Consider the following 45,011-nt stretch of genomic DNA (forward strand, 5'->3'; position numbering starts at 1 on the left):
CCGTGAACGCGCGGGCGGCACGCTCCCCTCGGACGCCAGGTCCGTGGACCTGGAGAAGGTCGACTGGGACGCCCTGCCGGGGCTGATACGCCGGGCGGACAAGGAGCTCGGTGTCTCCGAGCCCACCACCCACTACGTGGACATCGACCCGGCATCCCCGTTCGACGACTTCCGGCCGACCCTCAGCGTCTATGTCTCGGACGAGTACGGCGGCGCCTATCTGCGGGCCGACATCAACGGCAAGGTGCTCAAGAAGTATCCGCGCAACGGCTGAACGCGGCGCGGGTCAGCCGAGCACCCGGACCAGCACCAGCAGCACGGCCGCGAGGCCCACGCCCGTCAGCAGCGTCCAGAGACCGGTCGGGATCCCGCTGGACGGCTCCTTGACCACGGCCGGCGGGGCGGCGGCGTTCGCCCGGGCCACCCATTCGCGCGGCGGGTGGTCGGCGACGACGACCCGCCAGGGCTGCTCGGGGTCGTACTCGACGACGGCCCTGGACTTGCGCAGCAGCCCCTGGAGATCGAGGGGGTGGCAGACCCGCATCCGGTACGCGGGGAGCCCTTCGGGCATCACGGTCAGGTCGAAGGCGAACACGGAGTTCACCGACCGCCCGTCGCGGACCGGCCGGCCGGTCCTCTTGTCGACGGTCCTCACTCCGTTGACCACGGCGGGTGCGAAGGCACGCGGGCCGCCGGAGCGCGGCCGCATCGCCGAGCCCGTCCCCGTCGGATCGCCCATGTCGCCGAGGATCGTCAGGATCAGGGCCGTCACCGGGACGCCGGTCAGCAGCAGCCAGCGGGGGCCGTCCAGGGCACCGTGGACCAGTGCGGCGACGGAGAGTCCGATCAGGAGGACGGCCACCAGCCTGAGCGAGGAGAAGAGCATACGCAGGGACGACATGGATCGGTTCATGTGAGGCGCAGCAGCTTTCGGTGGGGAACCGCGACCCGGGTGAGAGCGGGGTCGCCGGGGCGGTCGGCGTCGTACACGGCGAGGACGTCGCGTCCGAGGGCTATGCGATCCACGACGGCCGGGACCTCGTGGCGCACCCCGTCCTCGTCGTCGAACACCACCGTGACCTCACCGGACTTGCGGCCCACCGACTGCCAGCCCTCCAGTACCGCGTCGGCCGTGCGGTAGCGGCGGGACAGCCTGCGCAGCCCCGCGGTGCGGCGCAGGCTCACCGCCGCGCCCCACCAGGCGGCGAGGCAGCCCACGCCCGCGACGGACCACAGGAAGGTGAGCCATTGGGAGACGGCGAAGTCGCCCAGCGGAACGAGGACGTGGAAGGTGGTGACGGTGGTCCGCTCGACCTGGCCCTCCGCCAGCGCGTCGTACCAGCCGGCCGCGGCCGCGACGGCGCAGAGTGTGATCATCGCGCCCGGTGCCGCCCGGTGCAGGTAGCGGGCGGAGAGCAGACCGAGGACGACGGCGAAGGCGATCCCGAGCATCGCGGACACGGACGCGAACTGGTCACTGGCGCAGCCCCCGGCCAGGTCGCAGGACCATTTCACGCCGATCGCCTCGTGGCTGGCGATGTGCCACATCGTCCAGACCTGCCATGCCATCAGCGCGCAGGCGATGACGCGCATCGCCTGCGCATAGGCTTTCTGCCGCACTGTTCGCCCTTGTCCTCGCCCGTCACGGGGCATTGACGTGCCCCGCTGGACGATATATGTGCTGTCCACACCTTGTCCGTGATCCACAACACGTCGGCTGCGGCGCGGCAGGGCTCAGACCGCGCCGGTCAGCGCCTTCGGCACCCAGCGGAGCTGGGCGGCCTCCTGGAACATGGCACCGCCCTCGTGGCCGTTGAAGGGGTAGACCTCGATCTCCTTCTCGCCGCCGTAGGCGTTGTGTGCGGCGAAGACCGTGGACGGCGGGCAGACCTGGTCCATCAGTGCGACGGAGAAGAGCGCGGGGGCGGTGCCCCGGGCGGCGAAGGACACACCGTCGAAGTACGACAGGGTGCGCAGGGCGGTCTCCTCCTTGCCCCGGTGCATCTTGAGGTAGCGGGCTATCTCCGCGTACGGGTTGGAGTCGGTGAGTGTGACGGCCCGCCCGAAGTGGCAGAGGAACGGGACGTCGACGGAGATGGCGGCCAGGTCGGGAACGAGCCCGCCGACCGCGAGGGTGATGCCGCCGCCCTGGCTGCCGCCGAGCGCGACGGTGCGGGCGGGGTCGGCGAGCGGGTGGGACCGGGCCGCCTCGACGGCGCGTACGGCGTCGGCGTAGACCCGGCGGTAGTAGTAGGTGTCCGGGTCCTCGATGCCGCGGGTCATGAAGCCGGCGAGGGAGGGGCCGGAGCCGACCGGGTCGGGGGTGTCGCCGACGTTGCCGCCGCTGCCCTGGCCGCGCACGTCCATGATGAAGTGGGCGAATCCGGCCGTCGGCCACAGGCCCCAGCAGTGCGGAAGGCTGCGTCCGCCGTTGTAGCCGTGGAACTGGACGATGAGCGGGAGCGGGCCCTCGGCGTTCGCGGGGGCGGTGAACCAGCCCTTGATCGGGTGGCCGCCGAAGCCGGCGAACGTGACGTCCCAGGTGCGGGTGCCGGTCAGTCCGGTCTCGACGGGTTCGAAGGAGACCGCTGGGTCGTGGGCGCGGGTCTCGGCGAGGGTCTTCGACCAGAAGGCGTCGAAGTCCTCCGGTTCGTCGATCTGCGGCCGGTAGGCGCGGAGTTCGGGCAGCGGCATGTCGAACAGGGCCATGGAGCGGGTCTCCTCACGGTGGGATCCGGAACAGTCTGCCGTGCGGCGTCACGGCATGGAGCGGCGGGGCCGGGTGCTGTCAGGTGCACCCGGCCCCGCCCGTTGTGGGGTGGATCAGTCGGTCAGCTGGACGGCCCGCAGGCCGGTGGCGCTCTTGGAGTTGTTGGCGATGGCGGCGCCCCACTCCGACCAGCCGCGTGCCCGGCCGTCGTTGTCGCTGTCGTTGACGACGAAGCCGAGTCCGATGGACGCGGTGGGCTTGCCGGCGAGGCCGAGCGAGGCCCACGGCACGGTCACCGTGTAGCGGGTGGTGGTGCCGTCACGGGTGATCTGCGCGGTGGCGCCGGGGGTCGGTCCTGCGGACTGGCCGGAGGGCGCCCGCCAGGTGTAGACCTGCGGCTTGCCGCCCACGAGCGAGGCGCCGAACTCGACGTACTGCTTGCTGCGGCCGGGCACCTGGGGGGTGACGGCGAACTGGATGCTGTCGCCCTGCCACATGTTCTCGGCGGTGGTGGCGGGCTGTGCCAGTGCGTTGTCCGTGATCGCGCCCTTGAGCACGAGTCCGGCGTCGGTGTACTGGGGCCGGACGGCGCCGGACAGGTCGGCCGCGCCGTTGTAGCCGCCCGTGTACTTCACCGAACCGTCGCCGATGACATCGATGGGTGTGGTGGTGTCGGTGCCGGCCGGCTGGACGGCGCCCCAGCCGTTCCAGGCGCCCACCGCGGTCCTGGCGCCGTCGGGGGTGTTGATGTAGGCGGCGGTCCAGTAGCGCTTCCACTGCTTGATGTTGCGCGCGTCCACGGTGTACGAGGCGCTGGACTCGGCGCCGACCTTGATCGGTCCGTCGACGGTGCCCCGGTCCAGGTAGGTGTCGCCCGAGTTCACCTGCCAGTCCAGCTTGGTGAGTTCGAGCGGGCCGCGAACGCGGTTGTTGGTGACGGTGACCTTCAACGCGGCGGCGAACGGGGCCGCCTTCTTCACCACCGGGTCGAAGGTGACCTGGGTCGGCGGCACCACCTCGGTGTCGGAGGTGAGGCGGGCGAGGTTCAGCGGCCCGAGTCCGACGGTGCCGCTGACCGTGCGCGGGCCGGTGAGGGCCGAGGTGGGCAGCTGGATGTTCCGGCGGACGACCTTGCCGGGCTTCGCGGTGACCCGGTACTTCTCGCCGGCGACCCGGAAGTCGTAGCCCAGCGGCAGCGTCCGGCCCTTGGTGCCGTCCACCTGGAGCACCGCGTCGACGGTCTCCTCCGTGTTGGAGTGCTGCGGCAGCCGGAGGGAGAACACAGGGCCGCCGACGGCCTTGACCGCGGACACCGCGCCCTTGACGTACAGCACCTTGCCGTCGATGCCGAGCTGCACCTTGCCGCCGACCGGGAGGTAGGTCTTCTCGTGACCCAGCTGGTCGGTGACGGTGACCGGGCCGCTCGCCGAGAGTTCGGCCGTGCCCGGGGTCGCGGCCGTGGTGTACAGGGCCCGGACCGTGTCGTTTCCGGTGCCGAAGCGGTACGAGCGGACGTCGGCGGAGCCCGCGTCGTCGCGGCCGGCGTAGGCGCGGCCCGCGAGCTGCCGGATCAGCACGCCCTCGGTGACCACGGACGGCTTGGGCTGCCAGGCCTTGACCTCCGCGGTGGGCCGCTTGAAGGCGCCGAAGTTGTGTTCCTTGTTGGTGGCGTCGGTGCCGTCGTTGGTGAGGTCGTACCAGTAGTAGCGGTTGACGCCCGAGGCGAACGAGAAGATCTGGGCACGCGGCACGTACGCGGCCTGCTGGGCCGGGGTGACGCCGTCACTGTGGGTCGGGTAGCCGTTCTCGGTGATCCACAGCGGGAAGTTCTTGCCGCCCGCCGCGTCCAGATCGGCGCGTACCTGCGGCAGCTTCTCCAGCGCGGTCTCGGGCGGGGCGGGGTAGCCGTAGTGGTGAACGCTGAGCGCGTTCATGTACTTCAGGCCGCCGATCGCGTACAGCCGCTTCAGCCATTCGGTCTGGAGGCCGGCCAGGCCACCGCCGACGACGACGGCGTCCGGGACCTTGGCGTGCACCTTGCCGTAGCTGGCCTGGAGCAGCTTGAGGTAGCAGTCGGCGGTGATGCCGCAGGTGCCGTTGTTGAAGCCGGTCGAGTTGTACTCGTTGTAGATCTCGATTTCCTTCGAGGACTGCTGGTACTTCTCCACAGCGGCGGCCGTGAATTTCCCGTACGCCTCAAGGGCTTCGGCGGAGGCCGGGGTCCGGTTGCCGTCGTAATTGGTGTTCCGGTAGCCGGAGATGGGCAGGGCGGTCAGCCCCTGCGACTTGGCGTACGGGATGTGCTGGTCGGTGGAGTAGTTGCTCCAGGAGTATGTGCCGGGGGTCTTCTCGATGGCGCCCCAGTTGATGTCGGAGCGGATCCCGTGCATGCCCATCAGCTTGACCGAGCGCAGCAGCTTCTGGTCGTCGCCGTCGTTCCATCCGTAGTGGATGCCGGTGCCGAAGCGGGTGTCCTGCTGTTCCTTGCCGGTCAGCGCGGTCAGTACGCCGAAGTTGGCGGTACGGGTGGTGGTGCCGGCGGTCGCCGTGAGCGTGTAGTAGCCGCTGCCGAGCTTCGTCACGTCGACGGTGGCCGAGCCGCCGGCGACCGGGGCGGTGCCGGACGCGACGGTCAGGCCCTGGTCGTCGATGGCCTTCCAGGCCACCGAGGCCTGGTCGGAGCTCAGGGTGATCTTCGCCTGTCCCTTGACGAAGATCAGGTCGGGCGAGGTGACGGTGAGGGTGCCGGCCGCGTGGGCGGCCGGGGCCGTGCCGGGCAACGGAGCCGCCACCAGCAGACAGCCGAGCAGGGCAGCGGCACTGCCCCATGCGGCGGGCCGCCGGGAGCGACCCCTTATTCTGGCCGGAACCAGAGGACCTGGCCGGATCGTGCCGTTCTGTTCCATCGAGGCAACCTCTCGATCGGATCGGCGCGGTGCGTTTCGGTGGTTCCCGGGTGGAGGTGTGCTCCGTCGGCTGTACCCCGGCGGAGCACACCGGCCCGTGTGCCGTCGGCGCGCACCGCTGCCGCCGTCGGCCGGCGCGGACGGGGGTCCGCGCCGGTACCCGGGTGGTGCCTCATCCCTTGAGGCCGGTGAAGCCTCCCCCGCCGCGGACGATCTGCCGTTGGAAGATCAGGAACAGCACGACCGGGGGCAGGATGGCGAGCAGCATCCCGGCGATGAGCAGCGACTGTTCCGCCGTTTCCGCGAGGCGCGGCAGTGCGGCGGAGATGGGCTGCTTCTCGGTGTCCGGGATGACGATCAGCGGCCAGAGGAAGTCCTTCCAGGAGTTCATGACCGTCAGCAGGGTCACCACCGCGAGGATCGGCTTCGACATGGGCAGCACGATCCGGCGGAAGATGGTGAACGGCCCCGCCCCGTCGACCTTGGCGGCCTCGAAGAGTTCGCGCGGGATGCCGTCGAAGAACTTCATCACGATCAGCACGGTGAAGGCGCTGGCCGCGTGCGGCAGCCAGACGCCCCAGGGGCTGTTGGCCAGCGAGATGCCGAGGCCCGGCAGGTCGAGCACGGTGAGGTAGAGCGCCACCAGGGAGATGGAGCCGGGGATGAACAGGGTGGCGAGCACCAGCCACCGCACGGGCGCCGCCCACTTGGGGCGCAGCACGGAAAGTACGTAGCCGCCGGTGGTGGCGACGACGAGGTGTGCGACGACCGATCCGGTGACCAGGACCACGGTGTTCCAGAGGTACTGGCCGACCTGGAGTTCGCTCCAGGCGCGGGAGAGGTTGTCCCACTGCGCGTGGTCGGGCCAGAGCGCCAGCGGATCGCGCAGCAGTTCCTGGGTCGGTGAGACGGCGCCCTTGAACGTCCAGTACAGGGGCGCCGCTCCGAAGGCGAGCAGCAGCAGGAGCGAGAGGGTCTGCACGGAGCGGAGCGAGAGGCGTACCGAGGTCCGCCGCCGGTCGGCGCCGGAGATGAGTCCGCGTGCGCTCTCCTCGGAGCGGCCGGCGCGGCGGGTGCGAAGGGGGGTCTGTACGGCCATCAGTTGCTCCAGCTCCTCGTCGCCCGCAGATAGATCGCCGAGAGCACGCCGAGCACGAGGGCCAGCATCACGCTGAGCGCGGTCGCGGCTCCGAAGTCGCCGTTCTGGAAGGCGTAGTTGTAGATCAGCATCAGGATGGTGAGGGTGGAGTCCTCGGGACCGCCGTCCGTCATCACGAAGGGTTCGGTGAAGATCTGCAGGGTGCCGATGATCTGGAGCAGCAGCATGATCAGGATGACCCCGCGCAGCGACGGCAGGGTGATGTGCCAGACCCGGCGCCAGATGCCCGCGGCATCGATCTCGGCGGCCTCGTACAGTTCGGTCGGTACGGAGCCGAGTGCCGCCAGATAGATGATGACCGTGGAGCCGAAGCCGGCCCAGGTCGCCTCCAGCACGATCGACAGCATGGCGGTGTCGGTGGACTGGAGCCAGGGGTACGGGCCGAGGCCCACATGGGCCAGCAGCTGGTTGAACAGCCCGGCGTCCGGGTCGTAGAACACCTTCCACAACAGGACCGACACGACCGGCGGGATCGCCACCGGAAGGTAGGCGAGGATGCGGAACAGGGTGCCGCCGCGCCGCAGTTCGGAGATGAGAACGGCGAGGAAGAGCGGCACCGGGAAGCCGATCACCAGGGCGAGCACGGCGAACAGCGCGGTGTTCTTGACGGCCGTCCACAGCAGCGGGTCGTCCAGCACGTGCTTGAAGTTGTCCAGGCCCACCCAGGTGGCGGGGTCGACCAGATTGGTCTGCTGGAAACTGAGCTGCACGCTCTGGACGATCGGCCACCACGAGAAATAGGCGAAACACAGCACCATCGGCAGGCCGAACAGGATGGTGGTGACACCTCCTTGCCTGACCCAGCGGACGAAGCGTTCCGCCGGGCCGCCGCGGTGCGGGGAGGCGGTGCGCGGCGGCCCGTCGGAGGTCCGCGGCAGGTCCGCGGAGGGGTCGACGGAATGTTGTTTCCTCGTCCGGTCCTTCTGGGTGCGGTTCCCGGCGGGCGCCGCAGGCGCTTGTGACCTGCTCATTGACGTCTCCTCGCCTCTCCTCGTGCTGTGCTCACTGCCTGATGTCCGGACGCTCCGCTGCCGGAAGGGGTGCTGGTCCCGCAAGGGGCACTAGTTCTGCGCCCGCTCCACCTGGGACTTGACCTGTGCCGCGGCCTTCTTCAGCTGCTCCGCCGGGTCGGCGTCCTGGCGGGTCAGTACGGCCTGCACGGCGCTGTCGAGGGCCTTGTAGACGTTCTGCGCCTCGACGGGCGGCTCGATGGCCAGTTCGTAGTCGCCGAGCGTGCTGCTGTACGGGGCGAAGTTCCCGACCGGCACATTGGCCTGCTTGTTGACCGCGGCGTCGACCGGGCCGGCGATGGCCGGCTTGTAGAACGGCACGGCCGGCACGCCGATGGCGGCGCCGTCCTTCTTCTTGGCCGCCGCGTCCTTCTCGGCGAGCCCGGCGTCGTACTTGGTGGAGAGGTAGTAGAAGTCGATGAACTTCGCCGCGGCCTCGCGCTGTTGTGCAGTGGCCCTCGGGCTGATCACCGCGATGGTGCCGCCGGCCAGGGTCCGCTTGCTGGTGCCGTCGACGGGCATGGCGCCGAGGCCGATGGTCTTGGGGTCGCCCTTGTACTGCTGGATGTAGTGGCCGACCATGCTCGGTCCGGCGATCGTCATGCCGATCTTCCCGGCGGAGAAGTCCTTCTCCATGTCGGTGATGTTGCGCAGCTGGTTCTTGCCCATCGAGTCGTCCGTCCAGCGCATGTCCTTCAGCGCCTTCAGCGACTTCTCCGCACCGCTGCCTGAACGGTCGAAGGTGTTGGCCCACTTGCCGCCGGACTGTTCCTGCATGCTGTCACCGAAGGAGTACGCCATCGCGGTGAGCATCCAGCCGCCCGCGTTCTCCTTGGTCATCTGCGCGTATCCGGTGGCGTCGGTCTTCTCGGAGATCGCCTTGGCCGCCGTACGGACCTCGGCCCAGCTGGTCGGCGGCTTGTCCGGGTCGAGTCCGGCCTTCTCGAACAGTTCGCGGTTGTAGACCAGGCCGAGGGCGTACTCCTCGGTGGGGATGCCGTAGAGCTTGCCGTCCACGCTCTTCGCGGGCCCGAGCGCGACGTCGTTGAAGTCCTCGTTGTGCTTCAGCGTCTTGAAGTCCGAGGTGAGATCGGCGATCTGCCTGCGCTTGATCAGACCCGACATCTCGGTCAGCGGTACCCGTACGATCGTCTCCAGACTGCCGCCACCCACCTTGGTCTGGAAGCTCTGCTGGTCGTACTGGTACTCGTTCGTCTTGATCTTGATCTTGGGGTTCGCCTTCTGGAACTCCGCGACCCGCGCTTCGAATGTCTTGAGCGCGGCCGCGTTGGTGGCGGGCGGGCGCCCGGAGACGGTGATCGTCACCGTACCGTCGGCGGCCGCGTCGCTGCCGGAACCGGAACACGAGGCAAGCACGCAGACGAGCGCACCCGCGGTGACGCCCGTCAGGGCGATGCGCAGGGAGGGTCTCATCGGGACTCCATTCAGGGGCAGACCGGAAACCGGCTGGAAAGCGTTTTCCAGCCGGGGTCACCTTGCACCGCCCGATATCGCCGCGTCAATGGGTTTGGTGCGGGCTTCTGACCCGGAGCCCAACGTATGCCTCTTGCCGCAGCGTAGACGTCGGCTTAGCCTCTGGAAAACGTTTCCCAAGCGTTTTCCGAAGATCGTCGGCCCGACGATCGCGAGCTGGAGGACATCCCGTGCACCCTGCCTGGTCGGCCGCCGAGTACGATCGCGCCCTGCTGCGAGCGGCCCTCGCCGAGGGCGATCGCTGCTGGGACGCCGAGGCGAACCTGCTGCAGGTCGAAGCCCCGTACAACCCCATCCACACCAACATCAAGGGCGGCCCCGCCCACCCCACCCGCAACTCCCTGCACTACGCCCTGCTGCTGCTGGAGCGGGGCGGCGAGGGCGACGCCGAGCGCGCCCACTCGGTGATCCTGCGGATCGCCGGGCTCCAGGACCGGTCGCCGGAGAACGCCACCTACGGGATCTGGGGCTACTACGCCGAGGAGCCGGCGGCGGAGATGGTCCCGGCCGACTGGAACTGGGCGGACTTCCTCGGCATCGCGCTGCTGCTGGTGCACGCCCGCCACGGCGACACCCTGCCGGCCGAGGTGGGCCACGAGCTGCGGGAGTCGCTGCGGCACGCGGCCGCCTCGATCGTCCGCAGGAACGTGCATCTGACGTACACCAACGTCGCCGTCATGGGCACCTTCGTGACGCTCGCCGCCGGTAAACTCCTGGACGACGAGGAGCTGTTCGCGTACGGCAAGGACCGGATGGTGCGGCTCACGCGGGCCATCGACAGCACCGGCAGCTTCACCGAGTTCAACAGCCCGTCCTACTGGGGCGTCGTGCTCCAGACCCTGACCCTGATCAGGGAGCACGTCGACGACGAGGAGGTCCTTGAGCTCAACGACCGGCTGCACGACCGGCTCTGGCTGCACTTCCTGGCCCGCTGGCACCCGCCGACCCGTCAGCTCTCCGGCCCGATGGCCCGCTGCTACAGCAACGACCTGGGGGTGCCGCCGTTCCTGGCGAAGGCGGTGCGCGGGGAGCTCGGCGCGCCGGTGCCCAGCCCGGTCCGGGGCGAGATGGCGACCGGGGTGGAGTCCTGCGTGGACTACCGGATGCCCGACTGGGTGCTGCCCCGGCTGCGGGAGCTGGCGGGCGAGCGCGAGCACCGGGAGCTGTTCACCGAGACCCCGTCCCCGGAGACGGGCACCACCTGGCTGGACGCGGTCACCACCCTGGGCAGTGTGAACCACCAGGACACCTGGCTGCAGCGGCGTCCGCTGTTCGGCCACTGGGTGCGCCCGGACGGGACCTCCGGGCATCTGCACGTCCATCTGATGAAGGACGACGGGGCGGAGGACTTCGACTTCGCCTCGGGCGTGCTCTCGACCGTGCAGAGCGGTCCGCATGTGGCCTGGCTGGCGGGATTCGCCTGCCCGGCGGGCGACCGGCACCACCACCTCGACATGATCGAGCCGGGCGACCGGTTCCGGGCGCGGTCGCTGCGCCTGGTGGTGGACGCGATCGGCGCGCCGCCCGTGGCGGAACCGTGCACCCTCGACGGCGGCGTCGAACTCGACCTGGGTACGGCCCGGCTGGACTTCAGGCTGGCCGGCGGTGCGTTCGGCGGCCGTACGCCGACGCTCCGGCTGGTGCCGCGCGCCGACGGGGTACGGATCGAGGTGGTGCTGTTCGAGAGCACGACCCCGGCCGAGCTGGACTGGGCGGAGCTCGGCGACACGTTCGCGGCCGGGACCCTGTCCCTCGTGGCGGCCGGCGCGCGGCAGGGCGCGGAGCCCATGCCGGATCCCGAGGCGGCCGCGGACGGGGACCACGCCGAGGTGCGCTGGACGACCCCGCAGGGGCACCGGCTCACCGTGCGCGGCGGCCGGTCGGTCGTCTCCCGCGAGGAGCACACCGCACTGCACTCCGCGACACTGGACGGCGCGGCGCCGCCGTCGCCCCGTCTCTCGGATTCACTGCTCGTTCCGTAACGCACCGGTCGCAGCCGGTCGCGGGGGCAACCCGCGGCCGACTGCGTCCGTGTGAGCGCGCATCGCAACCGCCCCGTGCGGGTTCAGCCGGGCCGGCCGGTGGTCACCGGCGCACGAATTTCACCGCGTCGGCGTGCACGCACCCTGTGCCGCTGGCGGTGAGGGAGACGGCGGCGCCGGTGCCCTCGGCGTAGGACCGGGTACCGAGGGAGGTCCAGCCGGAGCTTCCGGTGCGTTCGTCGAGGGTACTCGTGGTCACCGTGCCGTTGTTGTCGAGTGCGACCCGGGCGGCGGGGTCACCGCCGGGCGTGGCCGTCTTGCGGAGGAAGACCTCGTACGTTCCGGCGGAGCGGAGGCGGGGCCGCCAGGTCGCCGTGGCACCGGCGTCGCAGGCGTATGTCATCGGCGAGTCCTTCGTCCAGCCGGAGAGCGAACTGGCCGACCAGGTACCGGAGGTGGAGTAGCCGTAGGCGGCGGGGCCGTCGTTGTCGACGTAGTAGTCGCGCTGCCAGTAGCGGACGTAGTCGAACTGCATGGCGGACGGCAGCCTGGTCGCGTCCGGCACGGCCCCGTAGGCGATGGAGGTGAGCCAGACGGCGGTGTAGTCGTGCGTCCACTGACCGGGGGTGTAGGCGGCGGTGTACTTCAGGGTGCCGTCGAGGTAGAACTTCACACCGCTCTCGGACCAGTCGATCCCGTAGGTGTGCCACTGCCGCAGGTCGAGGCCGCTGTCGTAGGTGCCGGATCCGTAGTGCACCGGGCCGGTGGAGCCCGACCCCTTCCAACTGTGCACGTTGTGGGCGAGCTCGGTGGGGTTGACCGAGTCGATCTCGAAGCCGTCGACCTCGGTGCGCTGGTCGGCGGGGAACGTGGTGCCGCCGTCGCCGCCCATCAGCCAGAACGAGGAGTGCCAGCCGCTGCCGTCGTTGATCCTGGCGCGGGTCTCGTAGTAGCCGTAGCGCAGCCGCTGCTTGCTGACCACTCCGCCGCCGGTGAAGTCCTTGCCGGCGTGGCTCTCCTTCTTCAGGTTGATGCTGAGGCTGCCGCCCGACTCGGTGACGTTCTCCTTGCGCTGCGCGCTGTAGGCCTTCACATCGGTGCGAAAGTTCCACTTGCCGGTGTCGACGGCGGTGCCGTTGAACTCGTCGCCGAAGGCGAGCGTCCAGCCGTCGCCGGGTGGGGACGCCTCGGCCGCCGTGGCCTGCGGGGTGATCCCGCCGGCCAGGGCCAGCAGCCCGGCGGCCACGACTGCGAGCGTGCGCGGGGTGCGGGCCGCTCTCTTCATGCCGTACTCCTTCGTCGTCCGACGGTCCGATTGCCTTGCCACGCACTCAAGTTGTGCAACTCGGATGCGCAATGCAGGAAGCGTGTCCATATACCGAGGCTTCGTCAAGCATTCGCGCAGACCGTTCCCCAGATTCGTCCCATCCGAGGGTCGGCACAGTCGAAATTCATGAATGTCGATCCTGCATGTCGCACGTCGGATTCACTGGAATGGGAGTCTTCACCGCCCGGGCGTCGCGCCCATCACGCTCGGCGGTCTCAGGCGGTACCGGCCGGCTCGGCCAAGCCCGAGGACGCCATGCGGGAGCAGGGACAAGGCCCTCTCGACACTCTGCGTGCCGGCTCCCGCGACCCGAGATGTACCGTCCACATGGTGGACGCCACGTCGATGACACCCTGTCGTGAGAGGTCCCGGACGTCCCGGCGGTCAGCCGTACGAGGAGCGAGGACGCGCCGGGTGAGGTATTCCGGAAGCATGGCTTCCCCGCGGTTCCTGGAGTCGATCCGTGAGTCCCGACGGCGCAGGAACGCGCTCGTGGCGACGCCGTTCGCGCTGATCGCCGCCGTCACCGTGGTGGACATCATCGCGCCGCCGGACGTCCATCTCGGCCCGTTCCTGGTGGCGGCGCCCGCGCTGGCCGCCTCGTTCACCGGGCCGCGCATGACCGCCTTCGTCGGGGTGGTCGCGGTGCTCGCGCAGTCGGTGGTGGCGGTCGAACGTACCGGTCTCAACGATCTCAATCACACCTACCAGATCGTCGCGCTGGTCCTCATCTCCGCCTTCGTCACGTTCTTCGCCCACCTGAGAGTCCGCAACGAGCGGGCCGTGACCCAGCTGCGTTCGGTGGCCGAGGCCGCGCAGCGCGTGGTGCTGCGTCCGCTGCCCGCACGGAGCGGCCCGCTGCGCATCTCCTCGGTCTATCTGGCGGCGGAGGCGGAGGCGCAGATCGGCGGCGACCTCTACGCAGCCGCCCGCACCATGGGAGGCACCCGGCTGATCATCGGCGATGTGCGCGGCAAGGGGCTCGCGGCGATCGGTGAGGCGGCGAGCGTGCTGGGTGCCTTCCACGCGCTTTCCCGCCAGCGGTGGCTGCTGCCCGATCTGGTGGGCCATCTGGAGACGAGCATCGCACCGGACCCCGACGACACCGACACCGCCTACGCGGGCACGGACGGGGACGAGGAGGACGACCCGAACCTCGCGGAGTCGTTCGTCACCGCGGCCGTGCTCGACATCCCCGACGACGCCGCCGAGATCCACCTGGTCAGCTGCGGTCATCCGCCGCCGCTCCTGCTGCGGGCCGGTGAGGTGATCCCGCTCGATGTGCGCACACCGGCCCCGCCGCTCGGTCTGGCGCGCCTGGTGGTCACCGAGCACACGGCGGAGACGTTCGGCTTCGAGGCCGGTGACACGCTGCTCCTGTACACCGACGGCGTGATCGAGTCCCGGGACCGGTCGGGGCGCTTCTATCCGCTGCGGGAACGGGCCGCCTCGCGGTTCGGCACGGGCCCCGAAGCGCTGCTGGAGTCGCTGTGCGCCGACCTGTTGCACCACGCGGGCGGTCGCCTGGGGGACGATGCGGCGCTGGTCGCCATCGAGCGCCTGCCACGCTCCGGATGAATGCTCCCGGCCGCCGCGTGCGCCGCGCCGTCGGCTCAGCTCTGCCCGGTGCCCAGGCGGCGTGACACGGAGCGCAGCCAGGGGTGACGTTCGTGGAGCTGCGCGGAGCGCCGGTCGAGCTCCTTGCCCAGGCGTTCCGAGCGCTTGTCGATGTCGAGCTCGTCCAGGATCCGGTCGATCTCGGCGAGCAGCGCCCCGTGCAGCTGCCACTGCCGGGGATGTTCCTGGACGTTTTCGAGGAGCAGATCGGCCACCCGGTCCCTGGTCGCGCGGCTGACGGCGAGCGCGTCGGCCAGCCCGGCCTCCGCCTCCTCGGCGTTCTCCGCGAGCGGGGTGGTGATCAGCTCGGAGAAGCTCTCGACGGCGTCGGCCAGCTGTCCGAACAGCTCGGTCAGGGACTCGGCCACGTCGGCGGGGAACAGCGTTTCGTCGGTACGGGCCTTGGCCAGGTCGGTCAGCGTGCGCGACAGGACCCGCAGCACCACGGCGCAGATCTCCAGGGTGTCCAGACCGGTGCGGAGCACGACCCGGTAGAGCAGTCCCTGCCGGACCCGCGGATTCAGCGTGAGGCTGTCCTCCGCCTGCCGCAGCGAGGCGTCGACCTCCACGATGTCGTGGTCGAGGCGGCGGGCCGCGTGGAGCCGGTCGGCCGCCCGCTCGACGGAGATGTGCCCGCGCACGTCCGCTCCCGTCGCACGGAGCATCCCGCCCATCTCACGGGCCAGACCGTCGATGGAGGCGCCCGCGGGCTGCACCCACACGGGAGGCGCCAGCAGCAGGTTGAAGAGCAGCCCCACTCCCGCGCCGATCAGGGTCTCCAGCACCCGGTCCCAGGCGGTCGAGGCGACCTGTGAGACACCGAGCACGAGCATCGCGCTGATCGCGACCTCGGGGACGAACTCGCCGACGCGCACCAGCCGCCCGATGATCAGCGAGGCGAAGATCGTCAGCCCGAGGCTCCACCAGTTGAGGCCGACCAGCGCGGTGAACGCGCTGGCGATGAGCACCCCGACCACGACGGAGTTCACCCGGCGGATCCCCGTGGTGAGGGTCGCGTAGAGGGTGACCTGTACGACGAGGAGCGCGGTGAGCGGGGCCGTGAGCGGTGCGGGATGGGGCAGGGCCCACACCGCCACGACATAGGCGATGACGGCGGCCGCCGTGGAGCGCAGGGTCTGCGCTCCGACGGGCTCGGTCGTCCGCCGGACGAGCTCGATCACGGGTGCGGATACTCGTGCCATTTCTTTCCCATGCCCGCCCGTGCGCGGCACGGGCGCCCCGGTCCGGCGACACCCTCCGTACGGAGGACGCCGTCCGCCGGGGTCAGGGTGCGAGGGTGCCGAGCAGTTCCTCGACCGTGGGGGTGGACCGCATCTCGTCGGCCAGGCGGCCGGCCCGGGCCCGGTACGACGGCTCCTGGAGGATCAGCTCGGCGGCCGCGCGGATGCTTCGCACGTCGTCGGGGCCCAGCACCGCCGGTTCGTCCACCGGGGCGCCGGTCGGGGTGATCGCCATCCCCGCCCCCGCGTCGGTCACCAGCCGGGCGTTCACCGGCTGGTCGGCGAAGAGCGGGACGCAGACCAGCGGGACGCCGGCCGCCAGGGCGCCGAAGACCGTCCCGGATCCGCCGTGGCAGACCACGAGGGACGCACGGCACAGGACATCCGCCTGCGGCACCCACTGCTCCACCCGGACATGGGACGGCAGCGGTCCGAGGTCCGCCGCCTCGACGAGGTGCCCCGTGGTGAGCAGTACCCGCACCGGCAGTTCGCTCACCGCCTCGACGAGCGCCCGGTACAGGCCGACCGCGGTCGGCATGGCACCCGCCTCGGTGCCCAGGGTGAGGTTGACCAGCGGCTGCTCCGCTCCGCCCCACCGGTCCGGCAGCGCACCCGGCCGGAGGGTCTCGTGATAGCGGTGGGTCACGGCGTACTGCGAGGGGTCCAGGGAGGCCGGGAGGCGGGTCAGGTACGGGGTGGCGAGCAGCCGTTCCGTGATGCCGGTTCCGTACGGTTCGAACACGGGGGTCATCAGGGAGTCGGTGGACCGGATGAACCGCGCGGCCGAGACCGCGACCCGGAGCCGCGGGATCCCGTGCCGCTCGGCGGCCACCACCGACGAGAACTCGTACGCCTCGTGCACGACGAGGTCGGGCCGCCAGTCGCGGCACGCCTCCTCCAGCGCGGGAAGCATCGCGGCGATGCCGAGCCGGCCGAACACCTCCGTGACCATCATCGCGACGCCGTCGTCCGGGGCCAGCGCCAGCACGCGCGCCTTGGTCCTGCCGAGCTCCTCCTCGGGCGGCTCCCCACCGATGCGATACGGCTGCTTCCGGGACGCCAATAACGATTCCAGTGCCGGTGGGGCGACGACGAGGACGTCGTCGCCCCGTGCCGTGCACGCGTCGATGAGTGGGACAAGCGGGTGGAAGTGGCCCGAGCCGCGGGTCGAGGCGAAAAGTACACGCATGGGACAGAGCCTAGGGATGTTCATCTGCCGCCCACAGGACAGCTTTCCGCCTGATTTCGGCGCGATTCCGGCGTCTGCCCGATGTTTGCCGCCGCGGCCTCCGGGGGCGCCCCGCAGGCTGTGCCGCCCGTTGTCACACCCCTGTGCCAGGCTCTTCCACAGACGTCGTCAGGGCGTCCTCCGCCTCTCAGGACCGGCCGCAGCCACAAGCTGCCGAAGGAGCGCACATCATGTCCGGCACCGACGCCGTCCGTACGTCACTGGCAGCCGTCGCATCGCTTCTCGCTCCGGCCCGTCCGGCCGTCGGTGAGCGGGTGTTGCTCGCCCACGACGATCCCGAACGCTATGTGAACACGTATGCGGCCCAGTTGGCGAACCGGGGCATCGCCGGGCCCGTGCCGAACCTCGCCCGGACGGCGCTCGTCGATGCCCTGGGCGAGCACCGATTGCTCGCGGAGTGCGACTGGAAGGAGCAACCCGCGGAGATACGGGCCCGGTTGGAGAAGCTGGACTCCCGGCCGTCCGTGGACCCCTGGGTGTTGTTCGGGGCCCGCGACATGCGTCTGCGGACGGCCGCGTTCCTGGAGGCCTGCGGTCGCCACTACCGGGACGTCGGCGCGACGCTCGCCGTGCTCGACACCGATTCGGACTGCTGCCCGGTGGTGTGTCTGCGTGCCGCGAGGGCCGGGGAGCTGACGGCACTCGCCGGTCCCGCGGGCATCGCCGTACGGATCCTCGGAGCCTGAGCCGCCCCGCATCCGCATCCGCATCCGCATCCCACTGTGCGATTCCCGCCCCGTTCGCCCGCCGGGCGCCGTCCCGGTCGGCTCACGCGCCGCGGGCCCGGGCGGCGAGCACGGCGGCCAGGACGCCGGGCAGGAGCAACAGCCCGAAGGCTGCGGCGTAGCCGATGTGGTCGTTCGAGCCGCCGCTCAGGAAGGCGTTGAAGACGGCTGAGGCGACGCCCAGGACCAGGATCTGGCCCAGGTTCTGGTTGGTCTGCATCGCGCTGCTGGCGTAGCCCTGCCGGCCGGCCGGGGCGTGCGCCAGGGACAGCACGGTGAGGGACGGGGCGAGCAGCCCCATGCCGACCGCCGCGACGACCATCGACGACGCGGCGGTGACCGCCGGCACCCCGGGCAGCGACCCGACGGCGGCGATCACGACCGCCACCACCTGCACCAACGCCCCTACCACGACCAGACGGTGACGTGGCGTCCGTTCCGGCAGACGGCCCTGCACCCAGGAGGAGGCGGCCCACGCAACGGCGGCGCCGGTGAAGGCCAGACCCGTCACGACGGGGGCCACGTCCCGGTCGGTGACCAGCATCAGCGGCACGAATGCCTCCAGCGTGAAGAACACACCCGAACTCAGCCCGCGCAGCAGCACGGTGGCGGGCAGTCCGTGTGCGGCACGCCAGGTGCCCGCCGGCAGCAGCCGGGAGGCGAACAGCACCATCAGCGCGAGTCCCGACACCGCGAACAGCAGATGACGCGTGTCCCAGCCCGACACTCCGTACTGGCCCAGGGCCGCACCCACGCTCACCGCCACCGCGACCGTCAGGGCGGGGCGCGGGGTCCTCTCCTCGGACAGCGCGGGCGCGGCCTTCCAGGAACGGCCGTTCAGCAGGGCCACGACCGCCAGCGCCGGAAGCGCCGTCAGGACCGCCAGGCCGTAGAACACCGCACGCCAGGACCACCACTCCGCGACCAGCCCCGCCATCGGGGGGCCGACGAGCGACGGAATGATCCAGCAGGCGCTCATCAGCGCCAGGGCGCGCGGCTGAAGCCGCTCGGGATACGCCTGGCCGATCGCGGTGTTGATCGCCACCGCGACCATCCCGCCCGCCACTCCGTCCACGAAGCGCCCGGCGGCCAGTTGCCAGATCGAGGTGCTGCTGGCCGAAACCAGCAGAGTGACGACGGCCAGCACCATGCCCGCCGCCAGCGGTCGATTGGCCCCCGCACGGTCCGCCCAGTGACCGCCCAGCACCCCGCCCAGCAGACTCGCGGCCACGAAGCAGCCCGCCACCAGCGGGAAGAGCGACACCCCGTCCAGATCCCGGGCGGCCGTCGGGAGTGTGGGCACCACGGCCAGTGCGGCGAGGCCGGTCAGGAACATCACCGCGGCGAAGCTGGAGGTGGGCGCCGCGTACGTCCGGGAGAAGATGCCGTCGGTGTCCTCGGGCCGTAAGGGCGGAAGATCCGCTGCCTTCGTACGTCTGCCGCCGTCCGGCGCGGCCGGGTCCGTGAACGTCGGGTGCGGGTCGCGCGATGGGCTCTTCGGGGCATCGGTCACAGGCGCACAAGCTACGTCGGCCGCACGACCGCGTGCCACCCGTTTTCCGCGCACACCGCCACCCGGGGAAACGGGCCGGGGCCGCCGACGGTTTGCCGGAACGGCAACAACGCTCGCGTGGCCCCGGCATCCGTCGCATGATCGGGACCACGCATCGGGTCCGCGTGATGGATCGCGGCCCGCGCAACAGATCGAAGGATCAGGAGGATCCATGTCGCAGCCCGCCCGGGTCACGGACTTCAGACACCGTACGGTCCCCTCTCCCGCCGGCCGGATCCACCTGGTGGAGCAGGGTGTCGGGCCGCTGGTGCTGCTGGTGCACGGGTTTCCGGAATCCTGGTACTCCTGGCGCCGCCAATTGCCGGCGCTGGCCGCCGCGGGGTACCGGGCGGTCGCCATGGACGTGCGGGGCTACGGGCGTTCCTCCAGTCCCGAGTCCGTCGACGCGTACCGGATGCTCGACCTGATCGAGGACAACGTCGCCGTGGTGCACGCGCTCGGCGAGGAGACCGCGGTGATCGTCGGACACGACTGGGGGTCGACGATCGCCGCCGACTCGGCCCTGGTCAGGCCGGACGTCTTCCGCGCGGTGGGTCTGCTGAGCGTTCCCTACGCGCCACCGGGCGGGCCACGCCCCAGCGAGGTCTTCGCGGGGATGGGCGGGGACGAGGAGTTCTACGTCTCCTACTTCCAGGAGCCCGGCCGGGCCGAGGCCGAGATCGAGCCGGACGTCCGGGGCTGGCTCGCGGGCATCTATGCCGCGCTGTCCGCCGACACCATGCCCGCACCGGACGCACCCGATCCGCACTTCGTGCGGCGCGGCGGAACAATGCGTGAGCGGTTCCCCGCCGGCCGGCTGCCCGCCTGGCTCGGCGAGGACGAACTGGACGTCTACGCCGCGGAGTTCGAGCGCACCGGAATGAACGGGGCGCTCAACCGCTACCGGAACATGGACCGGGACTGGACGGATCTCACTGATTTCCACGGCGCGCCCATCACCCGGCCCGCCCTGTTCATCGGCGGCGGCCTCGACGCCTCGACCACCTGGATGTCCGGGGCGATCGAGGCGTACCCGACGACCCTGCCCGCGCTGGATTCCTCACACATCCTCGAAGGCACCGGCCACTGGATCCAGCAGGAACGCAGCGAGGAGGTCAACAGCCTCCTGACCGGCTGGCTCGGCTCCCTGCCCCGCTGAGGCCGGATGGGTCGCGGGGCGGGCGCGCGGTACGGCGGCCGGGAAGCGGACCGGAGCGCCGGGGAAGGGGGCCGACCCTCGGGGAGTCGGGGCGCAGCCGGGCCACTGCCCGTACTTCGATCCTCGCCCCGGACCGCGTGGTTCGCATCCCGGCGCCGGTACATGAGGGTCACCCGCTCCGGCCGGTGGGCCGCGCCCCGGCCGTGCGAGGCGCGGCCCACCGTGAAGCGTCCGCCGTCCTGGAGCCGTCGGTGCGGATTCACCGACGGCCGGGGATCACAGAGTCCGTTCGAGGCGGTCGGCCATCAGCCTGACGAAGCGTGACGGGTCGCCCAGTTCGCCGCCCTCGGCGAGCAGCGCCAGATCGTGGAGCAGCTCGGCCGTCTCCTGGAGTCCGGTGCCGTCTGTCTCGCCGCGTTCGGCGTGCGCCCGGTTGAGGCCGCTGACCAGCGGGTGCTCCGGGTTGAGTTCGAGGATGCGCTTGACCTGGGGAATCTCCTGGCCCATGGCCCTGTACATGTTCTCCAGGGCCGGTGTCACGTCGTGCGTGTCCGAGACGATGCAGGCGGGCGAGACGGTGAGGCGGGAGGAGAGACGCACCTCCTTGACGGTGTCGCTCAGCCGGTCCGTCATCCAGCCGAGCAGATCCGCGTATTCCTGCTGGCGGCCCTCTCGTTCGGTCGCCGCCTCCTTCTTCTCCTCCTCGGTCCCGAGGTCGACCTCGCCCTTGGCGACGGACCGCAGCTTCTTGCCGTCGAACTCCGGCTCGGCCTCGACCCACACCTCGTCGACGGGGTCGGTCAGCAGCAGCACCTCGACGCCCTTGGCCCGGAACGCCTCCATGTGCGGGGAGTTCTCGATGGCCTGACGGGACTCGCCCGTCAGATAGAAGATGTGCTCCTGGCCGTCCTTCATCCGCTCCACGTACTGCCGCAGCGTGGTCGGCTCGTCCTTGTCGTGGGTCGTGGCGAAGGACGAGACACCGAGAATGGCCTCGCGGTTCTCGAAGTCGCTCAGCAGCCCTTCCTTGAGGACGCGGCCGAACTCCCGCCAGAACGTGGCGTACCGGTCCGGCTCGGCGGACATCATGTCCTTGACAGTCGACAGGACCTTCTTCGCCAGCCGCCGGTGCATCAGCTGGATCTGGCGGTCCTGCTGGAGGATCTCGCGCGACACGTTGAGCGACAGGTCCTGCGCGTCCACGACACCCTTGACGAAGCGCAGGTACGGCGGCATCAGCGCTTCGCAGTCGTCCATGATGAAGACGCGCTTCACATAGAGCTGGATGCCGCGCTGGTACCCCTGCATGAACAGGTCCTGGGGCGCGTGCGACGGGATGAAGAGCAGTGCCTGGTACTCGAAGGTTCCCTCCGCCTGGAGGCGGATGGTCTCCAGAGGGGCACTCCAGTCGTGGCTGATGTGCTTGTACAGCTCGTGGTACTCGTCGTCGGTGACCTCGTCGCGCGAGCGCGCCCACAGGGCCTTCATCGAGTTGAGCGTCTCGGGCTCGCGCGGGGCGTCGTCGGCCCCTTCCTCGCCGTCCGCGCCCGCCGCGGCCTCGGGGACCATCCGGACGGGCCAGGTGATGAAGTCCGAGTAGCGCTTGACGATCTCCCTGATCTTCCACGGGGAGACGTAGTCGTGCAGCTGGTCGTCGGTGTCCTCCGGCTTGAGGTGGAGCGTGACGGAGGTTCCCTGGGGTGCGCTGTCGACGGTCTCGATCGTGTACGTGCCCTCGCCGGACGACGTCCAACGGGTGCCCCGGCTCTCGCCCGCGCGCCGGGTCAGCAGCGTGACCTCGTCGGCGACCATGAAGCTGGAGTAGAACCCGACGCCGAACTGACCGATCAGCCCGTCGGCCGCGGCGTTCTCCTCGGCCTCCTTGAGCTCCCGCAGGAACTTCGCGGTGCCCGAGTTCGCGATGGTCCCGATGAGCTGGACCACTTCGTCGTGAGACATCCCGATGCCGTTGTCCCGCACGGTCAGGGTGCGGGCCTGCCGGTCGGTCTCGATGGCGATGTGGAGGTCGGACACGTCCGCGCCGAGCGAGTCGTCGCGCAGTGCTTCGAGCCGCAGCTTGTCGAGCGCGTCGGAGGCGTTGGAGACGAGTTCACGCAAGAACACGTCCTTGTTCGAGTAGATCGAGTGGATCATCATCTGCAGAAGCTGGCGCGCTTCCACCTGAAACTCGAACGTCTCAGTGGGCATATCCGTGATTCCTTCTCAGGTCCGTGGTCGTGGATCTGGCCTGAGCACTTTAGATCAGCCGCTGATCACTCCGGGCCACTACCCCGAAGCCCACTGTTTCCACGGCTCCGCCCGGCGCCCGCTCAGGCCGGCGTCACCGCGTAGCCGTCGGCCGTCCAGCCGCCGTCGCTGACCAGCACCTGGCCGGTGATGTTCGCGGACACCCCGGAGGACAGGAACAGGGCGAGATTGGCGATGTCCTGCGGGGTGCCGAGGCGGCCGCGCGGGGTGCGGCGGCGCAGCGCCCCGGTGTCCAGGCGCCCGGCGTCGGAGAGCCGGGTCAGCAGGTCGGTCTCGACGTATCCGGGTGCGAGCGCGTTGACCCGGATGCCGGACGGGGCCCACTCGACGGCCAGGACCTTGGTGAGAGCGGCGACGGCCGCCTTGGTCGCGCAGTACGCCGCGCGCTCGGGGCCGGCGGTCACCCCGTACATCGACGAGGTGGTGAGGATGACACCTCCGTCACCCTCGCGCATGATGCGGGCGGCGGCGCGCGCGCAGACGAAGACCCCGGTGAGGTTGACGTCCAACGCGGCGTTCCAGCGGTCCAGTTCGAGGTCCAAGGACGGCGCGTTGGCGGAGACACCGGCGTTGGCGACCATGACGGACAGCTTCCCTGTCCGGGCGGTGAACGCGGTGAGTGCGGCCGTCACCGCGTCCTGGTCGCTCACCGGGGCCGCGGCCGCCGCGATCACCTGGCCGGGGTGGCGTGCCGCCAGTGCCGGCCGCACCCGGTCCAGTTCGTCGCCGTCGAGGTCGAGCAGCAGCACATGGCATCCGGCGCGGGCGAAGGCGTCGGCCATCGCCAGGCCCAGGCCGCGGGCGGCGCCCGTGACGCATACGGAGCTGCCGCTCAGGTCGGGGTAGACCGCCGCTTCGGTCGTCATGTTCGGTTCCGTCACCACTTGCTCCGCCGTGTTCTCCGTCGTGCTCCGCTCCGGTGTTCCAGGTCGTGCTCAGATCATGTGCATGCCGCCGTTCACATGGATGACCTCGCCCTGTACGAAGCTCGCGGCGGGCGAGCAGAGGAAGACGACGACGGAGGCGACTTCCTCCGGCCGGCCCAGGCGGCCCAGCGGGGTGGTGGCGAGGGCGGTGTCGCCGCGGTCGGCCACGTAGTCGCGGGTCATGGGGGTCTCGATGATGCCGGGCGAGACCATGTTGATCCGTGCCCTGGAGCCGAGTTCCCAGGCCAGGCTGCGGGAGAAGGCGAGCAGCGCGCCCTTGGTCGCCGCGTAGTGCGCGTGCCGGACGCTGCCTCGGTGACCGGCCATGGAGGTCAGATTGACGATGCTGCCGCCCTCGTTGAGGTGGGGCAGGACAGCACGGGTGAGGTAGAAGACACCGTTGAGGTTGACCGAGATGACGGTGTTCCACTGCTCGTCGGTCATGTCGGCGACGGCCTGCTCGGGGTAGATCCCGGCGGCGGGTACGAGGAAGTCGACCGAGCCGAACGTCTCGACGGCGGCGGCGACGAACGCGTTGTTGCTCTCCGGCGACGCCGCGTCCAGGGTGCGGGTGATCACGGTGGTGCCCGTGGGGTCGAGCGTCGCGGCGAACTCCGCCAGTGCCTCGGCGTTCAGGTCGCCGAGCACCAGGTTGGCACCGGCCGCGTGGAACTGGCGGGCCACCTCGCGGGCGATGCCGCCGCCCGCGCCGGACAGGAGGAGGGTCCGGCCCTCGAAGGGGCGGGCGTCAGTCCGCGGGGCCTGCTGCGTCTGCTGTGTGGTCGCTGTCATGGTCTTCCTCTGTGAACAGTTCGGGATGTTGGGCCAGTTCGAGCCGGGTGCGGCGGATGTGGCCGGTGAGAAAGCGTTCGGCGTCGACGATGTCGGCCCGCTTGATCGCGTCGATGATCAGGCGGTGCTCGGCGTGGATCAGTTCCCAGCCGCTGTCGCCCGCGAGCCGGGCGAAGGCGCGGCGGTAGTGCTGGGTGGTGTTCCAGAACCGGTCGACCATGGCGGTGATCTGGGTGACGCGGCATCCGGAGTAGGTGAGCAGGTGGAGCCGGCCGTCGAGGGCCAGGAAGCGGTCCACGTCGGTGGTGAGCTCGATCTGCCGCGCGATCGTCTCCAGTTCGGCGACCTGCTCGGCGGTCAGATGCGGGATGCTCTCGGCGAGGGCGAGCGGTTCCAGGCGTTCGCGGATCTTGTAGACGCCCTCGCACTCCGCCATGTCCATCCTGGAGACCCAGGCGCCGCTGTTGGACTTCACGACGGTCAGCCCCTCGGCCGCCAGTATCCGCAGGGCCTCGCGCACGGGCAGCCGGCTGGCGCCGAGCTGCGCGGCGACCTGCTCCTGCATGATCCGGGCGCCGGGGCGCAGTTCACCGCTGAGGATGGCGGCGCGCAGATGGTCCGCGACGCGCTGGCTGGCGACGGCGGCGGCTCCGGACGGACCGGATCCGGTGGTCGGACTGGGTGACATGGTTCTCCCTGGTGCGGTGGTACGGCGGCGTGTTCAGACGGAAGGCTGCCACAGCAGCACCGGTGAGCCGGCCTCGTACCGCTTGCCGTCCGGGTAGGAGACCAGTTCCAGCTGCATCCCCCAGGGAGTGAGGAAGTAGACCCAGCGCTGCCCCTCGCTCGGTCCGGAGCTGGCCGTGGGTTCGCCCAGGATCCGTACGCCGTGCCGTCGCAGGTGTGCCACGGCGGCGTCGAGGTCGGTGACGTAGAAGGCGAGATGGTGGCCGCCGATGTCGCTGTTGCGCGGCGGTCGCGTCTCCTGTCCGGGAGCCTCGTACTCGAAGATCTCGAAGTTCGGACCGCCTGCGCACCGGAAGAAGCGCAGCTCCCGCATCACGGCACGCGGGTGGACGCCGAGATGGTCGCTCATCCAGGTGCCGTCGGAACGGAACGGGCCGAGCGAGTAGACGTGCTCGCAGCCGATCACCTCGACGAAGAACCGGGTCGCCTCTTCGAGGTCGGGAACGGTGAAGCCGATGTGCTCGACGCCGGCCAGCCCGGGAAGGCCCCGCTCTCGATCATCCGTGGAATGGATCCATCTATCCGCCATGACTCTCACATTGCGCCGCCCCAGGTGCCGTAGTCAATGGATATTCCCGAAATCTGAACGTAACGTTCCGGTAACGAGGTATTGGCTATGGATCCATTCACTGCGACAGTGCTCACCGAATCACACAGGAGAGTGCTCATGCCCACACACCGGAAACTGGCCCCCGCATCACCCTGGACCGAGGTGACGGCGACCAAGAAGGACTGGCACGGCGCGGACCCCAGGCTGCTGACCTCGATGTTCACCCAGACCCTGCTGATCAGGACGTTCGAGGAGTACGTGCTCGACCTCGCGGGCCAGGGACTGGTCCACGGGCCGGCGCACTCCAGCATCGGCCAGGAGGGCGGCGCCGTCGGCTCCGTGCTGCCGCTGACCGGCGCCGACTTCGTCGGCGGCTCGCACCGGGGGCACCACCAGTTCCTCGCCAAGGCACTGGGTTACGTCGCGCCCGGCGGCATCGACCTGCGCCGGCCCGTCGACGCGGAGGTGCACACCGTCCTGCAGCGCAGCCTGGCCGAGATCTGCGGCCTGGCCAGGGGCTTCTGCCAGGGGCGCGGCGGATCCATGCATCTGCAGTGGCGCGAGGCCGGGGCCATGGGCACCAACGCGATCGTCGGCGGTGGCGTGCCGCAGGCCGCCGGGTTCGCCTGGTCGGCGCGGCAGGCCGGCACCGATGCCGTCTCGGTCACCTACTTCGGGGACGGCGCGGTCAACATCGGCTCCGTGCTGGAGACGATGAACCTCGCCGCCGCCTGGAAGCTGCCGGTCTGTTTCTTCATCGAGAACAACAAGTACGCCGTCTCCACCCACGTGGACGAGGCGACGGCCGAGCCCCGGCTGTCGGCGCGCGGACTGGGCTTCAACATCCCCAGCTGGCGCGTGGACGGCATGGACCCGCTCGCCACGTACCTCGCCATGAGCGAGGCCGTGGACCACATGCGCGCCGGTGGCGGCCCGACCGTCGTCGAGGCCGAGGTCTACCGCTTCTTCCACCAGAACGGCCCGTTCCCCGGCAGCGCGTTCGGCTACCGCACCAAGGACGAGGAGAAGGAGTGGCGGGCCCGCGACCCGCTCGCCCTCGTCTCGCGGCAGCTCGTCGAGAACGGCGTCCTGAGCACCGGAGAGATCGAGGAGTGCACCGCGCGGGCCAAGGCGGTCATGGCGGGCATCGGTGACGAGCTGCTGGAGCCCGACCCCGGCGGAAAGCCGGGCACCCGCCGCATCAGGCCCGCCGAATGGCCCGACCCGTCCTTCCGCGACGTCGGTGTACGGGGCGACCTCAGCGAGTTCGACGACGTACGCCTCGCCGACACCGGCAGCGGCCCGGACGCGTTCCAGGGGCGCCTGGAACAGCGGAAGTTCATCGATGTCGTGGCCGAGGTGATGAGCCGGCGCATGGCCGAGGACTCGTCGGTCGTCGTCATGGGCGAGGACGTGCACCGGCTCAAGGGCGGCACCAACGGCGCCACCAAGGGCCTGGCCGAGGCCCACCCGGACCGGGTCCTGGGCACCCCGATCAGCGAGAACGCCTTCGCCGGGCTGGCCGGCGGCATCGCGCTCGACGGCCGGTACAAGCCGGTGGTGGAGTTCATGTACGCCGACTTCATGTGGGTCGCCGCCGACCAGATCTTCAACCAGATCGGCAAGGCCCGGCACATGTTCGGCGGCGACGGACAGGGGTCCGGCGTCCCGCTCGTCCTGCGCAGCAAGGTCGCCATGGGCACCGGCTACGGCTCCCAGCACTCCATGGACCCGGCGGGGATCCTCGCCACGGCCCCCGGCTGGCGGATCGTCGCCCCGTCCACGCCCTTCGACTACGTGGGCCTGATGAACTCGGCGCTGACCTGCAAGGACCCGGTCGTCGTACTGGAGCACACCGACCTGTACAACTCGGTCGGCCCGGGCCCGGTGGACGACTTCGACTACTGCCTGCCGGTGGGCAGGGCGGCGGTGCGCCGCACCGGATCGCGGATCACCGTCGTGTCGTACCTCGCGATGACCAACTACGTCCTGGAGGCCGTCGAGCAGCTGGGCCTGGACGCCGAGGTCATCGACCTTCGCTGGCTGGACCGCGCCAGTCTCGACTGGGACACCCTCGGCGAGAGCATCCGCAAGACCAACAACGTGCTCATCGCCGAGCAGGGCCCCATCGGCACCTCCTACGGCGGCTGGCTGTCCGACGAGATCCAGCGCCGCTACTTCGACTGGCTCGACCAGCCGGTCGAGCGCGTCCGGGCCGGCGAGTCCTCGCCCAGCATCAGCAAGGTGCTGGAGCGGGCGGCGATCGCACGGACCGAAGAGGTCGTGGCCGCGCTCCAGCGGGTCACCGGGAACTGACCCTCCCCGTACGAGAGAACACCCAGGAGGGTTGATCATGGCAGAACTGTTCCGAATGCCCGCCGTGGCCGCCGACGCGGCAACGGCCGTACTGTCCGCCTGGCAGGTGGCGGAGGGGGCGTCGTTCACCAAGGACGACGCGCTGGTCTCCATCGAGACCGACAAGGCCGAGGTGGACGTGTCCGCCGAGCGGGACGGCGTACTGCTCAAGGCGCTGTACGAAGCCGGCGTCGAGATCGAGGTCGGTGACCCGATCGCCGTGCTAGGCACCGCCGGCGAGCAGACCGGTGACCTCGACGCGCTGCTGGTGGAACTCGGTGTGGCCGCGCCCGCCGAGGCCCGGCAGGCGGTGCGCCGGGACGTACCGGAGGAGCCGGCCGTTCCGGCGCCCTCCGCCGCACCCGCGCTCTCCCTCGCGCCGGCTTCCGGTGAGCCGGATCGTGGCGGGCGGATCTTCAGCAGTCCGCTGGCCCGCAGGCTGGCCCGCGAGGCGGGCCTCGGCATCGAGGCCCTCACCGGCACCGGGCCCGGCGGCCGCATCGTCCGGCGCGACGTCGAGGCCGCGGTCGCGGCCGGGCGGGCGCAGGCGACGGAGCCGCCCGCACCCCCGGCGCCCGCCCCCGTACCGCAGGCCACCACCCCCGCCGCGCCCGCATCCGCGGCCGGCACCGGTGACCACGAGGACATCCCGCACACCCGGATGCGCCGGGCCATCGCCAGGCGGCTCACCGAGAGCAAGCAGCACACCCCGCACTTCTACCTGCGGGCGACCTGCGCGGTCGACGAGCTGCTCGCCCTGCGGCAGCGGATCAACGCCGTCAGCCCGGTCAAGATCTCGGTCAACGACCTGCTGATCAAGGCCGTCGCCACGGCACACACCCAGGTGCCGGAGATGAACGCGGTGTGGCAGCCGGACGCCGTCCGCCGGTTCCGGACCGTCGACGTCTCGGTCGCCATCGCCACCGACACGGGTCTGGTGACCCCGGTACTGCGCGGGATCGAGAACCTGTCGGTGTCGGCGATCGCCACGCGGACCCGTGCGTTCGCGGAGCGGGCGCGCTCCGGGGGCCTGGTCCCCGCCGACCTCGAAGGCGGCTCGATCACCGTCTCGAACCTCGGCATGTACGGGGTCGAGGAGTTCGCCGCCATCATCAACCCGCCGCAGGCCGCGATCCTGGCCATCGGCGCCGCACGCGACGAGGCGGTGGTCCGCGACGGTGCGGTCACCGCGGCGAAGGTGCTCGGCGTGGTCCTGTCCGTGGACCACCGTCCGGTGGACGGCGCCGTGGCGGCGCGCTGGCTCGCGGCCTTCACCGAGGCCGTGGAGAACCCGGTCCGGCTCGTCGTCTGACCCCATCCCGGCGGCCGGGCGGCCCGCGGCACCACCGCCGCAGTCCGCCCGGCCGAGCCCCAAGTCCTGTCGTCCCCACCTGACGGCTGCCAGAGCACCCCAAGAGGACACCGATGTCTTTGATCCGCGGTTCCCGCACACCAAGTGCGGCCACACCACACGAAACCCCGCGCGATGCGCTCGGCGAGCTGGACCGGCGCAATCTGCGGCGGCTGATGCCGCTGCTGCTGGCCGCCTACATCATGTCGTTCCTGGACCGGACCAACATCGGCCTGGCCAAGGAACGCCTGGAGGTCGACCTCGGCATCTCCGCCGCGGCCTACGGGCTGGGCGCGGGGCTGTTCTTCCTCACCTACGCGATCTCCGAGGTGCCCAGCAACCTGATCATGTACCGGGTGGGCGCCCGCTGGTGGATCACCCGGATCATGCTGACCTGGGGAGTCATCTCCGCCTGCATGGCCTTCGTGCAGGGCGAGAAGTCCTTCTACGCCATGCGGCTGCTGCTCGGCGCCGCCGAGGCGGGGCTGCTGCCGGGCATCCTGCTCTACTTCACCTACTGGTTCCGCTCCGAGATCCGCGGCCGGGCCATCGGGCTGCTCCTGCTCGGCGCCTCCATCGCCAGCGTCGTCGGAAACCCGCTCGGCGGGCTGCTCATGGAGATGGACGGCCTCGGCGGCTGGCACGGCTGGCAGTGGATGTTCGTCATCGAGGGGATCCCCTGCCTCTTCCTGGCCGTCGCGATCTTCCGGTACCTGCCCGACGGCCCGGCCAAGGCGCCCTGGCTGACGGCGGACGAGGCCCAACTGGTCCAGGACGCGGTCACCCGCGAGCAGACCGAGGGTTCCGAGGCGGCCGGCAACGGCTCCGGATCCGGCTCGCTGCTGACGGTGCTGCGCGACAAGCAGATGCTGCTGGCCATCTTCGCCAACTGGACGCACCAGGTCGCCCTGTACTCCGTCGTCTACTTCCTGCCCGGAATCATCGGAAGCTGGGGCGATCTCTCCCCGTTCACCATCGGCCTGCTGACCGGCCTGCCCTGGCTCACCGCGGCCGTCGGCGCCGTACTGGTCCCGCCCCGCGCGACCACGCCCCGGCGCTCCCGCAACTTCGTGGTGGTCGGCCTGCTGATGATGTTCACCGGCCTCATCGTCGCCGCCGTCGCCGGTCCCGTGATCGCCCTGCTCGGCTTCTGCTTCACCGGCCTGGCGTTCTTCGTCGTCCAGCCCCTGCTGTTCAACTTCCCCGCCACCCGGCTCTCGGGCAAGACCCTCGCCGGTGGTCTGGCACTGCTCAACACCATCGGCATCACCGGCGGCTTCGTCGGCCCGTACATCATGGGCTACGCCGAGGACGCCACCGGCAACCACCTGTCCGGCCTGTGGGTCTCCATCGTCCTGCTGGCCGTCGGCGCACTCGCGGCCACGCGGCTGCGCTTCTCCCCGAAGTCCTGACAAAAGCCGGCGTCGGCGCCCCTTGCCGGGGAACCGACGCCGGCCGGACGTGTGACCGCCCCGCCCGAACTCCCGGGTCCATCAGGGGCTTTCACCCCGGGGCAGGTCCAGCTCGAACCAGACCACCTTGCCTCCGGAGACATCGGCCGCGCCCCACCGCTGCGCCAGCGCGCTGACGACGTGCAGCCCACGGCCGGTTTCGTCGGTGGGCCGTGCCCAGCGTCCCCGGGGCAGCTGCGTCGAGTCGTCGCCGACCTCGCAGCGCAGCGAATCGGTCCGCAACAGCCTCATGCTCACCGGCCGTTCCGCGTACCGCACGGCGTTCGTCACGATCTCGCTCACCAGGAGCTCGGCCGAGTCCGTGAGCTCCGCCAGGCCCCAGTCGGCAAGCGTCCGCCGCACGAGCCGCCTGGCCCGCCCCGGGGACTCGTGCACCGGCTCCAGGGACCAGTGCGCCACGTCGCTCGGCGCGATCCCGTCGAACCGCGTCGCGAGAATCACCATGTCGTCGTCCCGGTCCCCCGGGCCGACCATGTGCAGCACGTCGTCGCAGAGCGCCTCCAGCGACGGCGTGTGGTCCGCCCCGGTCCGCCGTGCCGTGGCCTCCACCCGTTCCCTGAGCTGCTCGATGCCCATCCAGATGTCCCGCAGCCGGGACTCCACCAGACCGTCGGTGTACTGAATCAATGTGGCGCCCGCGGGCACGTCCAGCTCGACGGCCTCGAAGTCCACCCCGCCGACCCCGACCGGGGCGCCGGGCGGCACCCGCAGCACCTCCGCACGGCCGCCCGGATGCAGCAGCACGGGCGGCGGATGGCCGGCGTTGGAGATGGTGATCGTGTGCGCGACCGGGTCGTAGACGGCGCACTGGCAGGTCGCCATCCGGTCGTCGCCCAGGCGCCGCGCCTGTTTGTCGAGCCGTCGCAGCACCTCCTGGGGCGGCAGGTCGAGGCCGACGAGGGTCTGCACGGTGGTGTGCAGCTGCCCCATGATCGCCGCCGAGGTCATGGAGTGGCCCATGACGTCGCCGACGACCAGGGCGACCCGGCTGCCGGGCAGCGGGATCGCGTCGTACCAGTCGCCACCGATCCGGGCCGTCTCGGCGGCCGGCAGATAGCGGGAGGCGAGCCCGACGCCGGGCGGCTGCGGAAGGGAGCTCGGCAGCATCGCCCGTTGCAGCTCCCCCGCGATGTACGCCTCGCGCCCGTACAGTACGGCCTTGTCCAGGGAGAGCGCCGTGTGCGTGACCAACTGGGCCGCGACCAGAAGGTCGTTCGGATCGAAACTCGACCGCTCGTTCCCGCGCAGGAAGACCGCGACCCCGATGACCCGGCGCCGGCCGCGCAGCGGGGCGAGGATCGCCCGGTGCCCGTCGGGCAGTGGGTGGTCGGCACCCAGCAGCCAGGGCAGTGCGTCCCGGCCGGCGTCCGAGCCGCCGAGGAGCGGGCGCACCCCGCGTAACACCTCGGCGAGTGCGCTGCCCGGAGGCACCGGGCGCAGCACCGCGGGATCGGCGTCGGCTGCGAGGTGCCCGCCGCGCCCTTCCTGGCGCAGCCGGTCGACGCGGCGCAGCCGCAGCATGAACGGGGAGGCCGGTCGTTCATCGCCCACCGGGAGCGGATCGCGCAGATATACGAAGATCTCGTCGGAGAACGACGGGACGGTCGCACGGCACAGCCCGAGCACGATCTCGTCCAGGTCCATGCCACGGGCGATCCGCCGGGTCGCGGCTCCGACGAATCGCATCGAGTCGTCCGCCCGCCGCAGCTCGACCTCGCTGCCGGGTCCGTCTCCGCTGGTCATGGGGTTGTTCGGGGTTGTGCGGAACAACTCGTCGTCGACGGGCGCGGACCGGGGGCCGTGGTGGTTACCGCCGCGGACGGCCTGCCCGGGAATGACGGATCCGGTGTGCTCCGTCCCGGCGTTCCGGGATTTGCCCCAGCCCATGTCCTCGGCCGCCTCCTGTACGGCATCGTGCTCCCGGTCGAGGACGTCACGGGCCTTGCGCAGTGTGGCGTCGACCTGATCGAGCGCGGCGTCGTCGGCGGTGCCGGGCAGCGGGCCGGGAATCTGCAGGGCGGTTCCCGAGCGGGGCTGACCGCCGGGTGCGGAGACGCTCCTGAGTTCACGGAGTTCGTCCTCCAGCGCCTTGATGCGGCGGGCGGCGTGATCGGCCACGCGTTGCGCCGTGTCCCGTTCGGCCTCGGCCCGGCCGAGCTGCGAGCGGAGGTCCTCCGACTGCCGTACGGCGCGTTCGAGACGGTGTTCCGCCAGCTCCACATCGACGAGGAACGAGTCGTCCGCGCCGCGCAGCGCATCCAACCGCCTTGTGAGGGTGGCAACTTGAGCCTGCGTCTGGCCGAGCAGCGCGAAGAGCACCGTGGCCACCTGGAGGGCTTGCTGCCTGGCCTGCTCACTGACCTCGTAGGCCTGCCGGACACGGTTGAGATCCTCCAACGCGGCGATCGTGCGCTGCTGGGCCTCGACGAGCTCGTGGGCCGGGACGGACGGATTCCCGTCGGCGGTGACGGGCGTGGGCGCGGTTTGAGCGGCACTCCACAGCGGTTGAAGTTGCTCCAGCCGCTCGGCGGCCCGCGGCCCGGACTCGTCGGGGAAACATACGTCGGCGACGGCTTCGACGAGATCCCAGGTCAGAGCGACCCCGGAAAGCTGCTCACGCAGCTTGCGCAGATCGGGAACCGCGCCGGTGCGGAAGTGCTCGGCGGTCAATCGGTCACGCAGTTGAGCCACCGACATGTTGGAGGTGTCGAGCCAGGTCCGCAGGGCGTGAACGAGATCGTTGATCTCCTTGCACGATCCCCGTGCGGGCGCCCAGGGCCGGCCGGGCCGCTTCAAAGTCCCCACGTCATCTCTCTCAGACCAAGTTGTTCCCCGGACAACCCCGTGTTGTCACGTGGACAACATCCAACCCGCTCGGCCGGCCCGCGTGCAGGTGGATGGTTGTTTCGTGCCGCGTGAATGCCCGCCCGCACGAAGCAGACGAGCTCGAAGGCATCGAAGGAGGAGTTGTTGTGAGCCCCACTCATACGGCGATGCTGCTCATGGCAGTCGCGCTGGCGGTGATGTCCGCCTGCCTCGTGGCGGGGATCGCGTTCGCCGTCGCCCGCTGGGGCGGCGCCCCGGTACCCGAGGCCGTCGCGAGGTCGGGCAGGGCGTTCGCGTCGGCCCTGACCGTCATCAGCGCGGTGATGGCAGTGGTGGTGACCGTGCTGAAGTAGGTGGAGAGTTGGCTACGGTGTATGCGAACACCGACGTCGCACTGACCCTCCGGAGGGGTTGTTCTCCAGCTTGAAGCACGATAGAGGAACCATGGACCGCGAGCCGCGAGCCGCGAGCCGCGAGCCGCGAGCCGCGAGCCGCGAGCCGCGAGCCGCGAGCCGCTCGACCGGGGGTAGCGTCCTGGGGTGGCCATGCACGCTAGGCAGCCCCTCCGCGTTCCCGTCGGGCCGGATGCTCTGAGATGGAGCACGTTCCGTCGCGAGAAGACCCTGGTCGTAGCCGCTCGCACCGTCACCTCGACCGCGCGGGTCCTTGAATGCCTGCCCGCGCTGCTGCGCGGTGACAGCCGGGTGGCCGTCGTCTTCGCCTACGACTCCACGTCCGCCTTCAACGACGGGGTGCTCGACCTGCTCCACGACTCGGGATGCCGGGTGATGTCCTGGGAGCAGGTGGCCGACGCCGCTCCCGATCTCATCGTCTCCGCGAGTGAGAACATCGATGTGCCGGAGGGGGACTGTCCCGTTCTGGTGCTGCCCCACGGGATCGGCTTCCAGAAGCACGTGCCGGACTCACGGGCACCGCGCAGCCGCTTGTCCGGGGTGGTGCCGGACCGGCTCCTGGAGTCCGGACGGGCCTGGCTCGCCATTTCGCATCCGGGCCAGGAGGAGCAGTTGCTCGCCACCCATCCGCGGGCGGCCGGACACACGTTGCTGGTCGGCGACCCCTGTTTCGACGAACTGCTCGTCAGCCTGGATCAGGCCGGGGTCTACCGGGCCGCGCTGGGCGTGCCGGACGGGCGACAACTCGTGGTGCTCAGTTCCACCTGGGGCCCCACCTCCCTGATCGGGCAGAACCCTGATCTCCCGGCCCGTCTGCTCGCCGCGCTGCCGTACGACGAATTCCGGGTCGCCGCGATCATCCATCCCAACGTCTGGTCGGGGCACGGCGCCTGGCAGATCCGTACCACTCTGGCAGCCGCGCTGGACGCGGGGCTGATCCTGATTCCCCCCGTTCACGCCTGGAGGCCGGCACTCGTGGCCGCGGACACCGTCATCGGCGACCACGGTTCGGTGACCCTGTACGGTGCGGCTCTGGGCAAGCCGGTGCTGCTCGCCGCGTTCGGGAGCGATGCCGTGCCGGGTACGGCCGTGGACGGTCTCGGACGGGACGCGCCCCGACTCGATCCGCTGGGCGACATGGCTGAGCAGATCAGGACCGCCGTCGGCGAACACACCCCCGACCGCTACCGCACGATCGCCGAGCAGGCCTTCGCCCGGCCGGGGCAGGCGCTCCACCAGCTGCGAACCGCGCTCTACCGGCTGATGGGACTGGCCGAGCCGTCACCCGGTGTCCCGCCCCGGCCGGCACTGCCCACGCCGGAGGAGGCGGTGTCCTCGGTCTCCTCCTGGACCGTGGCGACCACGGCCTCGTCCCACGACGACGAAAGGCTGACCGTCACCGTGCGGCGCCACCCCGCGGCGGTGTCCGACGCGGAACACGAGGACCCGCGGGTATTCACCCACCTGGCCTGTGATGAGCGGGAACGGGACCGGCGCCTGGTCGAGAGTGCGTCGGTGCTGATCCGGCGCAGTGCCCTGCCGACGACCGCCGCGGCCCTGCGCTGGATCGGGGAAACGCTGCACCGGTGTCCCGGCTGCCGCCTCGCGGCCGTCGCCCTGGACGGGGGCGGCTGTCTGGTGGGGCTGCGCGACGGACGGGTGGTCGAGGCGGCGGTCACCGGACCCGCAGTCGATCCCGGTCTGCCGGCCGCGACCGTCTACACCCTGCTGCGCGCGGGGGCCCCGTTGGACGACGCCATGGTGACGTTGCGCATCGGTGAGCTGCGCGACGAAGACGTCTCCCTCCGGTTGCGCCCGCATGTCCCGGTCGGCCCGTTCGGCTGAGGACATCCGGCCCTCAGCCTGTTTCACCCGTTCCTTCGAGCCGTCGGCGAAGCACTTCGGCCTGCGGGCTGCCGCCCGCCTCGTAGATCTCCAGGGCCCGCGTCAGGTCGGCCCGTACCGCTTCGGGATCGGCTGCCGAGCGCTCCTTGATCCCGGCCAGGGCCACCAGGGCCTGGGCCTCGTAGTGCGTCGCCTGCAGCTCGCGCAGGGCTCGGGCGGCCTCGCTCAGCGTGCGGATCGCCTCGTCGTGCTCCCCGAGATGATCGTGGGCGAGACCCATGGCTGCCAGCACCCGCGCCGCCATTCGCAGATCGTCCCGCGCGGTCAGCTCCGCGTGCGCCCCTCGCAAAGTGACCAGGGCCTCGCCGTGGTCACCGGCCGCGTCCTGGGCGCTGCCGAGGAAATAGGCCGCAATTGCGGCGCCACGCCCTTCATTCGCCGCGGTGCTGAGCTCAAGCGCACTGCGGTAGGCGTCCATGGCGCGGGAGAGGTCGAAGCGTTCCCAGTACCGGCCCGAGAACTCCTGCACGGAGGCCCGCACCACGAGGTCTCCCGACACCTCGGCACATGCCACGGCGGATTCCAGCTCCCGCCGCGCTGCGTCGTATTCGCCCTGATCCATCAGCGGGCGTGACAGAAGACTCCGCAGCCGGGCCTCGGCGGCCGGTTCCAGCGCGGCGGCCGCGGCCGCCGCCCCCAGTTCGAGCGACTCCCGCCAGTCACCGAGATGCCGGTGGTGGAAGAACAACGCTGTGAACGCCTCGGACAGCTGCCACACCTCGGTCCGGAGAGTCTCCTCGCGAACAGCGGCCCGCAGCACGTCCAGGATGTTGCGGTGCTCCGCTTCCAGCCAGTCGAGAGGCGCTGTGCCCCCCGTGGTTCCGAAGGGGTCGGGGGCCGCGCTCAACAACGTCGTGAGATCCGCGATCCGCAGCCGGTCCTGCCTGATCGACCGGTCCGCGAGTGCGGTGAGAGCCAGGTAGTGCGTCGTCACCCGCCCCAGCAGAGCGAGCTGTTCGCCTTCCGGCTCCTCGGCGGCGGCGCGCTCCCGGGCATGGAGTCGTACCAGGTCGTGGAAGCGGTGGCGGCCGTCCCCGGTCGATTCGAGAAGGCTCGCCGAAACGAGCGCCCTCAGCATCGTCCCGGTGCTCGATGTGTCGATGCCCGCCGCGACCGCGGCGACACCCACGTCGAACGTGGTACCCGGCAGCCAGCCCAGGAGCCGGTACAGCCGGGCCGTGTCCGGGGGAAGTTCCCGGTAGCCGAGATCGAGCACAGCGGACACCGACCGCTCCTCTCCGAGGGACATTCCCGCCAGGCGACCGGACTCGTCGGCAAGCTCACCGGCCAGATCTGCCGGGGTCAGCCCGGGGTTGGTCAGCAGTCGGGCCGCCACGATGTGCAGGGCCACCGGCAGGCCCCCGCAAAGGTCCACCAGCCGTTCGGCCGACTCCCGGTCCGCCGCGACGACCGCCTCACCGCAGCGTTCGGTCAGCAACTCCAGCCCGCTGGCCCGGCCCAGAGGCCGCACCGGCATCATCCGCGCACCGTCCAGTGCCAGTTCCCCGAGCAGACCGCCGCTCGTGACCAGCAGGGCGCTGCCCTCGCCCTTGGGGATCAGGGAGGCTGCCTGGGCCGGCTGGCTCACATTGTCGAGGACCACGAGCAGCCGCCGGCCCGATGAACGCGACCGGAACAGCCTTGTGCGGTCGGCGAGCGACGCGGGGATGGTCGACTCGTCGACTCCCAGGGACCTGAGGCACCGGCGAACGGCCTCGGACACGTCCCCGCCCTCCGGCTCTTCCCGCAGCGCCGCGAAATCGACGTAGATCTGGCCGTCGGGGAACAGCTCCCGCTTCTCGTCCGCCCAGTGCGACACCAGCGCGGTCTTGCCCACGCCGGACATGCCGTACAGGGCTCCGAACCCGACCTTCACCGACCGCGGGCGTCCCGTTCCCAGCCAGGCGTCGAGCTCCGCCAGGCGCTTCGAGCGATTGACGAACGGGAACGGGAGCGGTGGGACCTCGTCCGGCCTGATGTCCGGCCCGACGCCGGGCGGTGCCTGGACGTTGAAGGTGATTCCGCCATGGATCCGTTGGGCCTGGATGCTCGGGCCGTGGACCTGCCCGGACAGGTCGTTGCTGACGTACGTGGATTCCCGGCGGGCAGCGGGTTCCTCACTCTTCACGCTCTCCCCTGACCGTGAAAGGTCAGGCCGCCGGAAAAACTCTGCCCCTGGACGACCTGGGAGTTCTGGGTGTCCCCGCTGACGCTGTTGTTGATCGTCACCGTCGACACGCCTTCCGATCGAGGGGCGAGCTCGTCCAGCAGCACTCGCAGCTCCTGTGCGGCCGCCGGGTCCGCGCGCAGTGCCCGGCGCATCCTGAGCCGCCACTCGTCCTCGATGTCCGCCGCGGCATCCGGATCCTCGCCGTCGCGGGCCGCGATGAGTTCCTCCCGGGACGCGTCGAGTTCCTCGTCCACACCATCGGTCTCCCCGCCCCGCGCGAGGAATCGTGCCATTCGCTCCCGGGTCTGCGCCCAGGCGTCCGAGACCATGTGACCGACCAAGGTCGTCGCACCCGACACCGCCAGTGCCGCCAACTCCGCTTCCACGATGCCCCCGTTGTCTCGCCGTCGCGCCGTGCGCGCGTGAAGTCACTTCTACCGTAGAGAGCGGACGAGCACTTCGGAAGCGCGTCCAGGGGCGCGGCGCATCGGAAACCGGCCGGAGCCCCTCATGGTGGGCACAAGCACTCCGGGCGGCAGAACTATGGTGTCCCGCCACGTACGCCCCTGACCTGCCCCTTCCTACGGTATGGCGACGCACACACGTCCCTAGCGCGGCGGCGCGGCGGTTGCGCTGGACGAAGACCGGGGTGACGGCGAGCGGGCCCTTGAGGCGCTCGACCGCGCCCTGGCCCTTGTACTGGATCAGGATCTGGGCAGGGGTGGCCTGCTCGGCGTTGAGCGGCGTGATCAGCGCGTACCAGCCGTCGGCCTTGGCCTCGGCGTCGAGCACGTCCTGGTCGAAGCTCCACTCAAGTGTGGGTAGGCCTGCCTCGTCCTGCGCGACATGCCAGCGCAGGCAGGCGGTCGCGCGGCGCTTGGCGGCGATCACCCCGGCGCGGGCGGCGACCTTCTCGGCCGTCTTGTAGATCCGAGCGCTTTCTGGGTGCGGAGGTGACCGACAACCCGGGCTCCGCACCCGGAAGCGAGTACTGCCACGCCAGGCGAGGCCGGCCAATCACTCCGATGCACGCGCCTTTCACCCGGTTGGGGGGTACTGCCGGGCCCGGCGGCGCCACTGCGTGAACGCTGAGGTGCTGTTGGCATCGAGGAGAGCGAGAACAGCATGACCTCATTGGTGATCTCCGGCATATCGCGAGCGCACGTCACCGTGGCCGGATGTGCCCTGGTCCTGTGCACGACGACGGCAGTCCCGGCTTTCGCGGACGGCGACATTTCCGGCGCGAAACCCACGGTAGTTCTGGTACACGGTGCGTTCGCCGACAATTCCAGCTGGGACGGGGTGATTTCGCGCCTTGAGCGCAGCGGCTACCCGGTGATCGCACCCTCCAACCCGCTGCGCGGACTGTACAACGACTCCACCTACATCGCCTCGGTACTGGACAGCGTCCAGGGCCCCGTCGTGCTGGTGGGCCACTCCTACGGCGGCGCGGTAATCAGCTCGGCCGCGGCCGGAAAACCCAAGGTGAAGTCGCTCGTGTACGTGTCGGCTCTGATGCCCGACGTGGGCGAGAGCGGCATGTCGCTGGCCGCGCGGTTCCCCAGTGAACTGGGCACCGCCACCAAGTCCGTCCCGTTCCGGGAGAGCGGTCGCAGTGGGACCGACCTGTACCTGGAGCGCAACAAGGTCCACCAGGTCTTCGCCGCAGACCTGCCGGAGAGCGAGGCGAATCTGCTGGGGGTCACCCAGCGGCCCGCCGCCACGACCGCCTTCTCGGAGAAGGCCAAGGTCGCGGCCTGGAAGCAGATACCGTCCTGGGCGCTGGTAGGCCGGCAGGACAAGACCATCAACCCGGATCAGGAACGCTTCCAGGCAAAACGGGCCGGCTCGCACACGGTGGAGATCAACTCTTCACATGTGTCCCTGATCGCCCACCCCGAGGCGGTCGCCGACCTGATCCTCCAGGCGGCTGCAGCCCCCGACTCCGCCCGGCCGTCCCTGGCGGCCAGCGGATCCGCGAATGACGCACGTGCCAGGACCGTCCTCGCTCGTCTCGCCGGGGCGTCCCTGATCGTCGGTGCGGGAGCTGTTCTTCTCGGCCACCGGCTGCGACGCGCCCGCCGCTGACGGCGGACAGGCTGGACCCACAGCCCCCTTGTGCGTTCGATGGAGCCACGGACCTGGCCGCATACGCCCGGTACTTCCGCGCCAACCTGGACGCGAACCTGGCGAGTGCCGCACTGACCACGAGGGCGCTGGACGACCGGCTCGCCCCCGGCGACGCGGTCGTCCACATCGGCTCGATCGCCGCCGACCAGGATGCCGGTTCCTACGGGGCCGTCAGGGCGGGGCTCGCCACCTGGAACCTGGATCTGGCCACGCGAGCTTCGGTCCACGCGGCATCACCGCGAACGTGGTCTCGCCCGACTGCATCGCCGACACGGAGTTCTTCCGCGGCTGCCTCCCGGAAGCCCGGCGCACCGCCCTCGTCCCCGCCACGGCAACGGGCCGCGCCGGTACCCCGCGGACGTCGCACCACGGTCGCCTTCCTTGCCTCCCCCGGGCCCGTCACATCACGGGCCAGGTGCTGCACGTGAACGGGGGCGCACACGGGACCCTCTGATCGGGGCGGGATACGCGGAAAGCCGCAACGGCCGGCCCGCCGACTGCTCCGGCGAGCGCGCTGCCCTCCCTGGGCCGACGGGCGCGCAGGAAAACCCGAGCCTGGACCCGCTCGATGGCACTGCCCGGAGATTCGCGTCGTCGCCGAGCACCCCGTCGAACCCGAGAACCCGGGCCCTGCCGCCGCCCCCGACAACTGAGGTTCCTATCGCCACCGCGAACTGCGCCCTGTACCGGGAACGGAGCACGGCGGTCCTCCCGGAACTGCCGGTCGCCCCGTTCTTCGCAAGCGGGCGCAGGTCGCAGAGCTCGGTGTGGAATGGGCCTGACACCACCCGCCTGGGTCGCCCGGATCTTGGGCTCAGCGGCCTGGGGGCGGGGGCGATCCACTGAGGTGGTGCCGGTGGTGACCAATGGGATGGGGTGTGAGGTGCGGCCGGTGGGACGGGGTGCATTCGATGACCAGGAGGGCTACGTCGTCGGCGGGGTGGCCGCCGATGTGGGTGAGCAGATCGCGGTGGATGTGGCGCAGAAGAGTGTCGGGGCTGGTGGTGGGGAAGGAGGCGACTCGTTCGGCGAGCGGGTAGAACGCTCCGGACGGCGAGCGGGCTTCGATGACTCCGTCGGTGTAGAGGACGAGCATGTCACCGCATGTGAAGGTGAACGGGTCGATGCGGTCGCCCTCGATCGGTCGTTCGCACACGCCCAGCGGAGGCAGCGGCTGTCGGGCATGCAGGACCGTGACCCGCCGATCGTGCAACAGCAGAGGCGGGGGATGCCCGCAGTTGATCATCTCGGCGGCCGACGGGGCATCGTCGGGGATCTCCAGAACGAGGCAGGTGATGAAGTGCTCGCCGGGGTCGTGCTCGGTGTCCGACACGTCCTCCAGGTTTCGGGAGACGCTGTCTTCGAGGGCAGCTACCAGCTCGGGGAGGGTGGCACACCGGTGAGCGCCCTCACGGAATGCCCCCAGCACCAGCGAGGCCTCACCGATGGCGGCCAGTCCGTTGCCCCGGACATCGCCGATGACTACCCGGGTCGCGGCATGCGCGGCGCGGGCGAACGCAAACAGGTCACCCCCGATCTCGGCCTCGTCCTGCGCGGACATATACAGCCATGCCACCTGCAACGGCCCGATCCGGCGTGGCGGAGGCCGAAGCAGCGCCCGCTGAGCCGTCTCCGCCACGGAGCGTGCCAGGCTCAGCGCCCGGTCGCGTCGCTCCCGCACAAACCGCGTGAACACCACCAAGGCGGAGAGCACGGTCAGTGCGATGATCTGCGCCAGGCGGTTGGGCGTGGTCAGTCCGCCGAGGGAGACAACGATGAACACTTGGGCCGCCACTGCCAGGACCCCGGCGAGAGCAGTAAGCCGTGTCCCGGCGAGGGAGGCGGTCAGAGCGGGCGCGATGACCAGCAGTGGGCCCAGCTGGACATCGCGACCGGTGTAGATGTCCAACAGGGTGATCGTCCCGATCAGCACGAACGGGATCGCCACCAAACCACGGCCTGATGGCGGCTCCAGCAGCTGATCCCACGAACGTCGCGCACCCATATACCCCTTATGCTCCATCGATTACGCACCCCCAACCAGCCGACGAACACGAGTCGGGTCTTCTCCCAGGGCGTACAGGCGCTGGTCGTGCGCTGGACCGGCGAGAAGTTCGTCGCTCAACCGGTTCTCCCAGTGGGTCGGCTTCGGCAACCGCGGCGTCATCGCCGACAACGACCCCGTCGAGCAGGAGAAGGAGATGAAGTTCAACGCGCTGCTCACGAACGCCGTGATCTTCCACAACGCCCTGGACATCGCCGAGATCGTCCGCCAGCTGCTGGAGGAGGGCTGGGAGATCGCCCCCGAGGACCTGGCGCGCGTCTCGCCGTACCTGACCGAGCACCTCCAGCGGTTCGGCGAGTACTCCACGCACGAGCTCGGCATTCAGCCGGCGGCGTACGACCCGAAGCTGAATGTGGATTTCACGCAGCTGCGTGACCAGGAACCTGCCGCGGCGGGCTTCAGCCAGGCCGCAGGAAGGCGGGGGCAGGTCGGCATCATGATGGCCATGGACGATGTGCGCGACGTCCTCACTGAGGACGATATCAACGGTCTACTCGACGGTGACCGCGACGCCGGATGGGACGCGGACGACGAGTACGAGGCGGACGACGAGTACGAGTGGGTGCGGTGAACGTGGCCTGGCGCCCGAGCGGGGCCGTCACGCTCGCCGGCCGGATACCCGGAAGTCTGCGCCGCCGTCAAGGCCGGGGCGGTGGCAGGCCGGACAGCGTGTGGCGCCTCCACCCCCCCGCGGCTGCCGCTCTGCGGCACTTTCGTAACTCGTACGCGTCCGAGCAGGACGAGGACGGCGATGGCCACGAGGGCTGACGCACGCTACGGCTGAGCCGGGAACAGGGGAAGACTGACGCCGCGGTCCAGCCGGCTGCTGAACGGCGCCACAGTGACCTCACCGATGTGCTCGACCAGTCATTCGCCGTCACCGATCTCGACGCAGCGCACCCGTCGATCTCCACGAGCAGTGCGGCGCGCTCCAGTCGCCTGCGGACGTGATCAGCGAAGGCGAGCTCACCGGCCTCCCAAGACCGCCGGGGCCGCGGCCCCGGGCTGGACCATGATCAACGATCGGCCGGGCGTGGGTCCGTTCCCGCCATGGAATGAACCATCAGAATCATCGGTTACACAAGGAACAGCCGACAGCATGTCGTTCCTCTCGGCTTGGAGGAGCTTTCCATGACTGCAGAACTGGACGGATCCACCGCTCTTGTCACCGGCGCCACCGCTGGCATCGGCCGGGCCATTGCCCTTCGCCTGGCAGCGTTGGGGGCCTCGGTTGTCGTCCATGGGAGGGACGAGCAGCGAGGTGCTTCGACCGTCGAAGAGATCGCTGCCGCAGGCGGGAAGGCCAGGTTCGTCGCTGCGGATCTGAGTAGTTCTGAGGATGTCCTGCGTCTTGCCGCTGAAGCAGGCGAAGTAGACATTCTGATCAACAACGCTGGTATCTACCGGTTCGCCAGTACGCCGGACACCACCGCCGAGATGTTCGACGCCCAGATGGCCGTCAACTCACGCGCGCCAATGCTCCTGGTCGGTGCCCTCGCCCCTGGAATGGCTGCGCGGGGGCGTGGCTCCATCGTGAGTGTGAGTACAGCGGCGGCTACCACGCCGGTGCGGGAATCGGGCGCCTACGGGGCTTCCAAAGCTGCACTCGAACTTCTCACACGAGTATGGGCTGACGAGTTCGGCGCCCAGGGCGTCCGCGTGAACGCCGTGGCCCCGGGCCCCGTCTATACCCCCGGGACGGAGGAGATGGGAGGTGAAACCCTCCAGGCGATCGGGCGAACCACCGTACTGGGGCGGGTCGCGAACCCTGAGGAAATCGCGGAAGCGGTTCTGTTCCTTGTCTCCTCCCGCGCCAGCTACATCACCGGCGCGGTTCTCGAGGCACGCGGCGGACAGCTTGCGATCGGGTGACTCCGGGCCGCGATGAACATGCCAAACCTGACGCCCATGCCCATGCTGTCCATGGACTGGTCGGCCTGCCCGACAGGAAAGGCCCATACCACGAGCAGCGGCCCTTGCCCGGGAGCGGCCCGTTCGGGCACGAGGTGAAGGCCCCCGGGCGTTCGGCTCGGCGACGGCTGCCTCGCCCCGTGACGAAGCTGTTTCTGATCCTGGCATGAGCAGTTGACGCGGCGCAGTCACGACAACAGCAGGCGAGAAGATGATGGCTGCCCAAGCATCTGGTGGCCATGCCGGTCGCTGTCGGTCTGCATTCTTCGGCATGCGGTCATGGCCGGTCCGAGCGAGGCTGACGTGATGGTGGGGGTCTGCGTGAACGTGCACCCGCTGTCGCGCTGGCGCCGATGATCCTCATACTGACTGATCTCTTTCACAGCGCCCCTGTTCCTGGTGCCCGATCGCAGCCTTGTTCCGGCCCGCCTGCGCGTTCTCGAAACGCCCTTGCCCGCTGGATCCGGTCCTGGGATGCCGACTGAGCGCCCGCTACAGTCACTCAGCGTGTCTGCGACAACGCCAAGTTTCGTCTCCCAACGTCCTTCACGGCGGCCCTCCTTGGGGAGAGTCTGGGGAGGATTGGAGCTGCTGGCGGGGGCGTCTGGGGAGAATCGACAACCAACTGGACAGTTCTACACAAAGATCCGATGGATCGTGTCAAAGCACGCGAATCAACTCGCCGACCCATACTCTACGGGTGATCACTGTAAGTGATCTATCACTCACTGTCGGTGCCATCGACGTGGTTGAGGCAGCTGACCCTATTCATGACGTGGAGGTGCCGGTGATCAGACGCAGGAGTAGGCAGACCGGGTTGGACAGTGGCGGCCCGGGGGCCGAGAAGAACGAGCTTCGACCAAGGCCACGGGTGTGGGCGCGGACCTGCATGGCGGGGCTGACCATGTTGGCGGGACTGACCTTGCCGGCCATCGCCCCGCCCCTGGCCTGGGCCTCGCCAGGGCCGAACGCCTACGTCGCCAACGGGGTCTCGAACAA

At 70.2% G+C, this 45,011-nt stretch carries 32 protein-coding genes and 2 pseudogenes (1 of these 34 cut by a window edge); 14 read left to right on the top strand and 20 right to left on the bottom strand.

The features are described 5' to 3' along the window. A protein-coding gene (locus EES42_RS34485; RefSeq protein WP_241196767.1) for a serine/threonine-protein kinase crosses the window boundary here: on the top strand, positions 1-274 show its end. It extends 1,484 nt beyond the left edge of the window; the window shows 274 of its 1,758 coding nt (coding positions 1,485-1,758); the start codon falls outside the window, past its left edge; it ends in the stop codon at positions 272-274. Between the two features lie 12 nt (positions 275-286). Here the strand turns inward: EES42_RS34485 and EES42_RS34490 are convergent, their stop codons facing one another. The 7 genes from EES42_RS34490 to EES42_RS34520 form a co-directional block, all read right to left on the bottom strand. Beyond that, positions 287-901 carry a hypothetical protein gene (locus tag EES42_RS34490; protein WP_124722124.1) on the bottom strand — a complete coding sequence of 205 codons (615 nt, stop codon included), beginning with the start codon at positions 899-901 and terminating at the stop codon, positions 287-289. An 8-nt stretch (positions 902-909) separates the two neighbouring features. Further along, entirely contained in the window at positions 910-1,620 is a 711-nt protein-coding gene (locus tag EES42_RS34495; RefSeq protein WP_241196768.1) for a hypothetical protein, read from the bottom strand. A 114-nt stretch (positions 1,621-1,734) separates the two neighbouring features. After that, on the bottom strand, positions 1,735-2,709 hold the full coding sequence (locus EES42_RS34500; RefSeq protein WP_124722125.1) for an acetylxylan esterase: 975 nt from the start codon (positions 2,707-2,709) through the stop codon (positions 1,735-1,737). Between the two features lie 114 nt (positions 2,710-2,823). Then, complete coding sequence (locus EES42_RS34505; protein ID WP_164495425.1) at positions 2,824-5,616, bottom strand: hypothetical protein; 2,793 nt, start codon at positions 5,614-5,616, stop codon at positions 2,824-2,826. Between the two features lie 172 nt (positions 5,617-5,788). Then, a complete protein-coding gene (locus EES42_RS34510) occupies positions 5,789-6,715 on the bottom strand; it encodes a carbohydrate ABC transporter permease (protein ID WP_124722127.1) in 927 nt (308 codons plus the stop codon). Continuing rightward, positions 6,715-7,746: a carbohydrate ABC transporter permease gene (locus EES42_RS34515; protein WP_124722128.1), complete on the bottom strand. Its 1,032-nt coding sequence runs from the start codon at positions 7,744-7,746 to the stop codon at positions 6,715-6,717. Before EES42_RS34515 ends, EES42_RS34510 begins: the two co-directional genes overlap by 1 nt. 90 nt (positions 7,747-7,836) lie before the next feature. Next, on the bottom strand, positions 7,837-9,219 hold the full coding sequence (locus tag EES42_RS34520) for an extracellular solute-binding protein (protein ID WP_124722129.1): 1,383 nt from the start codon (positions 9,217-9,219) through the stop codon (positions 7,837-7,839). Positions 9,220-9,449: 230 nt separating this feature from the next. Here EES42_RS34520 and EES42_RS34525 point away from each other — a divergent pair, with 230 nt between their 5' ends. Then, positions 9,450-11,261: a hypothetical protein gene (locus tag EES42_RS34525; protein WP_124722130.1), complete on the top strand. Its 1,812-nt coding sequence runs from the start codon at positions 9,450-9,452 to the stop codon at positions 11,259-11,261. A gap of 103 nt (positions 11,262-11,364) precedes the next feature. Here the strand turns inward: EES42_RS34525 and EES42_RS34530 are convergent, their stop codons facing one another. Beyond that, entirely contained in the window at positions 11,365-12,546 is a 1,182-nt protein-coding gene (locus EES42_RS34530; protein ID WP_124722131.1) for a glycoside hydrolase family 16 protein, read from the bottom strand. A 474-nt stretch (positions 12,547-13,020) separates the two neighbouring features. On the opposite strand from EES42_RS34530, the gene EES42_RS34535 reads away from it, so the two are divergent. Beyond that, the gene (locus tag EES42_RS34535) at positions 13,021-14,166 is read left to right on the top strand and encodes a PP2C family protein-serine/threonine phosphatase (RefSeq protein WP_124722132.1); all 1,146 of its coding nucleotides are present in this window, start codon (positions 13,021-13,023) and stop codon (positions 14,164-14,166) included. 35 nt (positions 14,167-14,201) lie between these two features. On the opposite strand, the gene EES42_RS34540 is transcribed toward EES42_RS34535, so the two are convergent. Both EES42_RS34540 and EES42_RS34545 read right to left on the bottom strand, forming a co-directional pair. Continuing rightward, positions 14,202-15,407, bottom strand: coding sequence for an FUSC family protein (locus tag EES42_RS34540; protein WP_124722133.1), 1,206 nt, complete (start codon positions 15,405-15,407; stop codon positions 14,202-14,204). A gap of 82 nt (positions 15,408-15,489) precedes the next feature. Then, entirely contained in the window at positions 15,490-16,635 is a 1,146-nt protein-coding gene (locus EES42_RS34545) for a glycosyltransferase (protein ID WP_124722134.1), read from the bottom strand. Between the two features lie 230 nt (positions 16,636-16,865). Here EES42_RS34545 and EES42_RS34550 point away from each other — a divergent pair, with 230 nt between their 5' ends. Beyond that, positions 16,866-17,381, top strand: coding sequence for a DUF6630 family protein (locus EES42_RS34550; protein ID WP_124722135.1), 516 nt, complete (start codon positions 16,866-16,868; stop codon positions 17,379-17,381). A gap of 82 nt (positions 17,382-17,463) precedes the next feature. On the opposite strand, the gene EES42_RS34555 is transcribed toward EES42_RS34550, so the two are convergent. Beyond that, on the bottom strand, positions 17,464-18,756 hold the full coding sequence (locus EES42_RS34555; protein WP_124722246.1) for an MFS transporter: 1,293 nt from the start codon (positions 18,754-18,756) through the stop codon (positions 17,464-17,466). Between the two features lie 388 nt (positions 18,757-19,144). On the opposite strand from EES42_RS34555, the gene EES42_RS34560 reads away from it, so the two are divergent. Beyond that, a complete protein-coding gene (locus EES42_RS34560; RefSeq protein ID WP_124722136.1) occupies positions 19,145-20,131 on the top strand; it encodes an alpha/beta hydrolase in 987 nt (328 codons plus the stop codon). A 276-nt stretch (positions 20,132-20,407) separates the two neighbouring features. On the opposite strand, the gene htpG is transcribed toward EES42_RS34560, so the two are convergent. The 5 genes from htpG to EES42_RS34585 all read right to left on the bottom strand — a co-directional run bounded on the left by htpG (position 20,408) and on the right by EES42_RS34585 (position 25,393). Beyond that, on the bottom strand, positions 20,408-22,339 hold the full coding sequence (gene htpG / locus EES42_RS34565; RefSeq protein ID WP_124722137.1) for a molecular chaperone HtpG: 1,932 nt from the start codon (positions 22,337-22,339) through the stop codon (positions 20,408-20,410). Between the two features lie 122 nt (positions 22,340-22,461). Further along, positions 22,462-23,265 (bottom strand): SDR family NAD(P)-dependent oxidoreductase, encoded by an 804-nt coding sequence (locus tag EES42_RS34570; RefSeq protein WP_124722138.1) that lies wholly within the window; start codon positions 23,263-23,265, stop codon positions 22,462-22,464. Between the two features lie 69 nt (positions 23,266-23,334). Continuing rightward, on the bottom strand, positions 23,335-24,117 hold the full coding sequence (locus EES42_RS34575; RefSeq protein ID WP_124722139.1) for an SDR family NAD(P)-dependent oxidoreductase: 783 nt from the start codon (positions 24,115-24,117) through the stop codon (positions 23,335-23,337). After that, positions 24,074-24,805: a GntR family transcriptional regulator gene (locus tag EES42_RS34580; protein WP_124722140.1), complete on the bottom strand. Its 732-nt coding sequence runs from the start codon at positions 24,803-24,805 to the stop codon at positions 24,074-24,076. Before EES42_RS34580 ends, EES42_RS34575 begins: the two co-directional genes overlap by 44 nt. A gap of 33 nt (positions 24,806-24,838) precedes the next feature. Next, positions 24,839-25,393: a VOC family protein gene (locus EES42_RS34585; protein WP_124722141.1), complete on the bottom strand. Its 555-nt coding sequence runs from the start codon at positions 25,391-25,393 to the stop codon at positions 24,839-24,841. 138 nt (positions 25,394-25,531) lie between these two features. On the opposite strand from EES42_RS34585, the gene EES42_RS34590 reads away from it, so the two are divergent. From EES42_RS34590 to EES42_RS34600, 3 genes are all read left to right on the top strand, one after another. Beyond that, positions 25,532-27,730 (top strand): alpha-ketoacid dehydrogenase subunit alpha/beta, encoded by a 2,199-nt coding sequence (locus EES42_RS34590; RefSeq protein WP_124722142.1) that lies wholly within the window; start codon positions 25,532-25,534, stop codon positions 27,728-27,730. 37 nt (positions 27,731-27,767) lie between these two features. Beyond that, complete coding sequence (locus EES42_RS34595; protein ID WP_124722143.1) at positions 27,768-29,081, top strand: 2-oxo acid dehydrogenase subunit E2; 1,314 nt, start codon at positions 27,768-27,770, stop codon at positions 29,079-29,081. A 113-nt stretch (positions 29,082-29,194) separates the two neighbouring features. Then, on the top strand, positions 29,195-30,532 hold the full coding sequence (locus EES42_RS34600) for an MFS transporter (RefSeq protein WP_124722144.1): 1,338 nt from the start codon (positions 29,195-29,197) through the stop codon (positions 30,530-30,532). 81 nt (positions 30,533-30,613) lie between these two features. Here EES42_RS34600 and EES42_RS34605 read toward each other — a convergent pair. Then, positions 30,614-32,278, bottom strand: a pseudogene (locus EES42_RS34605) (SpoIIE family protein phosphatase); the annotation flags it as partial. Between the two features lie 1,286 nt (positions 32,279-33,564). Between EES42_RS34605 and EES42_RS34610 the strand changes: the two are divergent. Beyond that, complete coding sequence (locus tag EES42_RS34610) at positions 33,565-33,771, top strand: hypothetical protein (RefSeq protein ID WP_124722145.1); 207 nt, start codon at positions 33,565-33,567, stop codon at positions 33,769-33,771. 192 nt (positions 33,772-33,963) lie between these two features. Further along, a complete protein-coding gene (locus tag EES42_RS34615; RefSeq protein WP_124722248.1) occupies positions 33,964-35,676 on the top strand; it encodes a hypothetical protein in 1,713 nt (570 codons plus the stop codon). 13 nt (positions 35,677-35,689) lie between these two features. Here EES42_RS34615 and EES42_RS34620 read toward each other — a convergent pair whose 3' ends face one another. Both EES42_RS34620 and EES42_RS34625 read right to left on the bottom strand, forming a co-directional pair. Then, a complete protein-coding gene (locus EES42_RS34620; RefSeq protein WP_241196769.1) occupies positions 35,690-37,864 on the bottom strand; it encodes an NB-ARC domain-containing protein in 2,175 nt (724 codons plus the stop codon). Beyond that, complete coding sequence (locus EES42_RS34625; RefSeq protein ID WP_124722146.1) at positions 37,861-38,292, bottom strand: hypothetical protein; 432 nt, start codon at positions 38,290-38,292, stop codon at positions 37,861-37,863. The genes EES42_RS34620 and EES42_RS34625 overlap by 4 nt, the downstream gene beginning before the upstream one ends. 739 nt (positions 38,293-39,031) lie before the next feature. Here EES42_RS34625 and EES42_RS34630 point away from each other — a divergent pair. Together EES42_RS34630 and EES42_RS46665 are read left to right on the top strand one after the other, a co-directional pair. Beyond that, the gene (locus EES42_RS34630) at positions 39,032-39,994 is read left to right on the top strand and encodes an alpha/beta fold hydrolase (protein ID WP_124722147.1); all 963 of its coding nucleotides are present in this window, start codon (positions 39,032-39,034) and stop codon (positions 39,992-39,994) included. A gap of 38 nt (positions 39,995-40,032) precedes the next feature. After that, positions 40,033-40,490 (top strand): annotated as a pseudogene (locus EES42_RS46665) (SDR family oxidoreductase); the annotation flags it as partial. A gap of 360 nt (positions 40,491-40,850) precedes the next feature. Here the strand turns inward: EES42_RS46665 and EES42_RS34640 are convergent. Then, positions 40,851-41,984, bottom strand: a complete 1,134-nt coding sequence (locus EES42_RS34640) for a PP2C family protein-serine/threonine phosphatase (protein ID WP_241196770.1) — start codon at positions 41,982-41,984, stop codon at positions 40,851-40,853. Positions 41,985-42,057: 73 nt separating this feature from the next. On the opposite strand from EES42_RS34640, the gene EES42_RS34645 reads away from it, so the two are divergent. Both EES42_RS34645 and EES42_RS34650 read left to right on the top strand, forming a co-directional pair. Then, on the top strand, positions 42,058-42,672 hold the full coding sequence (locus EES42_RS34645; protein ID WP_124722149.1) for a Tn3 family transposase: 615 nt from the start codon (positions 42,058-42,060) through the stop codon (positions 42,670-42,672). A gap of 560 nt (positions 42,673-43,232) precedes the next feature. Then, positions 43,233-43,973: an SDR family NAD(P)-dependent oxidoreductase gene (locus tag EES42_RS34650; RefSeq protein ID WP_124722150.1), complete on the top strand. Its 741-nt coding sequence runs from the start codon at positions 43,233-43,235 to the stop codon at positions 43,971-43,973. Positions 43,974-45,011: the final 1,038 nt, after the last annotated feature.

Origin of the sequence: Streptomyces sp. ADI95-17 (assembly GCF_003846175.1) — a bacterium.
Lineage (GTDB): Bacteria > Actinomycetota > Actinomycetes > Streptomycetales > Streptomycetaceae > Streptomyces > Streptomyces sanglieri.

Excerpts from the sequence above, each read along its gene's own strand:
- EES42_RS34560 (WP_124722136.1), top strand. The coding sequence starts at position 19,145 with ATGTCGCAGCCCGCCCGGGTCACGGACTTCAGACACCGTACGGTCCCC.
- EES42_RS34550 (WP_124722135.1), top strand. The coding sequence starts at position 16,866 with ATGTCCGGCACCGACGCCGTCCGTACGTCACTGGCAGCCGTCGCATCG.
- EES42_RS34590 (WP_124722142.1), top strand. The coding sequence starts at position 25,532 with ATGCCCACACACCGGAAACTGGCCCCCGCATCACCCTGGACCGAGGTG.
- EES42_RS34540 (WP_124722133.1), bottom strand. The coding sequence starts at position 15,407 with ATGGCACGAGTATCCGCACCCGTGATCGAGCTCGTCCGGCGGACGACC.
- EES42_RS34595 (WP_124722143.1), top strand. The coding sequence starts at position 27,768 with ATGGCAGAACTGTTCCGAATGCCCGCCGTGGCCGCCGACGCGGCAACG.
- EES42_RS34500 (WP_124722125.1), bottom strand. The coding sequence starts at position 2,709 with ATGGCCCTGTTCGACATGCCGCTGCCCGAACTCCGCGCCTACCGGCCG.
- EES42_RS34585 (WP_124722141.1), bottom strand. The coding sequence starts at position 25,393 with ATGGCGGATAGATGGATCCATTCCACGGATGATCGAGAGCGGGGCCTT.
- EES42_RS34505 (WP_164495425.1), bottom strand. The coding sequence starts at position 5,616 with ATGGAACAGAACGGCACGATCCGGCCAGGTCCTCTGGTTCCGGCCAGA.
- EES42_RS34575 (WP_124722139.1), bottom strand. The coding sequence starts at position 24,117 with ATGACAGCGACCACACAGCAGACGCAGCAGGCCCCGCGGACTGACGCC.
- EES42_RS34615 (WP_124722248.1), top strand. The coding sequence starts at position 33,964 with ATGCACGCTAGGCAGCCCCTCCGCGTTCCCGTCGGGCCGGATGCTCTG.
- EES42_RS34530 (WP_124722131.1), bottom strand. The coding sequence starts at position 12,546 with ATGAAGAGAGCGGCCCGCACCCCGCGCACGCTCGCAGTCGTGGCCGCC.
- EES42_RS34630 (WP_124722147.1), top strand. The coding sequence starts at position 39,032 with ATGACCTCATTGGTGATCTCCGGCATATCGCGAGCGCACGTCACCGTG.
- EES42_RS34570 (WP_124722138.1), bottom strand. The coding sequence starts at position 23,265 with ATGACGACCGAAGCGGCGGTCTACCCCGACCTGAGCGGCAGCTCCGTA.
- EES42_RS34650 (WP_124722150.1), top strand. The coding sequence starts at position 43,233 with ATGACTGCAGAACTGGACGGATCCACCGCTCTTGTCACCGGCGCCACC.
- EES42_RS34600 (WP_124722144.1), top strand. The coding sequence starts at position 29,195 with ATGTCTTTGATCCGCGGTTCCCGCACACCAAGTGCGGCCACACCACAC.
- EES42_RS34545 (WP_124722134.1), bottom strand. The coding sequence starts at position 16,635 with ATGCGTGTACTTTTCGCCTCGACCCGCGGCTCGGGCCACTTCCACCCG.
- EES42_RS34490 (WP_124722124.1), bottom strand. The coding sequence starts at position 901 with ATGTCGTCCCTGCGTATGCTCTTCTCCTCGCTCAGGCTGGTGGCCGTC.
- EES42_RS34510 (WP_124722127.1), bottom strand. The coding sequence starts at position 6,715 with ATGGCCGTACAGACCCCCCTTCGCACCCGCCGCGCCGGCCGCTCCGAG.
- EES42_RS34580 (WP_124722140.1), bottom strand. The coding sequence starts at position 24,805 with ATGTCACCCAGTCCGACCACCGGATCCGGTCCGTCCGGAGCCGCCGCC.
- htpG (WP_124722137.1), bottom strand. The coding sequence starts at position 22,339 with ATGCCCACTGAGACGTTCGAGTTTCAGGTGGAAGCGCGCCAGCTTCTG.
- EES42_RS34535 (WP_124722132.1), top strand. The coding sequence starts at position 13,021 with ATGGCTTCCCCGCGGTTCCTGGAGTCGATCCGTGAGTCCCGACGGCGC.
- EES42_RS34555 (WP_124722246.1), bottom strand. The coding sequence starts at position 18,756 with ATGTTCCTGACCGGCCTCGCCGCACTGGCCGTGGTGCCCACACTCCCG.
- EES42_RS34515 (WP_124722128.1), bottom strand. The coding sequence starts at position 7,746 with ATGAGCAGGTCACAAGCGCCTGCGGCGCCCGCCGGGAACCGCACCCAG.
- EES42_RS34520 (WP_124722129.1), bottom strand. The coding sequence starts at position 9,219 with ATGAGACCCTCCCTGCGCATCGCCCTGACGGGCGTCACCGCGGGTGCG.